We start from the raw sequence: 55,337 nt of genomic DNA, 5'->3' as shown, positions 1-55,337 counted from the left end.
GCGCGTCGGTGACCGTCCGCGTCGGGGGCGAGGAGGTCCCGGCGAGCGTCGTCGACCTCCCGTTCGTGGAGGGCGGGTCCACCTCGGCGCGTCTCCCGACGTACCCCGAGGACTGAACCCACCTGTCCCCTCACAAATCTGTCTGTCGTCGTGAGTCTCGGACAACCGCTATTATCCGGGGCGGCGACCTGTCAGCCATGAACCGGACGCTCCTCGCCGTTTCCCTCGCGGCCCTCGTCGTCCTCGCCGGGTGTAGCGCCATCCAGATAAACCGCCCACAGGCGAACGACACCGCCGAGGCCAGTCCCATCGCCACGGTCGGTGCCGCCCCGTCGGGCGGCGAGACGACGAACGGAGCTACCGAGTCGACCGACGGCGGCGACGAGACGGACGACCGTGATTCGACCGACGGCGAACCGACCGACGGGGGGGAGGGTCCCGAGACGGCGACTGCGACGCCCACGCCGACGCCCGAACCCGAACGCCCCGCGGACAGCGTCGTCTTCCGCAACGACGGGTCGGATGACGTCCTCGTGGACCTGACGCTGGCGGACGGTCCCGCAACCGCCTACAAGGTGTACCACGCGAACGGGAGCGTCGACGTGGTCGAACTGGGCGACGAACCGGTCGGGTCGCTCGTCGCCCCGACCGTGACCGACCTCGTGCCCATCGAACCCGTCCGCGGCGAGGCCACCTACGAGGTGGACGCGGGCGAGACGCCGACCGCCGACCTCCCGGGAGGCGAGTCGTGGACCACCCTCGTCGTCGAGGTGACGACGGCCGAAGACGACGAGGAAGACCGGCGCGTCGTGGCTGCGACCAGACTGGCCTGCGACGGGAACGACACGCCCGGCCGCGTCCGGGTGAACGTCACCGACGGCGGCGTCACCGCCGAGGGCGACTGTCTGGACTGATTCGAGGCCCACCTAGACAGCGTCGTCCCCGACGGCCACCGGAGCGGCCCACGCCCGCCGACGACCGAGTGCGTACCTCCCCTCTCGAAAGTGCGTTACGTCGCCGAAACGGGCGGTAGAAGGGCTATAACGCGCTGTCGTACTACCACACCCATGCGACAGCAGATACTCGTCGTCACGCTCGCGGCACTCGTCGCGCTCGCGGGGTGTGGAGCGATGGACGTGGCGCCCGTAGCGGAGGCCGACCCGGACGACCCGAGCGGCGAGAGCGTCGGGTCGGACGCAGGTACGCCGAGCGACGACCCGCCCGTCGAGGACGTGAGCGCCGGTGACGCCCCGAAGCGACCGCTCGGTCCCGAGACGATGCACCTCAGGAACGACCGGAGCGACACCTCCCACGTGACCATCTACCTCGTGGAGTCGCCCGCAGAGCGCTTCACCGTGACCCGCGCCGACGGCCGGACGGAGACCGTCGAGGTGGCGGCGGCCGGGTACCTCGACGACGTGGTGAGCGAGGAAGTGGTCGGCATCGCGCCCGCCGCGAGCGTCGCGAGCAAGCGCTACGCGGTCGGGGCCGGGGCCGCCGCCACCGTCGACCTGCCCGCCGGCCGTGGAGAGGCGACGCTCGTCTACGTCGTCACCGGAGCGGGACCGTCCAGCAGTGTCGAGGGCGCGGGCCGACTGGCCTGTGCGGACGGCACGCTCGGGACCGTGACCCTCCAGTTGACCGACGGCGGGGTCAGCGCGAGCGGGCAGTGCGCCTGAGCGCGGGCCCGGAACAGCCGAATCAGAACGTCGCGGTGTAGAGGTCGTCGCCGACGTGGTGGAGCGACTCGACGACCTTCCCCGAGTCCCCGACGAGGTCCGCGCCGTCCTCCAGCGCGCGGCCGACGGCGAGGACTTTTCCGTGTGTCTCCTCGGCGATGGCGACGAGGTCGCCCGCCGCGATGGACTCGTCGGCCTCGACGATGCCGGGACGCATCACGTCCGCGCCGTCGGAGACGAACGACACCGCGCCCGCGTCGACGGTGACGACGTTGCGCTCCGGCGGGAACTCGTTGGCCCCGCGGACCGTGAGGATGGGTTCGTCGTCGAAGTACACGACGAGTGGTTCGCCGTCGACGAGGACGAGGTCGGTGTCGTCGTCGACGAACTCCACGCGCTCGAAGGCGTCGCCGTCGAGGTCGACGCCGAGCGAGTCGGCGACGGACTCCTTGATGCGTTTGATCTCGTCGCTCCGGAGGTGGTGGCGGGACTTGACCTGCATACCCGGGGTTCCGCGTCGCGCGAAATAAAGCGTCCGGGGTCGCTCCCGGCGAGCGAAGCGAGTCTGGAGCAGGGAGCGGTAGCGACCGAGCTCCCTGCTGACCGGCGACCGGGGCGGTCCGGGAGAGACGAGCGGCGGCCGACGTGCGACCCGCGACTGCCGAGTCGAAAAAGGCTAAGTGAGCACACACGTAGGCCCGAGTAGTATGTGGGGCTCGCGGAAACGCGGGGAAGACCGGGTCGACTGCGTCGCCTGTGGCCGGTCCGTCGAGCGCTCGGCGGCCCGCGAGTACGACAAGGAGGGCGACCGCTGGTCGCGCCGCGGCAAGGAGTTCGAACACGTCTGCAAGACCTGTCACCGCGAACTCTGTCACCAGCCTCGCGACGAACTGGAGAACCTCCTCGTCGACGTGGAGGCGGACGGCCCTGCGACACAGGAGGAGTTCCTCGCGCGCTACGACGAACTCGTCCGCGAGCGCTACGGGTCGCTGCGAAGCGGGGACTGACTTCTCCCACGACTAAAGTCGTGAGGTTCCCTCACTGAGGGTTAGGCCCACGGAATCTTGGGAGTTCTCAGGTTCAACGACGACCTGAGTTTCGGGCCGAGCCAGTACGGCCCCCGTGTCGGACAGCGGTTTCGAGAACTTGCCCAACACTCGTTTGCCGATGTTCGTTGCGCCGTTTTTATCCGCGTTGTCGTCCAAGCCACAGTGCGGACACCAGAACCTGCCCTGCGTGTTCCGCACACCCCTCTCGGCGCACCGATTGCACGTCTGAGACGTGTACGCTTCGTCCACCAACACCACCACGACACCTTCGCGGTGGGCCTTGTACTCGATGTACGACAGGAGTTTGGCGAACGGCATTTTGTGGAGTTTGTCGTTGAAATGCCGTCCCTTGTCGTTGCCCTCACGGATACCGCCGAGGTCGCCCACGGCGATCTAAGCCGTGGTGGGACGGAGAGACTGTTGGTCTGTTGTCGGATTCATCCCACGACTAAAGCCGTGGGCTTTCTCCTCGAATTTTTGTAATCGGAGCCACGCCCGGCCCGATACGCCTAACTGCTCGCTTCCGTTAGCCCCCCCATGAGCGACTCCGAGCAGGAACAGGACGAGAAGCGAGCGGCGCAGGCGGCCGCCGGCACCGCCGAGGGACAGGGACCCGTCGAGATAGACGAGGAACTGGCCCGCCACCTCGAGAACAAGCGCGAACAGCTCTTCGAGAAGTTCGAGATTCGCGACCAGTTCCCCGAACCCGTCATCGAGGAGGCCCGCGAGCGGACCGAGGGCGTCCAGCAGGAGATTCAGGACGAAATCGAGGGCAGGAAGGACCTCCGAGACCTGACGACGTGGACGACCGACCCCATCGACGCACAGGACTTCGACGACGCCATCTCCATCGAGGAACACGAGGAGACGTACACGCTGTGGGTTCACATCGCCGACGTGACCCACTACGTCCACCCCGGCAGCGCGATGTGGGCCGAGGCCGTCGAACGCGGGAACACCGTCTACCTCCCCGCCTACACCATCCACATGCTCCCGCCCGTCCTCGCCGAGACGGTCTGCTCGCTGGTCCCCAACGAGGACCGACTGGCCCACACCGTCCAGATGGAGGTGGACAAGGAGACGCTCTCCTACGAGTCCATCGACATCTACAAGTCCGTCATCAACTCCGACGAGCGCCTCACCTACACGCAGGCCGAACAGCGCCTCGACGACCCCGACTCGCCCCTGCACGAGGAGTGCGCGATGGTGTTCGAACTCGCCAACGAGATGCACGAACAGCGCAAGGAGGACGGGTCGCTCGTCCTCAACCCGAGTCGGGACCGCGCGCACACCATCATCGAGGAGTGCATGCTGAAGGCGAACAAGGCCGTCACGCACGTCCTGATGTTCCAGCGCGGCGTCGAGGCGATGTACCGCGTCCACCCCCAGCCCTCCCCGCAGGAGTGGGACAAGGCGCTGAAGGAGATTCAGGAACTCGACGGCGTCTCCATCCCCGGCGACTCGTGGGACGACCCCCGGAAGGCGGTCAACGCCACGCTCGAACAGGCCCCCGGCCGACAGCTCTCGAAGATACAGCGCGCCGTGATGCGCGTCATGCCCCGCGCGAAGTACATGAACGACCCCTTCGGCGGCCACCACGCGCTCAACTTCGAGATTTACGGCCACTTCACCTCGCCCATCCGGCGGCTCTCGGACCTCATCAACCACTGGATCGTCCACGAGGAGGAGGTTCCCGAGGACCTCCTCGCCCTCTGTGACCGCGCCAGCGACAAGCAGAAGGACGCAGAACAGTGCGAACGCGAGTACAAGCAGTTCCTGCAGGAAGTCGGGCTGGACCCCTACGCGGTGAACAACCGCGGGCTGGTCGTCGTGGAGGACGAGGAGAGCGAGGCCGACCACGGGGAGGCCTCGGATGACCGAGCGGGGAGCGGAGCGACCCGCGACGAGGAATGTGACGAGAGCGAGGACGACGCGGAGACGGAGGGGGAGGACACCGCCGAGGTCGGCGCGACCGACGAGTAGTTCCCCCGTTCCGACCCTCCCGACCCGACGACACCTATTTCCGCCGTTGCCGACTATCTGTGACACTTGATGAACGACGATGCGGTCCCGGTTCTCGCGCTGGTCCTCGCCCTCCTCGTCTCGACGCTCGCCGTCCCCCTCCCGGTCGGCGGCGTCCCCGACGCCCGCCTCACCGTCTCCGGCGTGGCCGTCACCCCCGAGACGCCCGTGACCGACGCGCCCGTCACGGCCGACGTGACCGTCCAGTTGGCGGCGGGCAGTCCCTCCCCCGTCGAACTCCGGGACCTCTTTCTCGCCGACGCGGACGGCGACCGCCTCGTGAGTGCGACGAACGTCGGGGCGCTCTCTCCGGGCGGGAGCGTCACGATACCCCTCACCACCGCCTTCGAGGAACCGGGGCGGAAGGACCTGCAGGTGGTCGTCGTCGGGGAGAACGACACCGGCGGCGAGGTGCGGGTCACCCGTCCACTGACCGTCGTGGTCGAACAGGCACCGCCGCAGGTCTCTCTCAGACCCGGCCGGGGCGTCGCGGGGGTCGAACGCGGCGTCGAGGTCGAAATCGCCAACCCGACCACCTCGCCCCTGCGGAACATCGCAGTGACGGTGGCCGGCGAGGGGAGCGAGGAGCGACGGGCCATCGCGACGCTGGCGGCGGGGGCCACCGAGACGCTCAACGTCTCGCTCACGCCGGGGGAGGCGGGCGAGCGCCCCGTGACCGCCACGGTGGAGTACACCACCGCGCGGGGGACGCGCGCGACGACGAACGCGACGGGGACGCTCTCGGTCGACCCCCTCCGCGAGGACGTGGGCGTCCGTGTCGAACGAGTGGACGCCCAGCAGGCGGCGACGGGTGACCTCGGCGGCCAACTGGGCAGTCTCATCGGTGGCGGCGGCGCGGCGGCTACCCAGCAGTCGGGCGACGAGGAGTCGAGGGGAGACCGGGTGAGCGTCACGGTGACGAACTTCGGGAACGCGCCGGTCCGCGAGACGGTGCTGGCGGCGCAGGTGGACGGCGAGACGCGGGCGCGCTACGGCGTCGGGACCCTCGTGCCCGGCGCGTCGGAGTCGGTGACGGTGGACCTCTCGACGGTCGGCGGCGGCCCGGTGCGTTTCGCCGTCACCTACGCCGTCGCGGACCGGCAGGGGACGGCGGGGACGACGTACGACTACCGCGCGCCGAACGCGTCGCTGGCCGTCACCGGCGTCAACCTGACCCTGGAGGACGGCGTGTTGCGCATCACGGGCAACGCGGGCAACACCGGGCGGGCGGACGTGACGGGCGTGGTGGTGAGCGTCGGGGAGAACGAGTTCGTCTCGCCGGCCTACCCCCAGCGCGACTACTTCGTCGGCACCGTCGAGGGCAGCGAGTTCGCCCCCTTCGAGGTGACCGCGCGGGTGGACGCCGACAACGCCACCAGCGTCCCCCTGCAGGTGCGCTACACCGTCGGCGACGAGGAGCGCGTCGAGACGGTCGAACTCCCCTACGACGAGCGCCTGCGATCCGAACCCGAAGGCGAGTCGTTCCCGCTGGGACTGCTCGGCGGTGCCGTGGTCGCGCTGGGCGCGGCCGTCGCGCTCGTCGTGGCCGCGACGCGCTACCGATGACCCCTGACGCGGGGGGCTACGCGGCGAGCGACGGTGCGGACCGCACGGACGATGCACCACCCGTGGTCGAACTGCGCGGCGTCACCAAGCGCTACGAGAGCGGGAGCGAGACGGTGGTCGCTCTCGACAGCGTGGACTTCACGCTTCGGCGCGGGGAGTTCGTCGCGTGCGTCGGTCCCAGCGGGTCGGGGAAGTCCACGATGCTGAACGTCCTCGGCCTCCTCGACGTCCCCACCAGCGGCGAGCAGTACCTCAAGGGCCGGGATGTGACCGCGCTCACCGACGCCGAACAGACCGACGCCCGCAAGGACGCCATCGGGTTCGTCTTCCAGGACTTCCACCTCATCCCGACGCTGACCGCCACCGAGAACGTCGAACTCCCCACGCTGTTCGACCCCGACTACGACGCCGGCGAGTACACCCGTGACCTCCTCATCCGGGTCGGCCTCGGCGAGCGCCTCGACCACACCCCGAACCAGCTCTCGGGGGGCCAGAAACAGCGCGTGGCCATCGCCCGGTCGCTCGTCAACCGCCCGGACGTCCTGCTGGCGGACGAGCCGACGGGCAACCTCGACCGGGAGACGGGCCGGACGATTCTGGAGGAGTTCCGGCGGGTCTGCGAGACGGGCGTGAGCGTCGTCGCCGTCACGCACGACGAACTCGTCACGGAGTACGCCGACCGCACCGTCGAACTCGTCGACGGCGTCGTCGGGGGACTCGGCGGGGAGGACGGTACCCCCCGGACCGACGAGTCGAGTGAGGTCGGCGAATGACGCGCTTTCCCGCCCTCCTGCTGGCGCGTCGCAACCTCTCGCGCAACCGCCTCCGGTCGACGCTGGCGGCGCTGGGCATCGTCATCGGCGTCCTCGCCATCGCCACCCTCGGCATCCTCGGGAACGTCCTCCAATTGAGCGCCGCGAACGAACTGGGGGGCATCGGCAATCAGGTCATCGTCTCGCCGAACGCCGACGCGGGCGTGGACTCGCTCACCTCGCGGGACGTCCAGGAGATACGCCGGGCCGCGGAGGGGCGGGGGACCGTCGTCCCCCTCATCACCGACGGCGCGGTGGTGTCGAACGGGGGCCGACAGACGTTCGCGCAACTGTACGGGACGGACGACCCGCGTGCGCTGTTCGCGGCCAGCGACGGCCACCTCCCGGCGCGCCACCGGCAGGGGGCCATCGTGGGCGCGAGCGTCGCCGAGCGACTCCGCCTGCAGGTGGGGAGCGCAGTCGAGATAGAGGGCAATCGCTACCGCGTCGTCGCCGTCCTCGCCGAGAGCGAGGAGATTACACCGATTCAGCCGGACAACGCCGTCGTCCTCCCGGAGAGCGAGTTCGTCACCGACGACTACTCGCAGGTGGTCGTGCAGGCGCGCTCGGGCGAGGCGGCGAGCGCCGTCGCCCGGGAGGTCAGGGCGACCCTCAACGCCCGCACTGACCGGGTGAGCGTCTTCGAACTGGGGTCGATACTGGAGACCATCGGGGAGTTTTTCGCCCTGCTCAACGCCTTCCTCGTCGGGCTGGCGTCCATCTCGCTCGTCGTCGCGGGCGTGAGCATCTTCAACGTCATGCTGATGAGCACCGCCGAGCGACGGCAGGAGATCGGCGTCCTCCGGGCGGTGGGTGTCCAGAAGGTCGACGTGTTGCGGACGTTGCTCGTGGAGGCGGCGTTGCTCGGCGTGGCGGGCGGGTTCGTCGGGGCGCTCCTCTCCGGCCTCGCCGCCGTCGGACTGGCTCTCTTCATCGAACAGGTGGGCTTCGACGTCGTCCTCGTGGCCTCGAACGCCTACTATCTCGTGGGCGCGTTCGCCTTCGGCGTCGTCGTGAGCCTCGTCAGCGGCCTCTATCCGGCGTGGAAGGCCGCCAGCGAACGCCCCGTCGAGTCGCTCCGCGGGTGAGCGCGGGGCGGTGACGCCTCCGATGGGGCGGCGGTCGGCGAGGAGTCGGTCGGCGAGGGGCCGGGCGGCGTCCCGTCCGCGGACAGCGCCTCGACGGCCTCGTCGTGCCACAGCGGTCGAGTCGCCTGCGTCTCCCCCAGCGCTCCGAAGGCGACCTGAACCGTCACCCGGACCGTCGTCCCCTCCCGCTCGACGAGGTAGGTGAGGTCGTACGACCGGACCACCCCGTCCTCGCGCACGACGGCCTCGAACGACACCTCCCGAAGCGGCGGGAGGTCCTCGGGACCCCCCTCGACGCCGAGGTGGTAGAGGGTCGCCCCGTCGGGCGTCCGCGTCGTCCCCGTCACGTGGAGGTCGACGACGAGGAGGATGCGCGTCAGGCCGAGTCGGTTCGTCGCGCGCTCGGGGAGGACGGCGTCGGGGTTCGAGAGTCGCCGGTAGCTGACCCCGCCGCTCTCGCGTCGTTCGAACCCCCGCCCGTCGGCCATCCACCGGTCGATGCTGCGGACCCGCTCTTCGGCCCCGCGGTAGTCGGCCTGTTCGAGGGCGTAGCGAAACCGGTCGCCGCCGGCCGAGACCTGGACGGTGCTCTCGTAGCGCGAGCGGACCGTTCCGTTGCGGTAGGTCCGCATCTCCCGGCGCTGGACGGTGTAGGAGGTGGTCGCGAGGACGGCGGCGTGGGCGTCGGTCAGCCGCTCCGGGTCGAAGACACCCTCGCGCGTCATCCCGGGGGCGAGCGACCCGGCGTGTTCCTCGACGGGGTCGTCGGGCACCGCCGCGGGCGTCACCGTCCCCTCGGTACCCGCGGGCGCGTCCACGCCGCCACACCCCGCGAGCGCGAGGACGAACGCGAGTGCTACCACCGCGAGCGCGCGCATGGGTGCCGTAGGCGCGGGCGGGTCAAACCGTTTCCTCGTCGGTGCGTCAGCGGTCGAGGAACGCCCGCGCTGCGTCCCGGCAGGCCTCGCTGGTCGCCACGCGGGCGAACCCGCCGTGGACCCGGTCGCGTTCGCCGTGCTGTGAGAGGGCGAGGGTGGCGTACTCCTTCGCCAGTCGGGTCGCGGGGGCGGGCGACGCCGTGATGCTGTCGACGAGGTCCGCGACGGCCCCCGGGAGGTCCTCGTCCGGGACGACGCGGTTGACCAGCCCCCAGTCGTGGGCGGTGTCGGCGTCGATGGGGTCGCCGGTGAGGGCGAGTTCGAGCAGGCGCTTCTTCCCGCAGAGCGCGCCGATTCGGCTCACCGCGTACGGCGGGAACGCGCCGATGCGCGTCTCGGGGAGGGCGAACGTGGCGGCCTCGCTCGCGACGGCGAGGTCGGCGGCCGCGACGAGTTCGAACCCACCCCCGTAGGCGAGACCGTCGACGGCGGCGACGACTGGTACTCCACAGGTTTCCACGCCGTACAGCCCCTCTGCGAGGCAGTCGGCGAGAGCGCGCACGTCCGCCTCGGTGTCGAGGGCGGCGAGCGTCGCGATGTCGTCCCCGGCACAGAAGGCGTCGCCCGCTCCGGCGAGGACGGCGACGCACGCCTCCTCGGCCGCCCGGTCGAGGGCGGCGGCGAGGTCACGCCAGCCCTGCAGGTCGAGGGCGTTCTTCTTCTCAGGGCGGTCGAGGGTCACCCACGCCGTCCGGTCGTCGAGGTCGTAGCGAATCACACCGGCCCGTGGGGCCGCAGCGAGATAGAAGGGGTGGTCTGTTCAGTCGTCGCTCGACGACGCGCCGTCGCCGAACGCCCGCTCGCGCACCCAGTCGATGCCGCCCGCGACGCCGTTGTCGAAGAACAGCACCACGAGCAACAGGACGAACCCGAAGGCGAACTGCCAGTGGTCGGCCAGGAACGGGTACTGGTCGACCGCCCAGCGCAGGTACTCGTAGACGAACGACCCCACGATGGGACCGACGAACGAGTACGGCCCGCCGATGACGGTCATGATGACCGGTTCGGCGGAGAACGTCCAGTAGGCGAAACTCGGCCCGATGCCGGTCTGGATGGGGATGAGGAACGCCCCCGCGAGGCCGGAGAAGGCCCCCGAGATGATGAACGTCATCCACTTGTGGCGCGTGTCGTTCACGCCCAGCGCCTCGGTCCGCCCGGGGTTCTCCCGGATGGCCTTACAGACCATGCCGAACGGGGAGTTGACGATGCGCCAGAGCGCGTACGTCGCCCCGGCGAACATCACGAGGACGAGGAAGTAGTAGACAATGGGGTCGCTGAGGTTGTAGAGGAAGAACTCGAATCCGAACAGGTTCACCTCGCCGAGGATGAAGGAGATGCCGTCGCTCCCGTTGGTCAACCCGCCGATGTCCTGGTTCGCGATGGCGTAGATGGCCATGCTGAACGACAGGGTGATCATGGCGAAGTAGATCTCCTCTAGCTGGACGCTCAGGTAGCCGATGCCGACGGCGAGTATCGTCGCGGCGAGGACGCCGAGGACGACGGCGACCAGAAACGCCACCAGCACCGACGCACCGCCGAAGAGGCCCTCGAAGCCCAGCGCCGGCGCGCCGAGCGTGATGAACCGCGCGAGGGTGTAGCCGGAGACGGCGATGAACATCGCGTGTCCGAACGACAGCAGGCCGGTGTAGCCGTACAGCAGGTTGAACGCCAGCGCGAAGACGGCGAACACGAGCGACTCCATCAGGAGGCGCATCTGGAACGGCCCGACGAGGAACGGTGCCACTACCAGCAACGCCGCGAAGGCGACGATCAACACGTTCGAGCGCTCGCCGGTGAGGAGGCGCTCGCGGACTCCGTAGCTCATAACTGTGGCTCCATGTCGTCAGTTCACATTCCCGGTGGCAGATCGGTTCCCTTGAGGAGGTCGTACGCCTCCTGCTTGTCGAGCGACACCGACTGGACGGGCTTGAGGCCGACGCCCTCGTAGGGCACGTCGTCGTCCTTGCTCGTCTCGCCGATGATAGTCGGGGCGCTCGCCTGGTGGCTGTCGGCGTCGAGCGTCCACTCGCCGCGCGGCCCGGTGTGGCTCATGCCCTCCATCTCGGAGATGATGGCGTCGGGTTCCGTGCTCCCCGCCGCCTCGATGGCCTTCTTGTAGATCTGGATGGCCGAGAACGTCGTCGGTCCGGTGAACGAGGGGAGGGACCCGCCGTTGGCATCCTTGTACGCCTGCACGAAGTCCTGGTTCTCCTGGTTGTCGTAGGCGGAGTGCCAGTACCACGAGGAGTAGTGGACGCCCTCCGGCATCGTGGTCCCGAGCGCCTCGAACACCGTTGGGTCCGCCCCGAGCGTGTCGAAGACGTCGTCGACCTGGTCGAACAGGCCCTGTTCGGTCGCCTGCTGGACGAACGTGACGGCGTCACCCGCCCAGAACGAGGTGAACACGAGGTCGGGGTTCGCCGCGAGGACCTGGTTGATCTGGGGGGTCATGTCGCTGGCCCCGAGCGTGGGGAACACCGACTCGACGTACTCGAACTCGCCGCCGAGGGCGTCGGCGAACGCCTTGAAGTAGTCCCACGTCTGGGTCCCGTAGGCGTAGTCGGGGCCGATGTTGGCGACTCGCGTGACGTCGAGTTCCTCGACGGCGTACTTCGCCATCGCGTAGGTGTTGATGGTCGTGTTGGCGTTCGTCCGGAAGAGGTTCGGGATGCCGGCGGCCTTCTCGTCGCCGTACTTCTCCTCGTCGAACTCCGTGATCCACGGCGTGCCGATGTCCGTCAGCGTCATCGGCACGCCGAGTTGCTCCATCGTGGGCGCGGCCTGTAACGTCGCCCCGGAGGAGGTCAGCCCGATGAGGACGTCGACGTTCTCCTCCTGAACGAGGCTGGTAATGGGACCGGCGGCCCCGTTGCTGTCGTGGTCGCGGAAGACGATCTCCACGTCCTGCCCGTTGATGCCGCCGTTCTCGTTGACGTGCTGGACGCCCAGTTCTGCACCCGCCCGGGAGGCCTGACCGAGCGCCTCCGCCAGTCCGGACAGCAGGAACACGGCCCCGATCTTGACGGAGTCGCCGCTGCCGCCACCGCTCCCGTTGCCACCGCCACCACCGCCACCGCCACCGCCGCCGAGACAGCCCGCGAGCGATGTCGCCGTGGCACCCGCCCCGATACCGGCGAGGAAGCGTCGCCGGTTCACACCGCGCCCGTCGTTGCTACCCGACTGCCTGTCGTACTTCCGTCTGCGTGTCATAGCCTACCGGGGCGTAGTTCTTACCGGATATATACTTTGGCCCGTGGAGAGGGTAGTTCGCCGTGTGACCGACTTCCGGTGTCGGTAAATTTCACCAGACAGCGCTCGGTCGGCAACGAGGAACGTCGAAAGGTTTAATCGACCATGAGCGGACCGGCTGGTATGGTAAGTCCTGACTTGCTCGTGGCGCAGATCGACACGAGCCTGCTGGCGAATCAGATCATCGCCGGGATCAGCATCGGCAGTTGGCTGTTCCTCGTCGCGGTCGGTCTGAGTCTCATCTTCGGCGTGCTCGACGTGCTCAACTTCACGCACGGCGTGCTCTTCATGATCGGCGCGTACGTGGCCGTCCTCGCGGCCAACACCGTCGGGAACTTCTGGCTCGGCATCGTCGCCGCCGGGCTGGTCGTGGGAGTCGTCGGGGCCGCCCTCGAGATGGGGTTCATCCGGCGGGTGTACGACCGCGAACCGCTCGACCAGCTGCTGTTGACCTTCGCGTTCGTCCTGATGCTCACCGACGTGGTGCGCATCGTCTTCGGGACGGGCCAGAAGTCCATCAACCCGCCCGCAGTGTTCGACTTCAGCATCCGGTTCGCCGACCGGGTCGCCGTCGGCGGCTATCGCCTGTTCGTCATCGTGATGGCCCTCCTCATCATGGGCCTCCTGTTTCTCGTCCTCGACCGGACGAACATCGGGCGTGTCACCCGCGCCACGTCGTCGGACCGCGACATGGCCTCCCTGCTCGGCATCAACGTCCCGCGTCTCTACACGGGCGTCTTCTTCGCCGGCTGTGTCCTCGCGGGCATCGGCGGCGCCCTGGTCGCGCCGCTCCAGTCGGTCACGCCGTCGCTCGGCGACCAGGTCATCATCAACGCCTTCGTCGTGGCCGTCATCGGCGGCCTCGGGTCGTTCCTCGGCGCGTTCGTCGGCGCGATGGTCATCGGCCTGCTCATCGCGGTGGGGAGTCTCGTCGCTCCCGGTGCCGGCGAACTGTTCCCGTTCGTGGCGATGATCATCGTCCTCGTGCTCCGTCCCGAGGGCCTCTTCGGGGGTGCCGAGGCGTGACGACTGTCCTCCGGACCGACGGGCTGACCAAGGCGTTCGGTCGCCTCGTCGCCACCGACGACGTGAACGTCCGCATCGACTCGGAGGAGGTCACGAGCATTATCGGCCCCAACGGCGCCGGGAAGACGACGTTCTACAACCTGCTGTCGGGGCAGTTGAAGCCCACCGAGGGCACCGTCCGACTCCGCCCCCGACCGGGCGCGGAGGACGTGGAGACCGACGACGAGGGACTGATGGACGTCACGGGGATGGAACCCTACAAGATCAGCCGTCTCGGGCTCTCGCGGGCCTACCAGATCAACAACGTCTTCGAGGGGCTGTCGGTCATCGACAACATCCGCATCGCGCGCATCGCCCTCGAGAACCGGACGATGGACTTCACCTCGAACGCCCGCAAGGACGAGGAACTCACGGAACACGCCTGGGAGGTCATCGAACTGGCCCGACTGGAGGAGGTCGCGGAGACGGAGTGTTCGAACCTCTCGCACGGCGACACCCGGAAGGTCGAAATCGCCCTCTCGCTCGGCATCGACCCCTCCGTCGTCCTGCTGGACGAACCCACGGCGGGGATGAACGCGACGGAGACGCGCAAGATGGTCGACCTCGTCCGCCGCCTGAACGAGGAGACCGACACCACCTTCGTGCTGACCGAACACGACATGGAGGTCGTCCTCGGTATCTCGGATCGCATCCTCGTCCTCGACAACGGGTCGCTCATCGCGCAGGGCGCCCCCGAGGAGGTGATGGCCGACGAACGTGTCAAGGAGGCCTACCTCGGAGGTGACGAGTGATGGCGGAACCCGTCCTCGAACTGGTCGACGTCAACGCCTACTACGGCAACAGCCACGTCCTGTTCGACCTCTCGATGGAGGTCAACGAGAACGAGATCGTCGCCCTCCTCGGGCGCAACGGCGCAGGCAAGACCACCACCCTGCGGTCCATCACCGGCACCATCCCGCGACGCGATGGCGTCATCAACTACCGGGGGACGAACATCATCGACACCTCGGTCGACGGCATCAGCAACATGGGGCTGAAACTCGTCCCCGAGGAGCGACGCATCTTCCCGACGCTCACCGTCCACGAGAACCTGATGGTCGCCCACGACGCCTGCAAGAACCCGCGCGACGTCGAGGAGATGTACGAGATATTCGAACCGCTGGACGACCACCGACAGAACAAGGGCCGGAACCTCTCGGGCGGCGAGCAACAGATGCTCTCGGTGGCCCGCGCGCTGGTACAGGACCCGGACATCCTGATGCTCGACGAACCGACGGAGGGTCTCGCACCGGTCATCGTCCAGGACCTGAAGGAGGTGCTCGCCGACGTCGTCAAGGAGGACGTCACGGTGGTCCTCACCGAGCAGAACGTGGCGTTCTCGCTCGAACTCGCCGAGCGCGCCTACATCGTCGAGAAGGGATCGATGGTGTACGAGGGGCACATCGAGGAGCTCCGCGAGCGCGACGACTTGTTGGAGGAGTACCTCTCCGTCTCGACGGCCGACGGGGACTCGGAGTCCGAGGGCGGCACGGCCGCCGAGGAGTCCGTCTGACCCGCGCCGGCCCGGACGAGAGGAAATCCCGTTTCTCCGCGTAAGCGCCCGCGTATGCCCGCGGAGCGCGTACCGTCCGCGCTATGAGTTCGCGCGTGCGACGAGGGCGACGGCCCACCTTCTGCGTCGAGGACGACGACCGGCGACTCCTGACGTTCGGTCCCGACTCGTACCTCGACTACGTACCGTCCGCGCTAGTACTCCGCGGACGGGAACTGGCTGACGCTGACGCTCCCCGACGAGGCGAACTGCCCGCACCGACGGCGGTTCGTCATCGGGTACCCCGCCTGAACACCCGGAACGGGAACCCCACGAGTTGTTAGATATCCCACAAGACACATATCCCCCTGCACCAACCGACGCGTGGGACGCGCGACGACAGGACTCGCCGCCGTCCCACCACAGGTGACCCCGAGCGCGACGCCACAGTCGGGCACCGACGCTGGCACGCGACTCCCTCGACACCCGCGAGGTGTCGTTCGTCGGGACGCGCACCCTCACAGTCGCGTCCCACCTTCTATCGCGCCGCCCGAACCCGGAGACCGTACGGACTCTCAGTCGTCGTGGCGCGAGTCCACCAGTTCGCCCGTCTCGTCGTAGTAGTACCAGTCGGCGTCGCCGTCGTCGTCGTCACGGTGGCGGAACCGGAGGGTGCCGTTGGCGTCGTAGCGTTCGACCACCTCGTCGCCGTCGTCGTCCTCGCGGCGATAGTACCGGAGGGTACCGTTGGCGTCGTAGACGTACTCGCGTTCGTCGCCGTCCGCGTCCTCCTCCTCGTACCGCCGCAGGGTCCAGTTCTCGTCGTACCAGAAGTGCTCCTCGTCGCCGTCCGCCTCCTCGACGAAGTGGTACCCGCCCGACGTCCCGCTACAGAACGTCTCCTCGCCGTCCTCGTCCTCGATGTCGTAGTACGTCGCACAGCGCCCGGACCCGCCGGTACGGTAGTCCACGTCCACGTCGTCGCCGTCCGCGTCGATGCGCACACCGTCGCCGCGCACGTCCACATCGTCCGCACTGGCCGCCGTCGACAGCGCGAGCGGGGCGGCCAGCGCCGCCCCCGTGAGTCGCAGGTAGCACCGACGGGTCGGGGACACGGCTCTCTGGAGTCGATAGGTCTCGTGAGAGCATCATCTGGCCGTAACCGCGAGGTTACGTGGTACAGACGCGAGGGGTCCGGAGACGACGACGATCTGCGACGCTCGCGAGTTTGCGCGCGACGCAGGATCATGGACTGAAGTGAGCGCAGCGAACGAAAGGAAATGGACTTGCTGCGACGACAATCTGCGCCGCTCGCGGGATTGCTCGCGGCGCAGAATTATGGACTTGCTGGGATTTGAACCCAGGGCCTCTTCCTTGCGAAGGAAGCGATCTGCCGCTGATCTACAAGCCCGCACGCATAGGTAGCCGGCGTCGCGTACTTGTAGCTTCTGTTTCGACCGGGGCGTGTGGCGAATTCGCACTCGGCTCAGACGAATCGACGGTACCCGGCACCGAGCACCAGGAGGACGCCGACGAGTAACGACGCGAGCCGCGAGAGCAGTGCCACGTCCGGCACGTCGTACGTGTAGTGTTTCACCTGCAGGAGGTAGTACGACTCGTCGTAGCGCACGTCGCCGTACTCGATGCCGTTCGCCGGGGGCGTCAACCCCGGCGGTGCCTCCGCCAGCGTGGCGTTGTAGTAGCCCGCGCCGGTCGCGGAGGCGTTCGCCAGCGCGGCGTCGAAGGCCGAACGCTCGGCGGCGGAGAAGTTCGCGTAGTGCCACGTCTCCCAGTTAGGTTCCTCATTGTCGATGGGTTCGACGGCGAACTCGACGCGGTCGGGTGGCGCTTCGGCGGGCGAGACGAGCGGGAACGCCGCGAGCGAGAGGCCCGCGACGAGGAGGAGAACGGTCAGGACGGCGGGGCGGTCCATAGCCGTCGCTGTACGGGGGACGTGATAAACGAAACGAATGTAGCCGTTCGTTCGAGCGACAACCGCCGGTCCGGTCGACCCGGACCGGGAGCGAACGGGAAGAGTCCGCGTGCTCAGTCCTCGAGGACGATCTCGATGCTGACGTCGTTCGGCACCTGAATCCGCATCAGCTGGCGGAGCGCCCGTTCGTCAGCGTCGATGTCGATGAGGCGCTTGTGGACGCGCATCTCCCAGTGTTCCCACGTCGCCGTGCCCTCGCCGTCGGGCGACTTGCGGGTGGGAACCTCGAGGTGCTTCGTGGGCAGCGGGACGGGCCCCGAGAGCGCGACGCCGGTCTTGTCCGCGATTTCGCGGACGTCGGCGCAGATGTTGTCGAGGTCGTCGGGGCTGGTTCCCGCGAGACGGACGCGTGCCTGCTGCATCTTATCGCTCGTTGACGCTCAGGACCTTCCCGGCGGCGATGGTCTGGCCCATGTCGCGGATGGCGAAGCTCCCGAGTTCGGGGATCTCGCTCGACGGCTCGATGCTGATGGGCTTCTGCGGGCGGACCGTCACGACGGCGGCGTCGCCCGACTGGATGAAGTCCGGGTTCTCCTCTGCGACCTCGCCCGAGGCGGGGTCCAGCTTCTTGTCGATGGACTCGATGGTACACGCGACCTGCGCCGTGTGGGCGTGGAAGACCGGCGTGTAGCCAGCGGTGATGACCGAGGGGTGCTGCATGACGACGACCTGCGCCTGGAACGTCTCGGCGACGCTCGGCGGGTCGTCGGCGGGCCCACAGACGTCACCGCGGCGGATGTCGTCCTTGCCGATGCCGCGGACGTTGAACCCGACGTTGTCACCGGGTTCCGCCTTCGGGACCTCCTCGTGGTGCATCTCGACCGTCTTGACCTCGCCGCCGACGTCCGACGGCTGGAACGAGACGTTCATGCCGGTCTCGAGGGTACCGGTCTCGACACGGCCGACCGGGACCGTACCGATGCCCGAGATGGTGTAGACGTCCTGAATCGGGAGGCGCAGGGGCGCGTCCGTCGGGACCTGCGGCTCGGGGAGGTCGTTGAGGGCGTCCAGGAGCGTCGGGCCGTCGTACCACGACGTGTTCTCCGAGCGCTCGGAGACGTTGTCGCCCTCGAACGCCGAGGTGGGGACGAACGTGGCGTCCTCGGAGCGGAAGCGGACCTGCTTGAGGAGCTTCGTGACCTCCTCCTTGACGTTCTTGTACTTGTCCTCGTCGTAGTCGACGAGGTCCATCTTGTTGACCGCGATGATGAGTTCGCCGATACCGAGGGTACGGGCGAGGAAGACGTGCTCCTGGGTCTGGGGGGCGACGCCGTCGTCTGCCGCGACGACGAGGACGGCGTTGTCCGCCTGCGACGCGCCCGTGATCATGTTCTTCACGAAGTCGCGGTGCCCGGGGCAGTCCACGATGGTGAAGTAGTAGGAGTCGGTGTCGAACTCCTGGTGGGCGATGTCGATGGTTACCCCGCGCTCGCGCTCCTCTGCGAGGTTGTCCATGACGTAGGCGAACTCGAAGCCACCCTTGCCCTTCTCCTCTGCCTCCTCTCGGTACTGCTCGATGACGTGCTCGGGGACGCTGCCGGTCTCGAACAGCAGTCGCCCGACCATCGTACTCTTCCCGTGGTCGACGTGGCCGATGACGGCCAGGTTCTGGTGCGGTTTGTCGCTCATTTGTTTATCTCACGCGCAAAGGCGCTGTAGGGGAAGCTTTTGGCTGAGGCTGATAAAACGATTTCGAAAGCCTCTGGGCGCGTCTCGGCCGCGCACAGCGGTTTGGGACGACATGGCACGACCCGCCCACGAGTATTGTTTCAGGCCCCGAGAGCGCGAAACGTGACTATACCTCGTCCAGCGGCGGGAGGCGGCCCACGTCTCCGAGCACCGCGGTCGCCGTCTCCGGACCGCCCGCGCCTCGCCCGCTGATGTTGAGGCGGCCCGCGTGCTCGGTCTCCAACTGGACGATGTTTCGCGTCCCCGTCACCGCGAGGGTGCCGTGTTCGGGGACGAGTCGCGGGCCGACGCGCACCGCGCCGTCCTCGACGGACCCGATGAGGCGGATGGTCCGGCCGTCCTCGGCCGCGAGTTCGAGAGCCTCGCCCGGCACGTCACGGATGCCCTGTACGCCCGCGTCGTCCAGCGTGTAGCCCCCGTCGTAGAGGACGTTCGCGAGGATGACGCACTTCAGGGCGGCGTCGGTGCCGTCCACGTCGAAGGCGGGGTCGGCCTCCGCCACGCCGAGATCCTGTGCCTCCGCGAGGACGTGTTCGTAGTCCAGTCCCTCCGCGGCCATGCGCGTCAGGATGAAGTTCGCGGTGCCGTTGAGCACCCCCCGAACAGCCGTGACGTGGTCCGGGCCGAGGTCGTCGACCGTCGAGAGCGCGGGAATCGCGCCGGCGACGGTGGCCTCGAACAGCACCTGCCCCGCGCTCTCTCGTTCGCGCGCCCGCAGGTCGTCGTAGCGTTCCGCGACCGGTCCCTTGTTGGCGAGGACGACGTGCCGGTCGCGGTCGAGGGCGGCGACGGCGTGGCCGTAGCCCGGTTCCGCGTCGTCGAGGGTCGTCGGCGTCGCCTCTACCAGCACGTCGTACTCGGCGTCGAGGGCGGCGTCGGCGTCGAGCGTCCCGACCCGGTCCTCCTCGCTCTTCTCTCTGAGGACGGCCTCCACGTCGAGTCCGTCGGGATCGACGGCGGCCGACGAGGAGTCGGCCATCGCGGTGACGACGTGGTCGTACTCGCTCGCCAGGTCGGCGACGGCGCGTCCGACCGCGCCCGCGCCGACGACGGCGAGTCTCACGCGCTCCCCCCCGCGGTGAGCGGTTCGATGACGGTGAGGTCCTTCTCGGCCGCCACCTCGCGGACGGTCTGGAGGACGCGGTCGGCCTCGCCCGTCTCCGTGGCGAGGCGCAGGCGCGCGCTGGAGGCGTCCTCGGTGCCGTGGGCGGCGACGAGCGAGATGTCCGCCACGGAGGCGTTGGTACACGTCTGGAGGCGCGAGAGCGTATCCGAGAGGTCCGTCTCGACGAGGTGTCCCACCAGCAGGACGGTGAGTTCCTCGCCGTAGCGCTCCGCGCCCGCCTGGATGACGTTGACGCCCGCTTCACGCAGGGCCTCGACGATGCGGTCGAAGCGCTCGGGGGTCGCCTCGAGGTCGACCTCGACCGGGATGTGCCCGCGCGGGGTGATGTTCCCGCGCTCGTGGAAGATAGACAGGAGGTTCCCGCCGTTGTCGGCGATGGGGTGGAGCGCGTTCAGCAACTCGCCGGGTTCGTCCACCAGTTCGAGGCGGACGGTGTACGCCCGGACCACGTCGTCGCTCATCTCCCCCACCTCGCGGGGGCGGCGTACTGGCTCATTGGCGGGGAAAGCGGCCGACCGGTGATAAACGTGCAGGCGGCGCCACGTATTACCGGTGGTCCCCCGCGGGGCCGGCGGAATCGGGGACCCGGCACCCCGGCCGACCGGAGGGCGCACCGAGGCCGCCACTCGGGGCAGGAAGCGGACCTACAGGTCGTCGGTGCGGCCGTCGTTTCCACCCCCTGTCGCCCCCGGAGGGGTTCCGCGAGAAGCAGTACGCGCTCGCGAGCGTCATGCTCGGCGTGACGCTCACTCACCCAGCAGGGGAACGAGGACGTCCACGACTCGGTAGACGAACGACGTACCCGTCGATACGGGGTGAGACGCGAGCAGTGGTGCGGAACGGACCGGGGGAGACTCAGTCGAGGTCGATGTTCGCGGAGGCGTCGGCGCGCCCGAAGGTAATCTCGAGGATGCCGTTCTTGAACGTCGCGGAGGCGGAGTGCTCGTCCACGGGGACGGGCAGGCGGAGGCGTTCCTCGTACTCGCGGTGGTCCGTCGCGGCGCCGATGGTGAGGGTGCGGCCGTCGCACTTGATGTCGATGGCGTCCTTCTCGACGCCCGGCAGGTCGGCGACGACGTAGACGTGGTCGTCGTCCTTCTGGGTCGCGATGTGCACGTCGTCGCCGAAGCCCGCGTCGGCGGCGCTCTGGACGTTGATACCGCCCTCGACACCCATCATCTCGTCCATCATGCGGCTGAGTTCGCGGAAAATATCGTTGAACGGGTCCCGGTCGTCCCTGTCACGTGGTCCCATAGGCGTGTACACGAGCCTTCGCCGCAAAAACCTTCTGAACGGGTCGACGTTCGATTCCTCAGAACCCCATTCCCATGGCCTCGTCCGTCGTCGCCATGCTCTCCTCGGCGTCCGTCTCGCCGAGGACCGCACGGACTGCGTCGACGTTCTCGGGTACCACGTCGGACTCCTGGTGGATGGCCTGGAACAGGTAGAGGTCCGCTCCGGCGGCGTCGCCGCCTCCGCCTTGTTGCCCCTTCGGCGCAACACCGTCCTCGACGGTGATGGACTCCGCCCAGATGCAGTTCTCCCAGATGTCCCCGCGCGGGCGGCCCTGGTCCATCGCGAACTCCTTGAGTTTGCCTGCGCCGTCGATGTCGTAGCTCTCCGGGATGAGGAACAGGCGGGACTCCTCGGCGAGGAGGTCGCGGACCTCCTCGGCGGTGGGCACCTCCTCCAACTGGACGTTCACGCTGTGGGTGTGCATCAGCGTCGCGGGCACCTTCATCCCGAGCGTGTCGATGTTGAGGTCCGGGAAGATGGTGTTCACGTCGGGGCCGTGGTGCGAGGGGAGCGTCACCGGGTTCGGGAGGATGTCGTTGATGGGGCCGCGCCCGGTCTGGCCGGGGTCGCCGCCGCGCCGGACGAGGGTCACGCGGGCCTTCTCCACGCCGTACTCCTCGACGAGCGGGGCGAACAGCCGCGAGAGACCGGTCGTGTTACAGGAGACGACGCGGACGTGGTCCGCACCCTCGGCCTCCGAGAAGTTGCTCCGGGCGTTGAAGCTCACGTCCACGAGGTCGGCGTCCTCACCGCCCTGATAGAGCGCGGGAGTGTCGTACTCCTCGTACATCGACTTGTTGTCCGCACCGATGCCGGAGGGACAGGCGTCGACGACGACGTCCGACGCCTCCACGAGGTCCTCGACCGGTCCCGCGACATCGATGCCCGCCTCCTCGAAGCGCGGCATGCGCTCCTCGATGGCGGCGTAGAGCGGGTAGCCCTTTCGTACAGCGGTCTCCGCCTCGAAGTTCGGGCGGGTCTTCGCGACGCCCACGAGTTCCATATCGGGCTGGGCGGCGACGGCGTCCGCGACGCGCTTGCCGATGGTGCCGTAGCCGTTGATGCCGACTTTCATCATTACTGTTCGGACGTGCCCCGGCGACGGGGATAATTATTTCGCGCTTACTGCGTCCCGCGCACGGATTTACTCGAAAGCGAGTCCTCGGATCGTTCGGCGGGGAGCCCCCCGGTACCCGGGGACTCGACGGATGTGGCAAGGGCTAACCGGCCCGGGCGGGAACTCCCGACCATGAGCGATCACCTCGCGGCCCCCGCCCGGACGGCCATCGAACAGTGCATGGCACTCGGGAGCGACGAGTCCTGTCTCGTCGTCACCGACGACAAGCGCCGGCCAATCGGCGAGGCCCTCTACGAGGCCGCACTCGCCGTCACGGACGACGCGAGCATCCTCCGGTACCCGCCGGGCAACCAGCACGGCGAGGAACCGCCCGCCGCCGTCGCCGCCGCCATGTGCGAGGTGGACGTGTTCCTCGCGCCCACCACGAAGAGCATCAGTCACACCCGCGCACGGTCGGCCGCGATGGAGGCGGGCGCGCGCGGCGCGACCCTGCCCGGCATCACCGAGGAGGTGTTCACGACCGGGCTGGACGCCGACTACGACGCCATCGAACGTCACACGCGCGAGGTGTACGACCAGGTTGCCGGCGCGAGCGAGGTACGGGTCACGACGCCCCGCGGCACCGACATCACGTTCGAACCCGGCGACCGCGAGTGGCGACAGGACACCGGCATCGTCCACGAGGCGGGGACATTCTCGAACCTGCCGGCGGGAGAGACGTTCGTCAGCCCCGAGAACGCCAACGGCACGTACGTCGTCGACGGGACGATGATGCCCCACGGCCTCGTCGAGGGCGAACCGCTGGAGTTCGACGTGGAGGACGGCTACGTCACCCGCATCTCGGACGACGACGTGCGCGAACAGGTCGAGACGGGCGCGGAGGAAGTGGGCCGAGACGCCTACAACCTCGCGGAACTCGGCATCGGGACGAACGTCGCCGTCACCGAACTCGTGGGCAGTGTCCTGCTGGACGAGAAGGCCGCCGAGACGGTCCACATCGCCATCGGCGACGACGCGGGTATCGGCGGCGACACCGACGCGCCCCTCCATCTGGACGGCATCATCCGGGAACCGACCGTGTACGCCGACGGCGAGGTCGTCAAGCTGCCTGCGAGCGAGTGAGACGAGCGAGCAGGTGAGGCGACCTCAATGAGCCGAGTGGTGAAACCGCGAGGCGGCGAGGAAGTGGACCTCCCGTCGGTCGAGTAGCGCCGCCCGGTTCCCGCGGTTCTCGCTCCCTGCGGTCGCTTCGAACCGCGCACACAGACGCCCTTTTACGTCCGCACCAAGAACACGGGATATGAGCGAACCAGCAGAGCGGCTCGCCGTCGCCTGTCCGGCCTGTTCGCCGGACCTCGAGACGGTCCACGAGGTGCTCTCACCGGGCACGACGGCGACCGTCCGCTGTACGGAGTGCGGCCACACGCACAAGACGACCATCGAGGAGGAACGGGAGGTCGAACGCACCGTCATCGTCTCGCAGGACGGCGAGTCGTTCAAGACGCGGGTGTCCGCGCCCGCCGAGGAAGTCGTCGCCGTCGGCGAGGAGTTCATCGTCGACACCGAGGAGGCCCTCATGACCGTTCGTATCACGAGCCTCCAGATAGCGAACGAGCAGCGAGTCGAGAGCGCCCCCGCCGAGGAGGTAGAGACGTTCTGGACGCGCGCCGTCGACAACGTCAACGTCCCGGTGACGCTGAACCCGCGTGACGGCCGCCACGACGCCACGCGGAGCCTGAAACTGCTCCTGCCGGGCGACCAGGAGTTCGTCGTCGGCGAGACGGAGACGTTCGGCGAGGAAGAGTTCACCGTGAAGTCCATCCGCCTGCGCGAGGACGCCCGGGAGTACGACCACTCGCAACTCGACCACCGGGGCGACGGCGCCCTCGCCAAGGACATCAAGCGCGTCTACGGCGACGACGAGACGAGCGACGCCTGGTCGGTCTGGTGACGTGACCCCATGACACACGACGCCGAGCGGAACGCACTCGTCGACGCCCTGTCGCGGAGCGGTCGCGTCACCCGCGAGTCCGTCCTCGAAGCGATACGGACGGTCTCGCGCCACGAGTTCGTCCCCGAGGAGTACCGCGACCGGGCCTACGAGGACCGACCGCTCCCCATCGGGCACGACCAGACCGTCAGCGCGCCGCACATGGTCGCCATCATCTGCGACCACCTCGCCCTCTCGCCGGGCGACCGGGTGCTCGAAATCGGGACGGGGTGTGGCTACCACGCCGCCGTCACGGCGGAACTGGTCGGCGCGGGCAACGTCTACTCCATCGAGTTCCAGTCCGAACTGGCCGACGCGGCCCGCGAGCGACTGGCCCGCCTCGGCTACGGGGGCGTCCACGTGCGCGCTGGCGACGGCCACGAGGGGTGGCCCGAACACGCGCCCTACGACGCGGCGTACCTGACCTGTGCGGCCGCCTCGCTCCCCGATAGCGTCGTCGAACAGGTCCGGCCCGGCGGTCGCGTCGTCGCCCCGGTCGGGACGGACGTCCAGGAACTCGTCGTCGTCGAGAAGGGAGAGGACGGGTCGCTCGACCGGCGGACGGACGGGCGGGTCCGCTTCGTCCCCATGCGCGGCGAGTGAGCATCGGTCAGGTCGGCTCGAACCGAAGCGTCTCTACGTCCCCGCTCGTCCCGTATCCAACGCTGTGGTCAGACGCCGACCGGTGCGCCTCCGCCAGACGACTCGCGAGACCCTCGCGGCTCGCCATGCCCTCGAACTCACACTCCAGACACCAGACCGTCCACCCATCGATCCCCTCCATGGTCGTGCCTACGATTCGTCACGTATAGGTATTGTGCGGAGTGGTACCGCACCGTAGAGTCGGTTCGGACGAGACTGGCCCTCACGACACCCTCATCCGCTAGCCACCGGACTTACTAGTCAGATGTGAGTACCCCGGCGCATGCCGGAGGGAGAGGGACCGATGGTCGACCTGTTCGCCGAGTACACGCAGGTCTACCGAACCACTGTGGCGGGAGGTGAGAGTCTCAGGACGGCAGTGGCAGACGCACTCGTCCCCGTGTCCGGCGACGGTCGCGAGCGAGTGCTGGCGACACTCGACGGCGTCGTCGACTGGGACGACCTGCAGGCCCTCGTCGGCGAGACGACCGATACGCCCGGGAACGCGGGCTACGTCCCCTTCGAGTACGGGTACCACCTCGTCGTCGTCTCGCTCGGGGGGACACTCCGGGTGTATCGGACCTGATGGCGTGTCGTGGGGTGGAGATGGCTCGCAGGCCGGTCGCCCATCGTTTTGTCGCTCGCCGCGGTACGTGAGGCATGCCCACCCGAGACCGCACGACCGGAGACTACCGCGAACTGCTCCTCCTCGCCGCCGCCCGGCACAGCGGCGCGCTCGACGCACTGGTGACGACGACGGGGACGCCCGAGGGCGTGGCCGCCGAGACGGGCGTGAGCGAACGCGCGGCAGCCCTCGTCGTGACCGCACTCGCCGACCGGGGGTTCCTCCGGGAGGTGGGCGGGGAGTACCAGCCCACGAACCGCCTGCTCGGGTTCGTCACGAAGACGGACGTGCGCTCCATTGGCCGCCTCCCGCACGCCCTCGACGTGTTGGACGACTGGGTGGCGCTCCCCGAGACGATGCGGACCGGCCACCCGCCCGACCGGGGCGAACACTGGCTCCGCAACGAGATGGGCGCGGGCGCGGCCCGCGACGACACTGCGGTCAGGGCCGCCGTCACCGCCGCCGTCCGCGAGCGCCCGGCCGCAGCGTCCGTCCTCGTCCTCGCCGACCCGGCGGGCAGGCACGCCGTCGAGTTCGCCGAGCGCGGGTTCGACGTGACGCTCCTCGACACGCCCGAACGGACCGCGGTCAACCGGAAGAGCCTCGAACACGAGCGAGTCCGACTCGTCGCCGGGGACCCACTGGTGGACCTCCCCTCGGTTGACGCCGCTCCCGTCGACCTCGTCTTCGCGACCGGCGTGCTCCATCGCCACGACGAGGCGGCGGTCCGGCGACTGTTCGAGAACGCCCGGGCGGCGGTCGCCGGGACGGGCGAGGACGAATGTGGGACCGACCGGGCACGCGAGGGGAATGCTGACGGACGGGCGAACGGGGGAGGCGGTGTCGCCGTCGTCGTCGACGCGGTCCGCGGCGAGACGCCGGACGCGTCGCTCGTCGCCCTCGAGGCCCTCGCGTCGGGGGGGACCGGCGCGTGCCACGACGCGGCGGCGCTCACCGGGTGGCTGGCCGATGCCGGGTTCGCGGGGAGCGTCGAGGCGGTCCCGGGACTGGCCGACCGCGCGGTCGTGGGCCGCGCGATTGATTAGCGTCGAACCCCGACAGCGAGCATGGACAGCGCGGTGCTCCGGGACGACATGGTCGACAGCCTGGAGTATGAGGCGAAGGGCTGCGTCCGGAGCGACAGTGTCAGCGTCGCCATGCGGGCCGTCCCGCGCCACGAGTTCGTGGGCGACGAACGCGCCGCCTACGCCGACCGGGCCTTCGAGCGCCACGGGACCACCGTGCTCGCGCCGAGTACCGCCGCCCGCCTGCTGGAAGCGCTGGAGACGGAACCCGACGACAACGTCCTCGTCGTGGGCGCGGGCGTCGGCTACACCACCGCCGTCGTCGCCGAGATAGCCGGGGCCTCGACGGTACAGGCCGTCGACATCTCCCGCCGGATGGTCCTCGACGCGCGGGCGAATCTCGCCGCCGCCGGCTACGGCGCGGTACTCGTCGACTGCCGCAACGGCGGCGACGGCCTCCCCGAGTACGCCCCCTACGACCGGATTCTCCTCGAAGCGGCCGCGCTCGAACCGCCCCGGGCACTCGTCCGACAACTGGCCGACGAGGGCCGCCTCGTGATGCCACTCGGCGGGAACCAGCAGTCGCTCGTCGCGGTAGACGCCGCCGGGCGGGTGTCGGAGCGCTTCGGCCCCATCGCGTTCCAGCCAATGCTCGTCGACGGCGAGCAGTCGGGTACCGTCGAGCGCAACCGGACGGTCCGCGAGGACCGTGAACACGCCGAGCGCAACTCCCACGGCCGGCGCGGGTGGGAACAGGAGTGGCTCGACTGGGACGAGCGCCTCGACTCGCGGTGACCTACTTCCCCTCGACCACCAGCACGACCGTGTTCTCCCGGCGGTCGACGTACTCACTCCCGGCGGGGGGTTTGACGGTGAACTTCACCGTCCCGTCGACCTGATTCGGTCCGAGTCTCGGGGCGACGTCGAACGTCGCGAACCCGCTCGCGTTCGTCCTGTCGTCTTTCACGCCGTCGAGCCGCGCGGTCCCGCTCTTCGCGATGACGGTCGCCCCCTCGACGGGCGTTCCGTCCGGCGTCACGACCTGTACCGCGAGTTCCTCGTCTCCCTCTCCGACCACCTCGGGGACGGGTTTCGTGTCCAGTTCCACCACCGCGAGGCCCTGCACGCCCGAGAGCATGTTCATCATCACGCTGAGGCTGGCCACCCCAACCACGAGGGCGATGACGAGTCTGATGGGCAGTCCCTCGATGGCGCGGTCGTCGCGGACGAGTGCACGGAGTCGCTCGCGGAGTCGCTGTCGCATACCGCCGGTGGTCCCGTCTCGGTACTTGAACCCTCGTGCGAGCGTTGAAATCGGTTCACGGGACCACCCCGCCCCATGCACGTACTCGGCGCCCCGGCGGGCGACCTGCGCGGCCCCGTCGGGCACCTCGGCGCGTACCGCGCCCGCGACGGGAGCCTCGGCGAGGAGGTGGGACTCGACCTCGGCGGCCCCCACGCCGCCCTCGTCGTCGGCAAGCGCGGGGCGGGAAAGACCTACACGCTCGGCGTCCTCTGCGAGGAACTCGCCCGCGTGGACGCCATCGCGCCGGTCGTCGTGGACCCGATGGGTGCGTTCCGGACGCTCGCTGACGCCCCCGGCGACGTTCCCGCGTCGGTCGTCGACCCCTCGGTCCGCGCGGACGCCCTCGACCCGCGCTCGTGGTGTGATCTCCTTGGCCTCGACCCGACGGGCGCGACGGGGGCGCTGGTCTGGCGGGCCGCGACGGAGTGCGACACGTTCGCCGGGATGCACGAGTTCGTCGCGAACGCGCGGGCCGACGGGGACACGCGCCGCGCGGCCGCGAACCACCTCGCGCTCGCCGCCTCGTGGGGCGTCTTCGACGCCGATGCGCCGGACCTCTTCGGTCCCGAGGTGACCGTCCTCGACTGCTCGGGCCTCGACCGCGCCCCGATGAACGCCGTCTGTCGGGCCGTCGCGGACGACTGCTACCGGGCGCGCGTCGAGGGGAGCACGGACCGGCACCCGTGGCTCGTCGTCGACGAGGCCCACGCCTTCTTCGACGGCCTCGCGGCCCCCGCGCTCCGGCGACTCCTCACGCGGGGGCGCGGGCCGGGCGTGAGCCTCGCGGCGGCCACCCAGCGCCCGAGCGCACTCCCCGCGGTGGCCGTCTCGCAGGCCGACCTGCTCGTGAGCCACCGACTCACCGGCCGGGCGGACCTCGCCGCCCTGCGCGATGCGCGGCCCACCTACGTCGACGAGTCGCTGGCCTCTCGGATGCCGGAGCGACCGGGCGACGCCCTCGTCGTCGACGACGCGACGGAGGGCCTCCACGCGATTCGCGTCCGCGAGCGCGTGACGGGCCACGGCGGCGCGAGTCCTCGTATCAGCGGGGAGTGACGAGCGCCCGTCGCCCCTCGCCCGTCACCCGCCGAACCCGAACACGACGCGGACGAGGACCCACGCGAGGCCGATGGCGAGGCCCGCTCCGAGGAGGTTCCCGAGGGCGTTGGCGGCCGCTCGCCGGCGGGCACCCGTCTCCCAGAGGCGGACCGTCTCGAAGGAGAACGACGAGAACGTCGTGAACGACCCGCACGCGCCGGTGCCGAGCAACAGGAGCAGGTCCCCGCCCACCCCCGCGAAGACGAACGCCGCGAGCGCGAAACTCCCGAGGACGTTCACCGCGAGCGTTGCCACTGGGAACCGCTCGCCGTCGAGTCGCTGGGCGACGGCGTGGCGCAAGAGCGCACCGACGGCCCCGCCCGTCCCGACGACGTGCGCCGGGTCGAACTCGACCACTACGGCTCACCCCATTCGGCGATGACCCCGGACGCGTCGCTCCCGTCGAGACGGAGCGCCAGCCACCGGCCCATCAGCACGCCGCCGAACCCGAGCGCGTAGCTCGCGACGACGTTGCCGAGCATCCACAGCGGCTCCAGTTGGACCGTCTGGAGTGCGAACGTGCTGTAGGTGGTAAAGGAGGAGAGAAAACCCGTTCCCACGACGGCCCGCGTCTCGTCCGCGAGGGCCCCGGTGTGGATGGCCTCGTAGAGGACGAATCCGAGGGCGAAGCTCCCGAGGACGTTCACGAGGAGCGTCCCGGCCACGTCGGGCGTGACCAGTCCCACGAAGTAGCGCAGGTTCGCCCCGGCGAACCCGCCGATTGCGACCAGCGCGAGGACTTCGAGTCGCCGGAGCGTCGTCGTCTTCACCAGTCTGGGCACCCGTTCGTCCGAGGGTCGGAGCGAGGGGGTTTAGCGGTTGTGCGTTCGAGACGGGACGAGAGCGCGACTCGAACCCCGTCAGTCGAACCGTTCACCGAGTTCGAAGTCTGCGGCCCAGTTGATGGACGACTTCGGGCCTTGGGATGTGGTTCTTCGACCCTGAGTCGCATCTCGCCACGCTCGCTCTCGGCGATGTCGACCCAGTAGACGGTGTCGTCGGGGGCGGCCACCGCGTACGCGTCTACTTCGTCGGTCGAGTACCCGGTATCCACACGGTCGCCGCCGTTCACCGTCGAACTGTAGAGCTTGAACCGGACCGTCCCGTTCACTCGACTTCCGGTCTTGCACTGGACGCGGTAGAGTTCGTCACCGTCGTCAGCGACGAGGTCGTACCGGTCGCTGTCGCCGAACGGAACCGACACTGACGGACCACGGTCCATCAGTGCCGGCAGCACTCTGGCCTCTGCCTCGTCGCCTCGCCGTGGCGTGTTCATATCCGAGACCTCACCCCCCTCGGTATCTATTATCTCGGTACGAGCGAGGCTGGACGCCTCGCTGGGTGCGTTGGTTCCTGAAAAGCGCCCGAGGCGGGATTCGAACCCTGGTCGCTCCTTCCAGTCGCTCTCTGGTTCAAATCATCTGTCGTCGTTTCGTTGCTCACGTGAGCCGAGCACACGCTCCGCGGTGCTCGGCGAGTTGTTCGCAACAGAAAGCGCCCGAGGCGGGATTTGAACCCGCGTCACGACCGTGACAGGGTCGTATGATGGGCCACTACACCACCCGGGCTGAACGCATTCAATCGTAGCGCGGTTCCACATTTAACCCTTTCCAAACGGGAGCGGTAGCAGTCGTGGTACCGCCGCTCACGGAGGAGGCAGATTGACGGTGGTGGGTCACGAATCGCACAGCAACCGCCGGGGAAACCCGGGTTCAGCAGCGCCGCTGCCCGTCGTTAGTAAGCGTTATGTGTACAGGACAAGTAGCGCGCTGTAGTATCTCGTGATAGCCTTCTCCACCGTCAGGAACCCATGGTAGACGCAACAGAACACGACCTCGTTCCGGAGCACACCCTCGTCGACGAGGAGGACCTCGAGGCTGTGCTGGACGAGTACGACATCGACCGTACAGACCTGCCGAAGATCAAGCGCCGTGACCCGGCCATCCGCGACCTCGACGCGGAACCGGGCGACGTCGTCCGCATCGAACGCGACTCGCGAACCACCGACCGTGCCATCGTTTACCGACTCGTAATCGAATGAATAGACAAGACCGACGCGCCATCTCGAGAGAGTACTTCTCGCGCGACCGCCTGGCGGAACACCACTTCCGCTCGTTCAACGCGTTCCTCGAACGGGGGATGCAGGAGGTCGTCGACGAGAAAGAGACCATCGACACCGACATCGGCGACAAGGAGGGGCAGGAGCCGGTGTACGTCGAACTGGGCGACGTCCGCATCACCACGCCGCGAGTGCGCGAGGCGGACGGCTCCGAGGAGCTACAGTACCCGCAGGAGGCCCGCCTGCGAAACATCACCTACGCCGCGCCGGTGTTCATGGAGATGACTATCATCCGCGGCGGGAAAGAGGAGGAAGAACACGTCGTGGACACCGCCGAGACGAAGGTGGGTCGGATGCCCATCATGGTCGGGTCCTCGAAGTGCAACATCGCCGGCTTCTCCGAGGACGAACTCATCGAGATCGGGGAGGACCCCGCCGACCCCGGCGGCTACTTCATCGTCAACGGCTCCGAGCGCGTGTTGATGACGAGCGAGGACCTCGCGCCCAACAAGATCCTCGCCGAACACGACACCAAGTACGGCGACGACATCCAGGTCGCCAAGACGTTCAGCCAGCGTCGCGGGTACCGCGCGCTGGTGCTCTGTGAGCGCAACCGCGAGGGCCTGCTCGAAGTCTCCTTCCCCTCGGTCTCGGGAAGCATCAACTTCGTCACCCTCGTTCGCGCACTCGGTCTCGAATCGGACGAGGAGATCGTCCACCGGGTCAGCGACGACCCCGAGATCGTGAAGTTCATGCTGGAGAACCTGGAGGCCGCCGAGGTGCAGTCCACGGCGGAGGCCATCGAGACGCTGGGCAAGCGCGTCGCCTCGGGTCAGGGCAAGAACTACCAGCTGAAGCGGGCGAACTACGTCATCGACCGCTACCTGCTCCCGCACCTCCACGAGGACGGTGTCGACGAGGAGGAAGTGCGGATGAACAAGGCGTACTACCTCTGCCGGATGGCCGAGGCGTGTTTCGAACTCGCGCTCGACCGGCGGGAGGCCGACGACAAGGACCACTACGCCAACAAGCGCCTGAAGGTCTCGGGCGACCTGATGCGCGACCTGTTCCGCACCGCGCTGAACAAGCTGGCACGCGACGTGAAGTACCAGCTCGAACGCGCGAACATGCGCAACCGGAAGCTCTCGGTGAGCACGGTGGTTCGTTCGGACGTGCTGACCGAGCGCCTCGAACATCCCATCGCCACCGGGAACTGGGTGGGCGGGCGCTCCGGCGTGAGCCAGCTCGTCGACCGGACGGACTTCATGGGCGTGCTCTCGCACCTCCGGCGGCTCCGCTCGCCGCTGTCGCGCAGTCAGCCCCACTTCGAGGCGCGTGACCTGCACGCGACCCAGTGGGGTCGCATCTGTCCCTCGGAGACCCCCGAGGGGCCGAACTGTGGGCTGGTGAAGAACTTCGCGCAGGCGATGGAGCTGAGCCAGAACGTGGAGGACGAACGCGGTCTGAAACGGGAGCTCTCGGCGATGGGCGTCGAGGGCATCCCGGGCATCGAGACGTTCGAACAGCAGCCAGCGGACGACTAACATGAGTCAGGGACGAGAAGCCAAAGTCTACGTCAACGGGAGTCTGGTCGGGACGCACCCCGACCCGAACAAGCTCGCGAGCGACATCCGGCAGGCCCGCCGCCGTGGCGACGTCAGCCAGATGGTCAACGTGAGCGTGAAAGAACGCACCGGCGAGGTCATCGTCAACGCCGACGCGGGGCGGGCGCGCCGCCCCCTCATCGTCATCGAGGACGGCGAACCCCGCGTCAGCGACGAGGACATCGAGGCCGTCCGGAACGGCCAGCTGGAGTTCGAGGACCTCGTCGAGACGGGGGCCATCGAGTTCATCGACGCCGAGGAGGAGGAGGACATCTACGTCGCGGTCGACGAGGAGGAACTCACGACGGAACACACCCACCTCGAGATCGACCCACAGCTCATCTTCGGTATCGGTGCCGGGATGATTCCGTACCCCGAGCACAACGCGTCACCCCGTATCACGATGGGGTCGGGGATGATCAAGCAGTCGCTCGGCCTGCCGAGCGCGAACTACCGCATCCGCCCCGACACCCGCCAGCACCTGCTGCACTACCCGCAGCTCTCGATGGTCAAGACCCAGACCACCGAGCAGATCGGGTTCGACGATCGCCCCGCCGCCCAGAACTTCGTCGTCGCGGTGATGAGCTACGAGGGGTTCAACATCGAGGACGCACTCGTCCTCAACGGCGGCTCAGTCGACCGCGCGCTCGGCCGCTCGCACTTCTTCCGGACGTACGAGGGCGAGGAGCGCCGCTATCCCGGCGGGCAGGAGGACCGCTTCGAGGTGCCCGACGACGAGGTCCGCGGCGCTCGCGGCGAGGAAGCCTACACCCACCTCGACGAGGACGGTCTGGTCAACCCCGAGACGATCGTCGGCGAGAACGACGTGCTTCTCGGGAAGACGTCGCCGCCGCGCTTCCTCGAAGAGCCAGACGACATGGGCGGCCTGTCGCCCCAGAAGCGCCGGGAGACGAGCGTGACGATGCGCTCGGGCGAGAACGGCGTCGTCGACACGGTCACGCTGATGGAGGGCGAGGACGGCTCGAAGCTCTCGAAGGTGAGCGTGCGCGACGAGCGCATCCCCGAACTCGGGGACAAGTTCGCGTCGCGACACGGCCAGAAGGGCGTCGTCGGCCACATCGCCCCGCAGGAGGACATGCCGTTCACGCAGGAGGGCGTCGTGCCCGACCTCATCCTCAACCCGCACGCCCTGCCGTCGCGGATGACGGTGGGTCACGTTCTGGAGATGCTCGGCGGGAAGGTCGGCGCGTTCGAGGGCCGGCGTGTCGACGGGACGGCCTTCCAGGGCGAGGACGAGGACGAACTGCGCTCGGCGCTGGAAGAACACGGGTACAACTCCGCGGGCAAGGAGGTCATGTACTCGGGCGTCACCGGCGAGAAGGTCGAGGCCGAGATCTTCGTCGGGGTCATCTTCTACCAGAAGCTCTACCACATGGTCTCGAACAAGATTCACGCGCGCTCGCGCGGGCCCGTACAGGTGCTCACGCGCCAGCCCACGGAGGGGCGCGCGCGTGAAGGTGGGCTGCGCGTCGGGGAGATGGAGCGCGACGTGCTCATCGGACACGGCGCGGCGATGGCGCTCAAAGAGCGCCTCCTCGACGAGTCCGACCGCGAGTTCATCGACATCTGCGGGAACTGCGGGATGACCGCCGTCGAGAACGTCGAACAGCGCCGCATCTACTGTCCGAACTGCGAGGAGGAGACCGACATCCACGAGGTGGAGATGAGCTACGCGTTCAAGCTGCTGCTCGACGAGATGAAGGCGCTCGGCATCGCCCCGCGAATCGAACTGGAGGACGCAGTCTAACCCATGAGTGTCAACCAATCCCCCAAGACCATCGGGAAGCTCAGCTTCGGGCTGATGAACCCCGAGGAGTACCGCGAGATGTCGGCCACGAAGGTCATCACGGCCGACACCTACGACGACGACGGCTTCCCCATCGACATGGGGCTGATGGACCCGCGTCTGGGCGTCATCGACCCCGGGCTGGAGTGCAAGACCTGCGGGAAGCACTCGGGGTCGTGCAACGGGCACTTCGGCCACATCGAACTGGCCGCGCCCGTCATCCACGTCGGGTTCTCGAAGCTCATCCGCCGGCTCCTGCGCGGCACCTGTCGCGAGTGCTCGCGGCTCTGTCTCACCGAGGACGAGAAGGCGGAGTTCCGCGACCGACTCACGCGCACCCGCCAGCTGGGCGACGACCTGAACGACGTGACGAAGGCCGCCATCCGGCAGGCCAGAAAGAAGAACCGCTGTCCGTACTGCGGCGAGAAGCAGTACGACATCAACCACGAGAAGCCCACGACGTACTACGAGGTACAGGACGTGCTCTCCTCGGACTACGCCGAGCGCATCGCGGCGGCCATGGAGGGCCGGCCGGTCGGTGACGAGGAGGAGGGCGACGTGGACCGGGCCCCGAAGTCGCCGACGGACCTCGCCGACGAGACGGGCATCGACTCGGGGCGCATCAGCGACATCCTCTCGGGCGAGTTCCGTCCGCGGCCCGACGACCGGAAGGCCCTGGAGAAGGCGCTGGACGTCGACCTGACCGAGGAGGACATGAACAAGCTGATGCCCTCGGACATCCGCGACTGGTTCGAGGACATCCCCGACGAGGACATCGCGGCCATCGGCATCGACGCCGAGAAGTCCCGACCGGAGTGGATGATTCTGACCGTCCTGCCGGTGCCGCCGGTCACCGCCCGTCCCTCCATCACGCTGGACAACGGCCAGCGTTCGGAGGACGACCTGACCCACAAGCTGGTGGACATCATCCGCATCAACCAGCGGTTCATGGAGAACCGCGAGGCGGGGGCCCCGCAGTTGATCATCGAGGACCTCTGGGAACTGCTGCAGTACCACGTCACGACGTTCATGGACAACGAGATCTCGGGCACGCCGCCCGCCCGTCACCGCTCCGGGCGTCCGCTGAAGACGCTCAGCCAGCGGCTGAAGGGCAAGGAGGGGCGCTTCCGTGGCTCGCTGTCCGGCAAGCGTGTGAACTTCTCCGCGCGGACCGTCATCTCCCCGGACCCCACCCTCTCGCTGAACGAGGTGGGCGTCCCGGACCGCGTCGCGACGGAGATGACCCAGACGATGAACGTCACCGAGCGCAACGTCGAGGAGGCTCGCCGCTACGTCGCGAACGGCCCGGAGAAGCACCCCGGCGCGAACTACGTCAAGCGGCCCGACGGCCGCCGACTGAAGGTGACCGAGAAGAACTGCAAGGCGCTGGCGGGGATGGACGAGGACAACGAAATCGAGCAGTTCGTCAAACCCGGTTGGGAGGTCAACCGACACCTCATCGACGGGGACATCGTCATCTTCAACCGACAGCCCTCGCTCCACCGGATGTCCATCATGGCCCACGAAGTGGTCGTGATGCCGTACAAGACGTTCCGGCTGAACACCGTCGTCTGTCCCCCGTACAACGCCGACTTCGACGGGGACGAGATGAACATGCACGCCCTCCAGAACGAGGAGGCCCGCGCGGAGGCGCGCGTCCTCATGCGCGTACAGGAGCAGATTCTCTCCCCGCGCTTCGGCGAGAACATCATCGGGGCGATTCAGGACCACATCAGCGGGACGTACCTGCTGACCAACGAGAACCCCCAGTTCAACGAGACGCAGGCGCTCGACCTCCTGCGTGCGACGCGGGTGGACGAACTGCCCGAACCCGACGGCGAGGACGAGGAGGGCAAGGCCTACTGGACGGGCCGGACCATCTTCTCGGAACTCCTGCCGGACGGTCTGGACCTGGAGTTCACCTCATCGACGGGCGACACCGTCCTCATCGAGGACGGCCAACACGTCGAGGGCACGGTGGACGAGGACGCCGTCGGGGCGTTCGGCGGGGAAGTGGTTGATACCATCTGCAAGCAGTACTCGACGACGCGCGCCCGGATGTTCATCAACGAGGTGGCGACGCTCGCGATGCGCTCCATCATGCACTTCGGGTTCTCCATCGGTATCGACGACGAGTCGGTCCCGCGGGAGGCGGAAGAACAGATCACCGAGGCCATCGACAACGCGTACGAACGGGTGCAGGAACTCATCGAGACCTACGAGAACGGCGACTTGGAGAGCCTGCCCGGTCGGACCGTCGACGAGACCCTCGAGATGAAGATCATGCAGACGCTCGGCAAGGCCCGCGACAGCGCGGGTGACATCGCCGACGAGTACCTCGAGGACGACAACCCGGCAGTGGTCATGGCCCGGTCGGGGGCGCGTGGGTCGATGCTGAACCTCACGCAGATGGCCGGCTGTGTCGGCCAGCAGGCGGTGCGCGGCGAGCGCATCAACCGCGGCTACGAGGACCGCACGCTGAGCCACTACCAGCCCGACGACCTGAGCGCGGACGCCCACGGCTTCGTGGAGTCGTCCTACCGGTCGGGGCTGACCCCGCGGGAGTTCTTCTTCCACGCGATGGGTGGCCGCGAGGGGCTGGTGGACACGGCGGTCCGGACCTCGAAGTCCGGCTACCTCCAGCGTCGCCTCATCAACGCGCTCTCCGAACTGGAGACGCAGTACGACGGCACCGTCCGGGACACCTCGGACACCATCGTGCAGTTCGAGTTCGGCGAGGACGGCACCTCGCCCGTGACCGTCTCCTCGGACGAGGAGAACGACATCGACGTCGAGGCCATCGCCGAGGGCGTCCTCGAGGCGGAGTTCGACGACGACGGTGACGAGTTCCTCGACGCACAGGACAAGCAGACCAACCTCTCCGAACACATGGACCACTTCGCGACGGGTGACGACTGATGGTGAGCGACGACATCGAGACGGCCGTCGAGGGGAGCGAACTCCCGAAGCGGCTGAAAGACGAGGTGTACCGGGTCATCGACGAGAAGGACATCGCGGACACCGAGACGGCGGTTCGCGTCCTCGACCGGGTCGAGCGACGCTACCTCGACACGCGGGTCGACCCGCTCGACCCCGTCGGAACCGTCTCCGCGCAGTCCATCGGGGAACCGGGGACGCAGATGACGATGAACACGTTCCACTACGCGGGCGTCGCCGAGATCGACGTGACGCAGGGGCTGCCGCGCCTCATCGAACTCGTGGACGCCCGGAAGACCCCGGACACCCCGATGATGACGGTCCACCTCGAAGACGAGTACGCCGAGGACCGCGAGAAGGCCCACGAGGTCGTCTGGAAGATCGAGGCGACGCGCATCCTCGCGCTGGGTGACGTCTCGACGAACGTCGCGGACATGCTCGTCCGCATCGACCTCAACGAGGAGACCCTGGAGGAGCGCTGGCCGACCGTCTCGCACACCGAGGAGGTCACGCAGGAGATCGCCGAGACTATCGAGTCGAAACTCGGCGTCGACACCGTCACCCCCGAGGGGACGGTCATCGAGTTCGGCCCCGAGGAACCCTCGTATCGCGGCCTGCTCCAGCTGGTCGAGGAGCTGCGCGACGTCGTCTTCAAGGGCATCGACGACGTCTCCCGCGTCGTCATCCGCAAGGAGAAACTGGAGGACGACCGCGAGGAGTTCGTCCTCTACACCGAGGGGTCGGCCTTCGGCAAGGTGCTCGACATCGAGGGCGTCGACGCCTCCCGGACGACGTGTAACAACATCCACGAGATCTACCGACAGCTCGGCGTGGAGGCCGCCCGCGAGGCCATCATCGAGGAGACGATGAACACGCTCGAAGAGCAGGGGCTGGGCGACGTGAACATCCGCCACCTCATGCTCGTGGCGGACATCATGACCAACCCCGGGACCATCGAGTCCATCGGTCGCCACGGCATCTCCGGCGACAAGGACAGCGTCCTCGCGCGTGCGGCGTTCGAGGTCACCGTCAACCACCTGCTGGACGCCGCCATCCACGGCGAGGTGGACGACCTGAACGGCGTCACGGAGAACGTCATCGTCGGCAAGCCCATCAAGCTGGGCACGGGTGACGTGACCCTTCGGATGGGGTCGCGTCGCGAAGAGAGCGCCGACTGATGCGCGTCACCCTCACGGACGAGGCACGGCAGTTCATCGCCCTGTTCGAAGACGAGACGGACGTGGCGGCACGCGACTGCGTCGTCGAGAACGACCGCATCGTCTTCCTCGTCCCGCCGGGGGAGATGGGCAAGGCCATCGGGTCGGCCGGCGAGCGCGTCAAGCGCGTCGAATCCCGCGTGGGACGGTCGGTCGAACTCGTCGAGGACGCGGACACGCCGGAGGCGTTCGTCGCGAACGCGCTGGCGCCGGCGGCGGTGTACAACGTGACCATCAGCGAGAACGAGGACACCGTCGCGTACGTCGAGGTGGCGAGCGAGGACCGCGGCGTCGCCATCGGCAAGGAGGGACGGACCATCGACCGCGCCCGGACGCTCGCGGCCCGGCACTTCGACATCGACGACGTCGAACTGACGTGAACTGAGCGGGCGACGCCGTCCCCGCTGGACCGCGGAACCCGATTCCCGTTGCGATGTATCGCACGAGGAGCGACCACTTTGCGGGGGACGGCTCCGGGGACGTGACTGCTACGAGGAGCGGCGGGGTTGGTTCGGGAGTCGGCGCGTCAGCCGCGACGGTAGCTCCGGACCGCCGCGAGGACGGCGGCGACGACCGTTCCGACGAACGCGAGTCCCGAGAGGCTGAGGAGGATACCGACGAGGACGCCGGACATCCCGTCGTCGCCCATGGTGACGGTCACGAGGAACGCGAGGGCGAACGTCCCGAGGATGAACACGCCGGCCCGGATGAGCATCGCGGTCCCGAGCGAGGAACTGGCGTCGGCGGGGCGGGAGTCGACGGCCCCGTCGGAGGATGCGTTTGCCATGTCCGCCCGGTACAGGGTGGAGATACAAGAGCGTTCGGAGACGGAACGGGTGTCGACGCCTCGCACGGGCGAGTCGCGTCGAAAAGGGAGCCTTAAGTAGCTCGGTCCGGTAGCTCGCGCTACTATGGCGAACGGCAAGTACGCCGCGCGGAAGCTTCAGAAGGACCGCCAGAAACACCGGTGGTCCGACTCGAAGTACGCGCGTCGCGCTCGCGGGCTCGGCAAGAAGTCGGACCCGCTCGAAGGGGCCCCGCAGGGCCGCGGTATCGTACTGGAGAAGGTGGGCATCGAGGCCAAACAGCCCAACTCGGCCATCCGGAAGTGCGTCCGAGTCCAGCTCATCAAGAACGGCAAGCAGGTCACCGCGTTCTGTCCCGGTGACGGTGCCATCTCGTTCATCGACGAGCACGACGAGGTCACCATCGCCGGTATCGGTGGGGCGAAGGGTCGCGCGATGGGCGACCTCTCCGGTGTCAACTACAAGGTCGAGAAGGTCAACGGCGTCTCCATGATCGAACTCGTCCGCGGGAACGCGGAGAAACCCGTCCGATAATGTCCGAGTCCGAAGCACCCGAGCCGGAGCCGCCCGCCGGCACCGACGACGAGGAGGAGACGGTCGACGCCCTGCTGTTCGGTAAGTGGGACGTCTCCGACATCGCGTACTCCGACCCCTCGACGCAGCGCTACATCACGGTCTCGCCGGTCGCCCACACGATGGGCCGCCACGCGAACAAGCAGTTCAAGAAGAGCGAGATCAGCATCGTCGAGCGGCTCATCAACCGCCTCATGCAGACCGAGGAGAACACGGGCCAGAAACAGCGCACCACGCGCATCGTCCGCGAGGCGTTCGACATCGTCCACGAGCGCACCGACGAGAGCCCCGTGCAGGTGCTCGTCCAGGCCGTCGAACACAGCGGCCCCCGCGAGGAGACCGTCCGCCTGAAGTACGGTGGCATCTCCGTCCCGAAGGCCGTCGACGTCGCCCCCCAGCGCCGGGTCGACCAGGCGCTGAAGTTCATCGCCGAGGGCACCCACAGCGCGTCGTACAAGACGAAGACGAGCGCCCCCGAGGCGCTCGCCCGCCAGCTCATCGGCGCCGCGGACTACGACGTGCAGACGTACGCCATCAACCAGAAAGAGGAGAAAGAGCGCGTCGCCGCCGCCGCCCGGTAACCTCGCGAGACCGCTCGCGACTCTCTGTCTACTCCCGCGGCCACCGGGATCCCCCGTCGCCGCGGCCTCTCGTCGTGCCACGTGAGCCGACGCGCCGCCGTGTGGGAAATCGACACACGCGGCGGGCTTATGACTCCGGCACCCCAAGTCGAAGCCGATGACAGAACTCCGTGACGACGTACTCGACGAGGCCGGCCAGCGGAGCAAGTACCTGACCGCGAGGGAACTGCTCTCGCTGGTCGAACGCCACCACCCACACGAGGGGGCGGGCGTGGACCGTGAGACGTTCGAGGCGTACGCCGAGGGCGTCGCCGACCGCACCGCGCGGTCGACCGACGAGTTCACTGGTCCCCTCTCGGACGGCCTCACCACGTCCGACCGATGGGGCGGCGGGGAGGCCGTCTACGACCTCGGCGACGACCGAATCAGCGTCTACCCGCGCCACTGGCACGAGACGCTCGGCGGCGTCACCGACCCCCGCGAACACCTCCAGTTCCTCCTCGGCGAGGTGGACGACTACGGCAAGAGCGTCCCCGAGTCCACCCTCCTGCACCTCGTCACCGTCGTCGGGGGCGTGGGGTACGACGAGGCGAAGGCGACCCTCGAGACCCTCCGCGAGGAGGGCGCGGTCGTCGAGGACGCCGACCAGCACCCCGACGCGAACGTCTACCTCTCGGAGGAGGACGCGGGGCTGGCGGACGACAAGGACGTCCAGTAGTCGACCGGTCGCTCGGTTCTTCCCCCGTCCCGGTCGCAGAGGCCGGTGATGACGAGCGGGTCGGGTGAGGACGAGGGGAGCGGTCAGTCCGCGGCCTGTCCGGTGTTGACAGCGTACGCACGGGTCACGTCGACCAGCGCCTTGCGGTACTCGCTCGTGTCGGGATCGTCGACGAGCGACTTGAAGCGGTGTTTGAACCCCGCGAGCGAGACGCCGGGGGCGTCGTCGGCGGCCGCGTGCGCGAGGTCGTAGAGGCGGTGGTCGGGGCCGACGAGGTCGTGTCGCTCGACGAGTGCCAGCGCGAAGGCGGCGTTGACGGCGGTTATCTCGGGGTCGGCGGCGGCGGTGCGGCGCTGCCAGCCCTGGGGGGCCTGCGCCGGTCTGTCCGCGAGGGCGGCTGCGAGGCTGGCTTCGAGGAACGCGACGAGTTTGTCGGCGGGGGCCACGTCGAGGGTGATGTCGTCCGCGTAGATGTCCTTCATGTGGTTGGCGATCTGATAGCAGTGCGAGAGCTTCCGTCGCTCCACGCGCTGACCGGCGAGCGCGAGGTAGAGGGCCTCCTCGGTGGACTGCACGTGCGAGGGGTGGTCCTCCTCGTTGCGGCGCATGTGGGCGTACTCGTGGAGGGCGAGTTCGCGGGCCATCGCACTGGAGGCGGCCTGCGCGGAGATGTTCAACACGTGGTGGTCCGGGTAGTGCGCGGTGTAGGTCCGCTCGTCGGGGTCGGCTCTGACGCGGACGCGGACGGGCATCGAGAGGTCGTGTTCGGTCTCGAACAGGTCACGGGCGCTCAGAAACGGCTCCGCGGGCGCACCACCCAGCACTCGAACGTCCATGCTGTAGTGTACCACGGTTGCGGGGCGTATGACTCTTGTGTCGGTGAGCGCCGAGAAGCTTAGGTGACGAGGGCCGTGATAGACGGCTGTGAAGGGTGCGTGGTTCCTCGTCGTGCTCTCGGCGGTCCTGGCGGGCCTAGCGGTGGTGCTGGGCGCGGCGGGCCTCGGGGGACACGGTCCGGCACTCCCCGTCGCGTTCGCGTGCGCGCTCGCGAGCTACGCGCTCTGGCGGGTCGGCCGGGACCGCATGATAGCCCACATCTACGCGGACGTCGGCGAGGCGACGTTCGAGGACGACGGCGAGGCCGCCGACCCCGAGGACTGGCACCGCGAGGGTTTTCGCTACGCCGACGTGGACCCGGGCGGGTGGGACGACTGGTGGGAACCGAGCGACGTCGACCCCGAGGCGTCGTTCTTCGACGACGAGTTCTGGCGCGAGTGGGAGCGCTCGCGCGAGGAGCGAGCCCGGAGCGACGACCGGAGAGGTGACGGGACCCGGCGGGGTGGCGACCGAGCGACCGGCACGCGGACCGACGGGAGCGGGAGTGCCGAGACGGTCGACCGGGCGACTGCGGCGGCCTGCGAGGTCCTCGGCGTGGACCCGGACGCCGGCGAGGGGGAACTGCGACGCGCCTACCGACGCCGGGTCAAGGAGACCCACCCCGACCGTGGGGGGAGCGAGGCGGCGTTCCGGCGCGTCAAGGAGGCCTACGACCACCTCCGGGAGTGAGTCGGGCCGTCGAGCGTCCCCCGGGACGGGACCGCACGGTAAGCGGGTCGGGACCGACCGAAATCGTGCCGCTCAGCGCCGGTGACGACCAGGTCCGCGTGACCGCTCCGGTTCCGGGCGTGTGCGCGCTCACTCGGCGGAAACACTACCCTTTTCACTACGCTGTCGGTAGAACACGGTAATGGGCCGACGTAAGAAAATCGTACAGGAATGTGAGAAGCTGATGGACAAGCCGGAGCAGATCCGGAACATCGCCATCGCGGCTCACGTCGACCACGGAAAGACGACACTTTCGGACAACCTCCTGGCCGGTGCCGGGATGATTTCGGACGAAACCGCGGGCCAGCAGCTCGCGATGGACACCGAGGAGGACGAACAGGAACGCGGCATCACCATCGACGCGGCGAACGTCTCGATGACCCACGAGTACGAGGGGAAGAACCACCTCATCAACCTCATCGACACGCCGGGCCACGTCGACTTCGGTGGCGACGTGACCCGCGCGATGCGCGCCGTCGACGGTGCGCTCGTCGTCGTGGACGCCGTCGAGGGCGCGATGCCCCAGACGGAGACGGTGCTCCGGCAGGCGCTCCGCGAGGGCGTCAAGCCCGCGCTGTTCATCAACAAGGTCGACCGCCTCATCTCCGAGCTCCAGGAGGGGCCCCAGGAGATGCAACAGCGCCTCCTCAAGGTCATCCGCGACGTCAACGACCTCATTCGCGGCATGACCGAGGACATGGACGACGTCGGCGACTGGACCGTCAGCGTCGAGGAGGGCACCGTCGGCTTCGGATCCGCCCTCTACAAGTGGGGCGTCTCCATGCCGTCGATGCAGCGCACCGGGCTCGACTTCGGCGACATCATCGACATGGAGCGCAACGACCAGCGCCAGGAGCTCCACGAGCAGACGCCGCTGTCGAACGTCGTCCTCGACATGGTCTGTGAGCACTTCCCGGACCCGCTCGACGCCCAGCCCCGTCGTATCCCGCGCATCTGGCGCGGTGACGACACCTCGGACGTCGCAGAGCAGATGCGCCTGGTCGACGACGACGGCGAAGTCGTCCTGATGGTCACCGACATCGGCATCGACCCCCACGCCGGCGAGATCGCCGCCGGTCGTGTCTTCTCGGGCACCATCGAGAAGGGCCAGGAGCTGTACGTCTCCGGCACCGCGGGCAAGAACCGCGTCCAGTCCGTCGGCATCTACATGGGTGGCGAGCGCGAGGAGGTCGACCGCGTTCCCGCGGGGAACATCGCGGCCGTCACCGGCCTGCGCGACGCCATCGCCGGCTCGACCGTCTCCTCCATCGAGATGACCCCCTTCGAGTCCATCGAGCACATCTCGGAACCGGTCATCACGAAGAGCGTGGAGGCGAAGAGCATGGACGACCTCCCGAAGCTCATCGAGACGCTCCGTCAGGTCTCGAAGGAGGACCCGACCATCCAGATCACCATCAACGAGGACACCGGGGAGCACCTCATCTCCGGGCAGGGTGAACTCCACCTGGAGGTCATCACCCAGCGTATCGAGCGCAACCAGGGCATCCCGGTCGTGACCGGCGAACCCATCGTCGTGTTCCGCGAGCAGGTCACCGGGGCCTGCGACACCGTCGAGGGCATCTCGCCGAACCGTCACAACCGGTTCTACCTGACCGTCGAGCCGCTCTCGGAGGACATCGTCGAGAAGCTCCGCCTCGGTGAGGCGTCGATGGACATGCCCGAACTGGAGCGCCGCGAGGCGCTGCAGGAGGCCGGCATGGACAAGGACACGTCCCAGAACGTCGAGCACATCCACGGGACGAACATCCTCATCGACGACACGAAGGGGATTCAGCACCTCAACGAGACGATGGAACTCGTCATCGAGGGCCTCGAGGAGGCCCTCGACGACGGGCCGCTGGCCGCCGAACCGGTCCAGGGGACGCTCATCCGTCTGAACGACGCTCGCCTCCACGAGGACGCCATCCACCGCGGTCCGGCGCAGGTCATCCCCGCCGTCCGCGAGGCCGTCCACCGTGGTCTCATCGCCGCGCGCGTCAAGCTCCTCGAACCCATCCAGAACGTCCGCATCGACGTGCCCAACGAGCACATGGGCGCCGCCTCCGGCGAGATTCAGGGTCGCCGTGGCCGCGTCGACGACATGTATCAGGAGGGTGACCTCATGGTCGTCGAGGGTATCGCGCCCGTCGACGAGATGATCGGGTTCTCCTCCGACATCCGCTCGGCCACCGAGGGTCGCGCGTCGTGGAACACGGAGAACGCCGGGTTCCAGGTCATGGCCGACAACCTCCAGCCGGAGACCATCATGGCCATCCGCGAGCGCAAGGGCATGAAGACGGAACTGCCCGAGGGCGTCGACTACTTCTAGAACGTCCGCAACAGCGCTTCTCTCGTTCTTTCATCCCACCCGGAGCGACGGCTCCATCGCTCCGAGCCCTCAAGTAGCGTGACGGGACCACACACCCCGTGGTCTGAGAGCCGCCACGGGGAACGGAGCGGGTGTGCGACGCCACTCCCCGTGGAGAGCGGTGGCGTCGCCTGTTCGCTTTCGCCCTAGTTCGGCGGCGAGGAGAGCGTGGAGATTCGCGCGTTCTCCTTCAACTGGAGGGCACCGTCGTGCTTCGAGTGTCGGAGCGAAAAGCGCTAAGCCCCGTCGTGGTGCTCTGGCGGTCGAGAGCGACCGCGTCGGCCGGGGTTCGGAGGCACTCCCTGCTCGCGGGCCGCTCCGTTCCAACCCAGTCGGACCGCGATGCTCGCTCAGCTCTCGCTCTCGGAGAACCCCACCTCCCACCGGAACCGACCGTTCCGCTGGACGACCTCACCGTCTACCTCCATGCGCGAGTCCCCGCTCACATCCGTGATGAGGTCGACGTGAACCGCCGAGTCGTTGCCCGTCTCGCCCTCGGGGACGTTCGAGTCGTACGACCGACCGAGCGCGAGGTGGACGGTGTCGCCCATCTTCTCGTCGAAGAGGATGTTGTCCGTGAACCGGTCGATGCCGCGGTTCATCCCGACGCCGAGTTCGCCGAGCCGCCGGGCCCCCTCGTCGGTGTCGAGGACCTCCGCGAGTGCGGCCTCGCCGGCCTCCGCCGCGTAGTCGACCACCTCGCCGTCCTCGAAGGTGAGGCGTGCGTTCCGGACGTGCCTGCCGTTGAGCGTCATCGGCACGTCGAACAGCACCGTCCCCTCGGTGTCGTAGGGGGCCGTGAACACCTCCCCGGAGGGGAGGTTGTGGCTGTCGTAGGCGACGCTCGCGGCGCTGTTGACCGCGATGCGGTCCTCGATGGACATCGTGATATCCGTACTCTCCTTGACGAGTCGGACTTCGCTGCCCGCGTCGAGGATCTCCTTCATCCGCTGCATCTCCTCGGCCAGGGACTCCCAGTCACGGAGGATGGCCGCGTACGCGAACTCCTGGTACTCCTCGAAAGCCATGCCGGCCTGCTGGGCCAGCGAGCGGTTGGGGTGGACCGTCGCCACCCAGTCGGTGTCGAGGCGGGCCTCGTGGACGCCCATGCGGGCCTTCGAGTACGCCTGCCGGATGTCACCGTCCACGTCGGCCATGGCGCTCGTGTTGCGCCCCCCACGAAGCGAGAGGACGCTGTCGGCGTTCTCGTACAGCGAGAGCGCGTGGTCGGGGTCCTGGTCGAACTCGCCGTCGTGGGAGGAGAGGTACGACCGCTCCATCTCGCCGGAGCGATAGACGGTGACGGGGTTCGCGCCCTTCTCGCCGAGTTGGGCGGCGACCGCGACGCCCAGTTCGTGTGCGTCCTCGTCGACCTGTACGACCACGTCGTCGCCCGCCTCGATGCGGGCGCTCCACTCGACGAGGATGCGTGCGTGTTCGTGGATGCGCTCGTCCATACCCGGAGGCGGACGGGGAGCCACAAAGAGGGGTCGGTGTCGCGTGGAGTACCGACAGTGCCGGTCAGCCCTCGTAGATGAGGACCGTCGCGTCGTCCAGTTCGAGGACGACGACCTCCTCGCCGCTGGCCGCACGCTGTTCTTCGAGGACGTCGAAAGCGTCCGTGTCGAGCGAGACCGTCTCGCCGTCGACGTCCAGTTCGAGTTCGTCGGCCATGTCCTTCTGGGCCTTCAGTTCGCCCGGGTCCGTCGATTCGAGCGCCGCGATGACCGCCCCCGCCCGGTCGCGGAACTCGGGGCCGATGGTCGCGTGGTCGGGGTCGACGCCGACCGGGACCATCTCGACGTTCGGACGGCCCGTCTCGACGTACACCGGGGCGTTGACGGCCCCGGAGAGGTCGTACGTGTCGAGTGCGCGGTCGGCCTCGTCGGGGAACACCTCGACGCGTTCGAGTTCGGCGTTGAGCGCCATCCCCTGCTCGGACTTCCACCCGCGGATGCGACTGGCGACGTCGGCGACGAGTTGGCCGCGGACGTCCGCCCCGTCCGCGTCGAACTCGGTCGCCGGCCACCCGGCGACGTGGACGCTCCCCTCGGTGCCGGGGAGCGCCGAGTAGGCCTCCTCGGTGAGGAAGGGCGCGAACGGCGAGAGCATGCGGAGCGACGCCGTCAGGACGGTGAACAGCGCGTGTCGCGCCGCGTTGCGCTCGCCCGGGCGACCTTCGTAGAGGCGCCCCTTGATGAGTTCGAGGTAGTCGTCGGCGAGGTCGTGCCAGACGAACTCCCGAATCTCGCGGAGGGCGGCGTCGAAGCGGTACTCGTCCATGTGGCTCTGCACGTCGTTCGCGACCTGTGCCGACCGTGCGAGAATCCACGCGTCGGCGTCGCGGTACGCCGGGTCCTCGACCTCGGGAGTCCGCTCGTCGACGTGGCCGGCGGCGAACTTCGTGATGTTCCAGAGCTTCGTCAGCAGGCGGGAGGCCGACTTGACCTCCTTCCACTGGAACTGGATGTCGGCACCGGGCTGGCCGCCGAGGGCCATCGCCTGCCGGAAGGCGTCGGCGGAGTACTCGGAGACGGCCTCCTCGGGCGCGACGGAGTTGTCCCGCGACTTCGACATCTTGTAGCCGTCGTCGCCGAAGACCATCCCGTTGACCAACGCCTCCTCCCACGGAATCTCCTCTTCGAGCGCCGCGGTCCGGAGGATGGTGTAGAACGCCCACGTCCGGATGATGTCGTGGCCCTGTTCGCGCAACTGGACGGGCGAGAACGCCTCGTCGGGCCAGCCGTTGACGTACATCGCGCTGATGGAGGAATCCATCCACGTGTCCATGACGTCCGTCTCGCCGTGCCAGCGGTCGCCACCGCACTCGGGACACTCGCCGACTTCGGGGTCCTCCTCGGTGGGTTCGACGGGCAGGTCGTCCTCGCGTGCGATGTACGGTTCGCCGCAGTCACCACAGAACCACGCCGGGATGGGGGTGGCGAACACGCGCTGGCGGGAGATGACCCAGTCCCAGTCCATCCCCTCGGTCCACTCCTCCAGTCGGGTGTACATGTGCTCGGGGATCCACTCGACCTCCCGGGCGTAGCTGAGGATCTCGTCCTGGTCGACCCGGACGAACCACTGTTCCTTCGAGAGAATCTCGATGGGGGTGTCACACCGCCAGCAGGCGCCGACGGACTGTTCGAGTGGTTCGGTGTCGTTGAGGTAGCCCTCCGATTCGAGGTCGGCGGCGATTTGCTTCTTGGCCTCGTCGACGGTGAGACCGGCGTACTCGTCGGCGAGGTCGTTGAGGCGGCCGTCCTCGGTGAACACCGCGCGCAGGTCGAGGTCGTACTCGGCCCACCACGTCACGTCCTGTTTGTCGCCGAACGTACAGATCATCACCGCGCCCGTCCCGAAGTCGCCGTCGACGTCGTCGTCGGCGAGCAGTTCGACCTCCTGGCCGAACAGGGGCACCTCGAAGGTGTCGCCGATTCGGTCCGCGTAGCGTTCGTCGTCGGGGTCGACGGCCATCCCGACGCAGGCCGCGAGCAGTTCGGGGCGGGTCGTCGCGATCTCGATGTCGTCGTTCCCGACGCCCTCGAAGGTGACGTAGTGGAGGGTGCCCTCGCGGTCGATGTTCTCGACTTCGGCGTCCGCGATGGCCGTCTCACAGCGCGGACACCAGTTGACGGGGTGTTCGTCGCGATAGACGTAGTCGGAGTCGGCCATCCGGACGAACGAGCGCTGGGTCTCCCCCCAGTACTCGGGGTCCATCGTGCGGAACTCGTGGTTCCAGTCCTGCGAGAAGCCGAGGACGTCCATCGTCTCGCGCATGGAGTCGATCTGGTCTTCGGTGTGCTCGATGCACAGGTCCCGGAACTCCTCGCGGGAGACGTCGTGGCGGTTGATGCCGTGGTTCTCCTCGACCTTGACCTCGGTCGGGAGGCCGTGGCAGTCCCACCCCTGCGGGAAGAGGACGTCGTCGCCCTTGAGTCGGTGGTAGCGGGCGGCGAAGTCCATGTAACACCACCCCAGCGCGCTCCCGATGTGGAAGTCGCCGGTGGGGTACGGCGGCGGCGTGTCGATGACGTAGTCGGGGCGGTCCTCGTCGTCGGTGTAGGCGTAGAGGTCGCTGTCGCGCCACTCGTCTCGCCACTTGCGCTCGATACGGTCCGGGTCGTACTCGTCCGGTAGGTCGGTCATGGTCTACTGAATCTGCTGGATGCGGTCGGTCGCCTGCGGTGCTCTGAGAGAAGGAGCTTACACACGTACTACTGGCGACCGGTACATAGGAGAGCGTAATCGAGTGGATAGGATAAATCTTCGTGTCCTCGGTCGCCGTCAGAGGCTCAGTTCGGTGAACTCGATGTCGTTCGCCAGCATGTACTCGCGGAACTCCGTGACGATGCCGGAAAGTACGCCGAAGATGCCCCGGTCGAACGCGGCGACGACCACCTCCTCCTCGATGAACCCGGTGAACAGCACCTTGGTGTCGGCGACCTTGATTATCTGGGTGACGTTCGTTGCGTCCATCTTCGACTCGTAGGCCTCCTTGGCGACCAGTTCGAGGAGTTCGGAGTCGACCTCCGCCCGGCGGTGGTCGGTCCACCTCAGGTCTGCCCTGAGGTGGAGCAGGTCCTGTTCCCGAGTGTCGGGGTCCACCCGGACGAAGTAGCGAACCAGGTCCCCGGCGTGATCCGTGACGATGGCGCACATGTTGTCCGCGTAGTCCATGCTTCCGAGAGTAAATCTCCTCAAATCAACCTTCCGGAACGTGGTATCCCGGCCCTCACAGGCGGGCGGAACCACAACCACTACCTCCCCGCACCCGGACTCGCGGGTATGCAACTGGGAGTCGTCGGTCTCGGACGGATGGGGCGTATCGTCGCCGACCGCGCCATGGACGCCGGCCACGACGTGGTGGCCTTCGACGTGGACGAGTCGGCCGTCGACTCGGCCGCGGAGGCGGGTGCGACGCCTGCGCTCTCGCTTCCCGAACTGGCCGACGAACTGGGCGAGGAGAAGCGCGTCTGGCTCATGGTCCCGGCTGGCGACGCCGTGGACGCCGCCCTCGACGAACTCGCACCCCACCTCGACGCGGACGACGTGGTCGTCGACGGCGGCAACTCCCACTTCGAGGACTCGACGCGCCGCGCCGAGTCCTGCGAGGTGGCCTACCTCGACTGCGGCACCTCGGGCGGTCCCGCCAGCGCTGAGGAGGGCTTCTCGCTGATGGTCGGCGGTCCCGAGTGGGCCTACGACGAACTCGTGCCCGTGTTCGACGCCGTTGCCACCGGTCCCGACGGCCACGACCGGATGGGTCCCGCCGGGTCGGGCCACTACGTGAAGATGGTCCACAACGGCGTCGAGTACGCCCTCATGCAGGCCTACGGCGAGGGCTTCGAACTGCTCCACGAGGGCCGCTACGACCTCGACCTCGAAGCGGTCGCCCGGACGTGGAACAACGGCGCGGTCATCCGGTCGTGGCTCCTCGAACTCTGTGAGGAGGCGTTCCGCGAGGAGGGGTCCTCGCTGGGCACCGTCGCCGACCGAATCGAGGGTGGCTCGACGGGCACGTGGACGGTCCAAGAGGCCCTCGAACAGGAGGTGCCCCTCCCACTCATCTACGCCGCCCTCGCCGAACGGTTCGGCTCTCGCTCGCCCGACGAGGGGCGCTTCTCGCGCCGCCTCGCAAACCGACTCCGGTACGGGTTCGGTCGCCACGAAGTGCCACGGATGGAGGAGTAGACGAAGACAGTTCGGCGCGGTGCGGAGGCGGTCGGTCGCGGTCGGCGGGGCGGTTCTTCACCTACGACCCGCCGCGAGCGAGTGAAGCGAGCGAGCGGGCCGAGGAGTGACCGAAGGGAACGACGAGGTTTTTCGTCCTCTCAGAACCGCTCCGCGGTTCTGGGTGCCTGCGAGACGCGGAGCGTCTCGCAATGCAGGTTTTGCCAGCGAGCCGGCGGGCGACCGCTGAGCGAACGCGAAGCGTGCCGCCCGCCCGCGAGTGCAGCAAAACGTGGGGCGGGGTAATCACAACGCTGTTATGCCACCCTTCCCAACCGCTCAGCATGGTAGACGTACTGGGAATCAGCGTCGGGGCCACGCTCGTTCTCATCGTGGTCGCGCTGCACTTCTCCCGGGGGACCGAGTGGCAGCCGGCCGAGGACATCTCCGAGAAACTCCTCGAACGGCGTGCCGCGACGGTCCCCGAGACGGACTTCCCCGAGCCGATGAACCGCTCCATCGGCGGCGGCGCTGCCGCCGCGGGTGCGGTCGCCGCCGGGGGCGAAGCGGGTGGCGAACTGGAAGAGGGCGAGGCCGAGGCGGCGGACGACGACGACCCGTCGGCTATCCCGGACGACGAGGCCGAGACCTTCGAGATAGAGTTCGTGAAGGAGGGCCAAACCATCGAAATCAAGGAGAACGAGACGGTGCTCGACGCCGGTGAGGACGAGGGCTGGGACCTGCCCTACGCCTGCCGGCAGGGCCAGTGTATCTCCTGTGCCGGCCACATCACGGACGGCGGCCACTCCGAGGACTACATCAAACACCACACGAACGAGATGCTCGGCGACGAGGAGATGTCGGAGGGCTACACGCTCACCTGCGTCGCCTACCCCATCTCCGACTTCTCCATCGAGACGGGCGAGAGCCCGTAACCGGTCACCTCCGCTCTTTCGTTCTTCGGGGGTTCCGACCGTCCCCGACGCTCGCGTCCGGCACGCCCACGCGACACACACTCACAGTAGGCCTATAGTACCCCAGTCGCCTTCTCAGAGACGGTGAGTCCCCGCAGTGAGCAGTTCCGGTCCCACAGAGAGTAGTATCACGGAGGGCGGGCTAGCGAGGCCGCTGTTCGCCCTCGCCTGGCCCATCGTCGTCACCGAACTCCTTCAGGTGGCGTACAACCTCGCCGACACCCTCTGGCTCGGCCGCTACTCGGCGGCCGCCGTCGGCGCGATGAGCCTCGCCTTCCCGCTCATCTTCCTCCTGCTGTCGGTCGGCGGCGGCTTCACCGTGGCGGGGAGCACGCTGGTCGCGCAGTACACCGGCGCGGGCGGCGGCGAGTCGGCCGGCAAGGTGGCCGGACAGACGCTCTCGTTCGTCACGCTCTTGGCGATAGTGCTGGGCGCGCTGGGGTACGTGGCGACGGGGCCGATGCTCGGCGTGTTGCCGACCGACCCCGAGACCGCGAGGGAGGTCGTGCCGCTGGCGGCCGACTACATGGAGGTGTTCTTCCTCGGGACGCCGTTCCTGTTCGGCTTCTTCGTCTTCTCCGCGCTGATGCGCGGCTACGGCGACACCCGCACGCCGATGCTCGTGATGGTGCTGTCGGTGACGCTCAACGTCCTGCTCGACCCCGTCCTCATCTTCGGGTTCGACGGGAACCCGCTGTTCGCCATGCTCGGCCTCGGCGGTCTGCAGGCGTCGCTGTTCGCCGCGACGGGGTACGTCGGGTCGGGCGTCGAAGGTGCGGCGCTCGCGACGCTCCTCTCGCGGGTCGTCGCCACTGCCGTCGGCCTCTATCTCATCTTCTGGACGGACCTCGGCCCGGACGTCGAACTGGCCCACCTGTGGCCCGACGGCGAGACGATTCGCAAGATCGTCTCCATCGGCACGCCGAGCGCCCTCGAACAGTCGACGAGTGCGCTGGCGATGATCACCCTCACCGCGATGGTCGTCACGTTCACCACGCCGGTGGTGGCGGCGTACGGCCTCGGCAACCGCCTCATCTCGCTCGTGTTCCTCCCCGCGATGGGACTCGGCCGGGCGACCAACACCATGGTCGGTCAGAACCTCGGGGCGCGCAAGCCCGACCGCGCGGAGCGCGCGGTGGGCCTCGCGGCGGGCGTCGGCGCGAGCGTGATGCTCGTCGTCGCCGTCGTCGCCTACCTGTTCGCCGAACCCATCGTCTCGGTGTTCATGACCACCGGGACGCAGGACGCCGTCGAGACCATCCGCCACGGGACGGAGTACCTCCGCATCCGGACCGTCGAGTTCGCCTTCATCGGCGTCCTGCAGGTCCTCCTCGGGGCGTACCGCGGCGCGGGCAACACGAAGACCGCCCTCGCGTTCTCGCTGGTCGCCCTCTGGGTCGGCCGCGTCCCGACCGTCGCCTACCTCGCGTTCGTCGCCGAGTGGGGTCCGACGGGCCTCTGGACCGGGATGGCCCTCGGCAACGTCGTCGGGGCCATCGCCGCCGGCGCGTGGTTCCTCCGCGGGACGTGGAAGGAGACGGTCGTCGAGGAGTCGCCCGCCGGCGGGACCGTTGCGGCCGAGGACTGAACCGAACGACAACCGTTATACCGCTCGCTCGGATACCTGTGGGCAAGGGCTCGTAGCTCAGTGGACAGAGTGCTTGGTTCCGGACCAAGATGTCGCGGGTTCAAATCCCGTCGAGCTCGTGATTCTGTCTCGAACGAAGTGAGAGACGAATCACTGACCCGGGCGGGATTTGAAGCAGGGAGCGAACGGAGTTCCCGCGAGTGAAGCGAGCGGAAGCCAGTGAGACGTGGGGCGTCTCGCGCGGTGAGCGACCGTGGTTCCACCCCCTTCCTGCCCGTTTCGTTCCGCTAGATCCTCGTTCCGAGACAGGAGCCGGCACACTCCTCCGAGAGTTCGGTATCCCACGCGGCGCTCACGACTCGGTTCCCCCCACGATTGGCGATTCCCCGTAGGGAGACACGGCCCTAGCGGTGACCTCCGGAGTCGAGGGAGCCACCGGCGAGTGACCCGGCGTCCCTCAGAACCGGACGGTCCACGCCTCGCCGAACGGAACGAGTCGGAAGCTCTGCGTCGACCCGAACCCGCCCGCACTCGTCGTCGCTCCCAGCGTCTTCGTCTCGCCCGCGTCGAACGCGGCTTCGAACGTGGCGTCCGCGAGCCAGTAGGCCCCTTCCTCGGACTGGAGTACCCCCCGGAAGGTGCCCGGTGCGCCGGTGTTCGTCACCTCGAAGCGCACCTCGAACTCCTCGTTTTCGGACACCTCCTCGGGGACGTCCGCCGACTGCAGTTCGAAGGCGGGTACCTCGACGGGGGCGACGTCCCCGAACGCCCACTCGAACTCGGGCGGCGTGTTCGAGGAGTCACGCTGAACGGTCAGCGAGAACCCCTCGGGGACTCGTTCGACGGGGATCTGCGCCACGAGGAGGGTGGAGGCCGTCTCGCTCGGGCCGAGCCGCCGCCAGTCGTCGATGAGCGACCCGTCGAACTCCGAGAGATCACGCGCGTCCCCCGGCGGTTCGTGGTACAGGTCGCCGCCGGCGACGGCCACGGACTCGCTCCGGAAGGTCACCCGCTCGGTTCCGACGTTCTCTATCCCCAGTTCGAAGACCGCCAGCACCTCGCCCGACGGGGCGGAGTGGACGTCCGTCGTCCGGTCGTCGCCGGCGTACGTGACCGTGGTGAACACCGAGTCCCGGAGCGTCACGCCCGCTACGGTCACGTCGAGTCCCTCCTCGACCCGGAGCGACTCGCCGGGCGACGCGGTGAGGGGGGTAACCGAGACGGTGGTCTCGGCGTCGGTCCCGTCGACCGCGAAGGTGTAGTCGTCGGCGTACTCGACGGTCAGGTCGTCGAGGGCAACCGTCGCGGACGACCCGGCGGCGACCGTCGCCTCGAACTCCTCCTCGTACTGCAGGTTGCCCTCGGTGACGGCGACGGCCCCCTCGTAGGTCCCCTTGGTCCCGCCGGTGTTCTCGACGGTGACCGACAGCGCGAACGTCTCGTCGATGGCGACGGCGTCCGGCCCCTCGACGACCGGCGTGGCGAACGCGGCGGGTTCGGGGGTGCCGGTCGACGTCCGCGTCTCACTCGAGTCGGTGCTCCGCTCCGGGGTCGACTCTCGCCCACCGGAGGGGTCGGTACCGCCACACCCCGCGAGGGCGGATGCGAGGGCCGCCCCCGACGCCGCGAGGTACCGCCGGCGGGTCGGGGCTGGACGGGTCGGTCGGCGAGTCCGCCGCGAGGGGGCCGACTCGGACGTGTCGTCTTCGGACATGGTCTGCGGGTTTCGGCATCGTCCCCTTAACACATTTGGTTCTGAGAATGTGAGTGTTTTCGACACGCCGCGTCGGAAGGGGCAGCCTTCGACTTGCCACTGCCACACCGATGGTAATACCACCGGCGCGAGTGACCCCTACCAGTGGCCGTCCCGAACGCTTCCACGACAACCGCTCCACTCCCGACGAACGCACAGACGGACCCCGCAAACGGCACGGGTAACGACTCGGGCAACGACTCCGGGTCCGGCATCGACCTGAACCCCGAGGAGGTCGGCCCCGTC

The 55,337-nt window shown here is 68.2% G+C and carries 57 protein-coding genes, 3 tRNA genes and 1 pseudogene (2 of these 61 cut by a window edge); 34 read left to right on the top strand and 27 right to left on the bottom strand.

Translation table 11 applies throughout. The features are described 5' to 3' along the window. From ygfZ to NKG96_RS03895, 3 genes are all read left to right on the top strand, one after another. Window positions 1–116, top strand: partial view of a CAF17-like 4Fe-4S cluster assembly/insertion protein YgfZ gene (gene ygfZ / locus NKG96_RS03905; protein WP_254537149.1) — the 3' end only. The gene continues 976 nt to the left of window position 1, outside the view; the window shows 116 of its 1,092 coding nt (coding positions 977–1,092); its start codon lies off the left edge, out of view; its stop codon occupies window positions 114–116. Window positions 117–197: 81 nt separating this feature from the next. Continuing rightward, entirely contained in the window at window positions 198–914 is a 717-nt protein-coding gene (locus tag NKG96_RS03900; RefSeq protein ID WP_254537148.1) for a hypothetical protein, read from the top strand. A gap of 153 nt (window positions 915–1,067) precedes the next feature. Then, a complete protein-coding gene (locus NKG96_RS03895) occupies window positions 1,068–1,679 on the top strand; it encodes a hypothetical protein (RefSeq protein WP_254537147.1) in 612 nt (203 codons plus the stop codon). Between the two features lie 22 nt (window positions 1,680–1,701). Here NKG96_RS03895 and NKG96_RS03890 read toward each other — a convergent pair whose 3' ends face one another. Next, window positions 1,702–2,181 (bottom strand): RNA-binding protein, encoded by a 480-nt coding sequence (locus tag NKG96_RS03890; RefSeq protein ID WP_254537146.1) that lies wholly within the window; start codon window positions 2,179–2,181, stop codon window positions 1,702–1,704. Between the two features lie 205 nt (window positions 2,182–2,386). Here NKG96_RS03890 and NKG96_RS03885 point away from each other — a divergent pair, with 205 nt between their 5' ends. Then, window positions 2,387–2,686 carry a DUF7562 family protein gene (locus NKG96_RS03885; protein WP_254537145.1) on the top strand — a complete coding sequence of 100 codons (300 nt, stop codon included), beginning with the start codon at window positions 2,387–2,389 and terminating at the stop codon, window positions 2,684–2,686. A 12-nt stretch (window positions 2,687–2,698) separates the two neighbouring features. Here the strand turns inward: NKG96_RS03885 and NKG96_RS03880 are convergent, their stop codons facing one another. Beyond that, a complete protein-coding gene (locus NKG96_RS03880; protein ID WP_254537144.1) occupies window positions 2,699–3,115 on the bottom strand; it encodes a zinc ribbon domain-containing protein in 417 nt (138 codons plus the stop codon). A gap of 150 nt (window positions 3,116–3,265) precedes the next feature. Here NKG96_RS03880 and NKG96_RS03875 point away from each other — a divergent pair. The 4 genes and pseudogenes from NKG96_RS03875 to NKG96_RS03860 form a co-directional block, all read left to right on the top strand. Beyond that, window positions 3,266–4,579, top strand: a pseudogene (locus NKG96_RS03875) (RNB domain-containing ribonuclease); the annotation flags it as partial. A 201-nt stretch (window positions 4,580–4,780) separates the two neighbouring features. Continuing rightward, a complete protein-coding gene (locus NKG96_RS03870; RefSeq protein WP_254537142.1) occupies window positions 4,781–6,316 on the top strand; it encodes a COG1361 family protein in 1,536 nt (511 codons plus the stop codon). Beyond that, window positions 6,313–7,089, top strand: coding sequence for an ABC transporter ATP-binding protein (locus NKG96_RS03865; RefSeq protein ID WP_254537141.1), 777 nt, complete (start codon window positions 6,313–6,315; stop codon window positions 7,087–7,089). Before NKG96_RS03870 ends, NKG96_RS03865 begins: the two co-directional genes overlap by 4 nt. Then, complete coding sequence (locus NKG96_RS03860; protein ID WP_254537140.1) at window positions 7,086–8,216, top strand: ABC transporter permease; 1,131 nt, start codon at window positions 7,086–7,088, stop codon at window positions 8,214–8,216. The genes NKG96_RS03865 and NKG96_RS03860 overlap by 4 nt, the downstream gene beginning before the upstream one ends. Here NKG96_RS03860 and NKG96_RS03855 read toward each other — a convergent pair. Genes NKG96_RS03855 through NKG96_RS03840 form a run of 4 tightly spaced genes read right to left on the bottom strand, consistent with a single transcriptional unit; the run spans window position 8,162 to window position 12,364 of the window. After that, on the bottom strand, window positions 8,162–9,094 hold the full coding sequence (locus NKG96_RS03855; protein ID WP_254537139.1) for a DUF7537 family lipoprotein: 933 nt from the start codon (window positions 9,092–9,094) through the stop codon (window positions 8,162–8,164). The two genes, NKG96_RS03860 and NKG96_RS03855, sit on opposite strands and share 55 nt — an antisense overlap. Window positions 9,095–9,140: 46 nt before the next feature. Continuing rightward, the gene (locus NKG96_RS03850) at window positions 9,141–9,872 is read right to left on the bottom strand and encodes an enoyl-CoA hydratase/isomerase family protein (protein WP_254537138.1); all 732 of its coding nucleotides are present in this window, start codon (window positions 9,870–9,872) and stop codon (window positions 9,141–9,143) included. Between the two features lie 42 nt (window positions 9,873–9,914). After that, window positions 9,915–10,979 carry a branched-chain amino acid ABC transporter permease gene (locus tag NKG96_RS03845; protein WP_254537137.1) on the bottom strand — a complete coding sequence of 355 codons (1,065 nt, stop codon included), beginning with the start codon at window positions 10,977–10,979 and terminating at the stop codon, window positions 9,915–9,917. 23 nt (window positions 10,980–11,002) lie between these two features. After that, window positions 11,003–12,364 (bottom strand): ABC transporter substrate-binding protein, encoded by a 1,362-nt coding sequence (locus tag NKG96_RS03840; protein WP_254537136.1) that lies wholly within the window; start codon window positions 12,362–12,364, stop codon window positions 11,003–11,005. Window positions 12,365–12,526: 162 nt separating this feature from the next. Here NKG96_RS03840 and NKG96_RS03835 point away from each other — a divergent pair, with 162 nt between their 5' ends. From NKG96_RS03835 to NKG96_RS03825, 3 genes are read left to right on the top strand one after another with little or no spacing between them, the layout of a single operon-like run. After that, complete coding sequence (locus NKG96_RS03835; RefSeq protein WP_254537135.1) at window positions 12,527–13,429, top strand: branched-chain amino acid ABC transporter permease; 903 nt, start codon at window positions 12,527–12,529, stop codon at window positions 13,427–13,429. After that, a complete protein-coding gene (locus NKG96_RS03830; RefSeq protein WP_254537134.1) occupies window positions 13,426–14,220 on the top strand; it encodes an ABC transporter ATP-binding protein in 795 nt (264 codons plus the stop codon). The genes NKG96_RS03835 and NKG96_RS03830 overlap by 4 nt, the downstream gene beginning before the upstream one ends. Beyond that, window positions 14,220–14,981: an ABC transporter ATP-binding protein gene (locus NKG96_RS03825; RefSeq protein WP_254537133.1), complete on the top strand. Its 762-nt coding sequence runs from the start codon at window positions 14,220–14,222 to the stop codon at window positions 14,979–14,981. Before NKG96_RS03830 ends, NKG96_RS03825 begins: the two co-directional genes overlap by 1 nt. A gap of 554 nt (window positions 14,982–15,535) precedes the next feature. Here the strand turns inward: NKG96_RS03825 and NKG96_RS03820 are convergent. From NKG96_RS03820 to NKG96_RS03780, 9 genes are all read right to left on the bottom strand, one after another. Beyond that, window positions 15,536–16,075 carry a hypothetical protein gene (locus NKG96_RS03820; RefSeq protein WP_254537132.1) on the bottom strand — a complete coding sequence of 180 codons (540 nt, stop codon included), beginning with the start codon at window positions 16,073–16,075 and terminating at the stop codon, window positions 15,536–15,538. 224 nt (window positions 16,076–16,299) lie between these two features. Next, window positions 16,300–16,371 (bottom strand) — tRNA-Ala (locus NKG96_RS03815). A gap of 75 nt (window positions 16,372–16,446) precedes the next feature. Continuing rightward, window positions 16,447–16,893, bottom strand: coding sequence for a DUF7979 domain-containing protein (locus NKG96_RS03810; protein ID WP_254537131.1), 447 nt, complete (start codon window positions 16,891–16,893; stop codon window positions 16,447–16,449). Window positions 16,894–17,006: 113 nt separating this feature from the next. Further along, the gene (rpsJ, locus tag NKG96_RS03805) at window positions 17,007–17,315 is read right to left on the bottom strand and encodes a 30S ribosomal protein S10 (protein WP_254537130.1); all 309 of its coding nucleotides are present in this window, start codon (window positions 17,313–17,315) and stop codon (window positions 17,007–17,009) included. A gap of 1 nt (window position 17,316) precedes the next feature. After that, on the bottom strand, window positions 17,317–18,582 hold the full coding sequence (tuf, locus tag NKG96_RS03800; protein ID WP_254537129.1) for a translation elongation factor EF-1 subunit alpha: 1,266 nt from the start codon (window positions 18,580–18,582) through the stop codon (window positions 17,317–17,319). A gap of 166 nt (window positions 18,583–18,748) precedes the next feature. Continuing rightward, window positions 18,749–19,705, bottom strand: a complete 957-nt coding sequence (locus NKG96_RS03795) for a homoserine dehydrogenase (protein ID WP_254537128.1) — start codon at window positions 19,703–19,705, stop codon at window positions 18,749–18,751. Further along, complete coding sequence (locus tag NKG96_RS03790; RefSeq protein ID WP_254537127.1) at window positions 19,702–20,229, bottom strand: amino acid-binding protein; 528 nt, start codon at window positions 20,227–20,229, stop codon at window positions 19,702–19,704. The genes NKG96_RS03795 and NKG96_RS03790 overlap by 4 nt, the downstream gene beginning before the upstream one ends. Before the next feature lie 394 nt (window positions 20,230–20,623). Further along, window positions 20,624–21,022: an Hsp20/alpha crystallin family protein gene (locus NKG96_RS03785; protein ID WP_254537126.1), complete on the bottom strand. Its 399-nt coding sequence runs from the start codon at window positions 21,020–21,022 to the stop codon at window positions 20,624–20,626. A 58-nt stretch (window positions 21,023–21,080) separates the two neighbouring features. Then, the gene (locus tag NKG96_RS03780; protein ID WP_254537125.1) at window positions 21,081–22,142 is read right to left on the bottom strand and encodes a type II glyceraldehyde-3-phosphate dehydrogenase; all 1,062 of its coding nucleotides are present in this window, start codon (window positions 22,140–22,142) and stop codon (window positions 21,081–21,083) included. A gap of 171 nt (window positions 22,143–22,313) precedes the next feature. On the opposite strand from NKG96_RS03780, the gene NKG96_RS03775 reads away from it, so the two are divergent. From NKG96_RS03775 to NKG96_RS03765, 3 genes are all read left to right on the top strand, one after another. Next, complete coding sequence (locus NKG96_RS03775; RefSeq protein WP_254537124.1) at window positions 22,314–23,264, top strand: aminopeptidase; 951 nt, start codon at window positions 22,314–22,316, stop codon at window positions 23,262–23,264. A 178-nt stretch (window positions 23,265–23,442) separates the two neighbouring features. Then, window positions 23,443–24,093 (top strand): HVO_0476 family zinc finger protein, encoded by a 651-nt coding sequence (locus NKG96_RS03770; RefSeq protein WP_254537123.1) that lies wholly within the window; start codon window positions 23,443–23,445, stop codon window positions 24,091–24,093. 9 nt (window positions 24,094–24,102) lie between these two features. Beyond that, window positions 24,103–24,735 carry a protein-L-isoaspartate(D-aspartate) O-methyltransferase gene (locus tag NKG96_RS03765; RefSeq protein WP_254537122.1) on the top strand — a complete coding sequence of 211 codons (633 nt, stop codon included), beginning with the start codon at window positions 24,103–24,105 and terminating at the stop codon, window positions 24,733–24,735. A 7-nt stretch (window positions 24,736–24,742) separates the two neighbouring features. Here NKG96_RS03765 and NKG96_RS03760 read toward each other — a convergent pair whose 3' ends face one another. Next, entirely contained in the window at window positions 24,743–24,916 is a 174-nt protein-coding gene (locus tag NKG96_RS03760; RefSeq protein ID WP_254537121.1) for a hypothetical protein, read from the bottom strand. 141 nt (window positions 24,917–25,057) lie between these two features. On the opposite strand from NKG96_RS03760, the gene NKG96_RS03755 reads away from it, so the two are divergent. The 3 genes from NKG96_RS03755 (at window position 25,058) to NKG96_RS03745 (ending at window position 27,219) form a co-directional block, all read left to right on the top strand. Then, complete coding sequence (locus tag NKG96_RS03755) at window positions 25,058–25,360, top strand: HalOD1 output domain-containing protein (protein ID WP_254537120.1); 303 nt, start codon at window positions 25,058–25,060, stop codon at window positions 25,358–25,360. A gap of 74 nt (window positions 25,361–25,434) precedes the next feature. Continuing rightward, on the top strand, window positions 25,435–26,445 hold the full coding sequence (locus NKG96_RS03750; protein ID WP_254537119.1) for a class I SAM-dependent methyltransferase: 1,011 nt from the start codon (window positions 25,435–25,437) through the stop codon (window positions 26,443–26,445). 21 nt (window positions 26,446–26,466) lie between these two features. After that, window positions 26,467–27,219 (top strand): protein-L-isoaspartate O-methyltransferase family protein, encoded by a 753-nt coding sequence (locus NKG96_RS03745; RefSeq protein ID WP_254537118.1) that lies wholly within the window; start codon window positions 26,467–26,469, stop codon window positions 27,217–27,219. A 1-nt stretch (window position 27,220) separates the two neighbouring features. Here the strand turns inward: NKG96_RS03745 and NKG96_RS03740 are convergent, their stop codons facing one another. Then, window positions 27,221–27,688 (bottom strand): DUF7382 domain-containing protein, encoded by a 468-nt coding sequence (locus NKG96_RS03740; protein WP_254537117.1) that lies wholly within the window; start codon window positions 27,686–27,688, stop codon window positions 27,221–27,223. A gap of 75 nt (window positions 27,689–27,763) precedes the next feature. Between NKG96_RS03740 and NKG96_RS03735 the strand changes: the two genes are divergently transcribed. Then, window positions 27,764–28,786, top strand: coding sequence for an ATP-binding protein (locus NKG96_RS03735; RefSeq protein WP_254537116.1), 1,023 nt, complete (start codon window positions 27,764–27,766; stop codon window positions 28,784–28,786). Between the two features lie 24 nt (window positions 28,787–28,810). Here the strand turns inward: NKG96_RS03735 and NKG96_RS03730 are convergent, their stop codons facing one another. The 4 genes from NKG96_RS03730 to NKG96_RS03715 form a co-directional block, all read right to left on the bottom strand. Then, window positions 28,811–29,185: a CrcB family protein gene (locus NKG96_RS03730; RefSeq protein WP_254537115.1), complete on the bottom strand. Its 375-nt coding sequence runs from the start codon at window positions 29,183–29,185 to the stop codon at window positions 28,811–28,813. Then, window positions 29,185–29,601, bottom strand: coding sequence for a fluoride efflux transporter FluC (locus NKG96_RS03725; RefSeq protein ID WP_254538110.1), 417 nt, complete (start codon window positions 29,599–29,601; stop codon window positions 29,185–29,187). The genes NKG96_RS03730 and NKG96_RS03725 overlap by 1 nt, the downstream gene beginning before the upstream one ends. Next, entirely contained in the window at window positions 29,595–30,104 is a 510-nt protein-coding gene (locus tag NKG96_RS03720) for a group I intron-associated PD-(D/E)XK endonuclease (protein ID WP_254537114.1), read from the bottom strand. The genes NKG96_RS03725 and NKG96_RS03720 overlap by 7 nt, the downstream gene beginning before the upstream one ends. Window positions 30,105–30,323: 219 nt before the next feature. Further along, window positions 30,324–30,396 (bottom strand) — tRNA-Asp (locus NKG96_RS03715). Window positions 30,397–30,638: 242 nt separating this feature from the next. Between NKG96_RS03715 and NKG96_RS03710 the strand changes: the two genes are divergently transcribed. The 6 genes from NKG96_RS03710 to NKG96_RS03685 are packed head-to-tail and all read left to right on the top strand — an operon-like array spanning window position 30,639 to window position 38,832. Continuing rightward, window positions 30,639–30,869 carry a DNA-directed RNA polymerase subunit H gene (locus NKG96_RS03710; RefSeq protein WP_254537113.1) on the top strand — a complete coding sequence of 77 codons (231 nt, stop codon included), beginning with the start codon at window positions 30,639–30,641 and terminating at the stop codon, window positions 30,867–30,869. Then, a complete protein-coding gene (locus NKG96_RS03705; RefSeq protein WP_254537112.1) occupies window positions 30,866–32,431 on the top strand; it encodes a DNA-directed RNA polymerase subunit B'' in 1,566 nt (521 codons plus the stop codon). The genes NKG96_RS03710 and NKG96_RS03705 overlap by 4 nt, the downstream gene beginning before the upstream one ends. Before the next feature lies 1 nt (window position 32,432). Then, a complete protein-coding gene (gene rpoB, locus NKG96_RS03700) occupies window positions 32,433–34,259 on the top strand; it encodes a DNA-directed RNA polymerase subunit B (protein ID WP_254537111.1) in 1,827 nt (608 codons plus the stop codon). A gap of 3 nt (window positions 34,260–34,262) precedes the next feature. Continuing rightward, entirely contained in the window at window positions 34,263–37,217 is a 2,955-nt protein-coding gene (locus tag NKG96_RS03695; RefSeq protein WP_254537110.1) for a DNA-directed RNA polymerase subunit A', read from the top strand. Next, window positions 37,217–38,413, top strand: a complete 1,197-nt coding sequence (gene rpoA2, locus NKG96_RS03690; protein WP_254537109.1) for a DNA-directed RNA polymerase subunit A'' — start codon at window positions 37,217–37,219, stop codon at window positions 38,411–38,413. Before NKG96_RS03695 ends, rpoA2 begins: the two co-directional genes overlap by 1 nt. Further along, window positions 38,413–38,832 carry a NusA-like transcription termination signal-binding factor gene (locus NKG96_RS03685; protein WP_254537108.1) on the top strand — a complete coding sequence of 140 codons (420 nt, stop codon included), beginning with the start codon at window positions 38,413–38,415 and terminating at the stop codon, window positions 38,830–38,832. The genes rpoA2 and NKG96_RS03685 overlap by 1 nt, the downstream gene beginning before the upstream one ends. A 146-nt stretch (window positions 38,833–38,978) precedes the next feature. On the opposite strand, the gene NKG96_RS03680 is transcribed toward NKG96_RS03685, so the two are convergent. Then, on the bottom strand, window positions 38,979–39,239 hold the full coding sequence (locus tag NKG96_RS03680) for a hypothetical protein (RefSeq protein ID WP_254537107.1): 261 nt from the start codon (window positions 39,237–39,239) through the stop codon (window positions 38,979–38,981). Between the two features lie 124 nt (window positions 39,240–39,363). On the opposite strand from NKG96_RS03680, the gene NKG96_RS03675 reads away from it, so the two are divergent. From NKG96_RS03675 to NKG96_RS03665, 3 genes are all read left to right on the top strand, one after another. Beyond that, window positions 39,364–39,792, top strand: coding sequence for a 30S ribosomal protein S12 (locus tag NKG96_RS03675; protein ID WP_254537106.1), 429 nt, complete (start codon window positions 39,364–39,366; stop codon window positions 39,790–39,792). Further along, the gene (locus NKG96_RS03670; protein ID WP_254537105.1) at window positions 39,792–40,412 is read left to right on the top strand and encodes a 30S ribosomal protein S7; all 621 of its coding nucleotides are present in this window, start codon (window positions 39,792–39,794) and stop codon (window positions 40,410–40,412) included. The genes NKG96_RS03675 and NKG96_RS03670 overlap by 1 nt, the downstream gene beginning before the upstream one ends. 157 nt (window positions 40,413–40,569) lie before the next feature. Then, on the top strand, window positions 40,570–41,130 hold the full coding sequence (locus NKG96_RS03665; RefSeq protein WP_254537104.1) for a hypothetical protein: 561 nt from the start codon (window positions 40,570–40,572) through the stop codon (window positions 41,128–41,130). A gap of 83 nt (window positions 41,131–41,213) precedes the next feature. Here the strand turns inward: NKG96_RS03665 and NKG96_RS03660 are convergent, their stop codons facing one another. Further along, the gene (locus tag NKG96_RS03660) at window positions 41,214–41,966 is read right to left on the bottom strand and encodes a DUF5781 family protein (RefSeq protein WP_254537103.1); all 753 of its coding nucleotides are present in this window, start codon (window positions 41,964–41,966) and stop codon (window positions 41,214–41,216) included. An 88-nt stretch (window positions 41,967–42,054) separates the two neighbouring features. On the opposite strand from NKG96_RS03660, the gene NKG96_RS03655 reads away from it, so the two are divergent. Both NKG96_RS03655 and NKG96_RS03650 read left to right on the top strand, forming a co-directional pair. Further along, a complete protein-coding gene (locus NKG96_RS03655) occupies window positions 42,055–42,696 on the top strand; it encodes a J domain-containing protein (RefSeq protein ID WP_254537102.1) in 642 nt (213 codons plus the stop codon). A 181-nt stretch (window positions 42,697–42,877) separates the two neighbouring features. Beyond that, on the top strand, window positions 42,878–45,064 hold the full coding sequence (locus NKG96_RS03650) for an elongation factor EF-2 (RefSeq protein ID WP_254537101.1): 2,187 nt from the start codon (window positions 42,878–42,880) through the stop codon (window positions 45,062–45,064). A gap of 389 nt (window positions 45,065–45,453) precedes the next feature. On the opposite strand, the gene NKG96_RS03645 is transcribed toward NKG96_RS03650, so the two are convergent. The 3 genes from NKG96_RS03645 to NKG96_RS03635 form a co-directional block, all read right to left on the bottom strand. Further along, window positions 45,454–46,560 (bottom strand): aminopeptidase, encoded by a 1,107-nt coding sequence (locus NKG96_RS03645; RefSeq protein WP_254537100.1) that lies wholly within the window; start codon window positions 46,558–46,560, stop codon window positions 45,454–45,456. A gap of 64 nt (window positions 46,561–46,624) precedes the next feature. Continuing rightward, entirely contained in the window at window positions 46,625–49,252 is a 2,628-nt protein-coding gene (locus NKG96_RS03640; RefSeq protein ID WP_254537099.1) for a valine--tRNA ligase, read from the bottom strand. A 138-nt stretch (window positions 49,253–49,390) separates the two neighbouring features. After that, entirely contained in the window at window positions 49,391–49,783 is a 393-nt protein-coding gene (locus NKG96_RS03635; RefSeq protein WP_254537098.1) for a hypothetical protein, read from the bottom strand. Here NKG96_RS03635 and gnd point away from each other — a divergent pair. The 4 genes from gnd to NKG96_RS03615 all read left to right on the top strand — a co-directional run bounded on the left by gnd (window position 49,676) and on the right by NKG96_RS03615 (window position 53,457). Next, window positions 49,676–50,797, top strand: a complete 1,122-nt coding sequence (gene gnd, locus NKG96_RS03630; protein ID WP_368409274.1) for a phosphogluconate dehydrogenase (NAD(+)-dependent, decarboxylating) — start codon at window positions 49,676–49,678, stop codon at window positions 50,795–50,797. The genes NKG96_RS03635 and gnd overlap by 108 nt on opposite strands. Window positions 50,798–51,120: 323 nt before the next feature. Continuing rightward, window positions 51,121–51,711 (top strand): 2Fe-2S iron-sulfur cluster-binding protein, encoded by a 591-nt coding sequence (locus NKG96_RS03625; protein WP_254537096.1) that lies wholly within the window; start codon window positions 51,121–51,123, stop codon window positions 51,709–51,711. A gap of 136 nt (window positions 51,712–51,847) precedes the next feature. After that, window positions 51,848–53,338, top strand: a complete 1,491-nt coding sequence (locus NKG96_RS03620) for an MATE family efflux transporter (RefSeq protein ID WP_254537095.1) — start codon at window positions 51,848–51,850, stop codon at window positions 53,336–53,338. Between the two features lie 46 nt (window positions 53,339–53,384). Next, window positions 53,385–53,457 (top strand) — tRNA-Arg (locus NKG96_RS03615). Between the two features lie 338 nt (window positions 53,458–53,795). On the opposite strand, the gene NKG96_RS03610 is transcribed toward NKG96_RS03615, so the two are convergent. Further along, window positions 53,796–55,052, bottom strand: coding sequence for a hypothetical protein (locus NKG96_RS03610; RefSeq protein ID WP_254537094.1), 1,257 nt, complete (start codon window positions 55,050–55,052; stop codon window positions 53,796–53,798). 144 nt (window positions 55,053–55,196) lie between these two features. Here NKG96_RS03610 and NKG96_RS03605 point away from each other — a divergent pair, with 144 nt between their 5' ends. Next, window positions 55,197–55,337 carry the beginning of a mechanosensitive ion channel family protein gene (locus NKG96_RS03605; RefSeq protein WP_254537093.1) on the top strand. It continues 870 nt past the right edge of the window, so only the first 141 of its 1,011 coding nucleotides appear in the window; the start codon lies at window positions 55,197–55,199; its stop codon lies off the right edge, out of view.

This window comes from Halomarina litorea, from assembly GCF_024227715.1.
Classification (GTDB): domain Archaea; phylum Halobacteriota; class Halobacteria; order Halobacteriales; family Haloarculaceae; genus Halomarina; species Halomarina litorea.
This window is presented reverse-complemented; position numbering and strand designations above follow the sequence as displayed.

Coding starts and splice junctions, on each gene's coding strand:
- NKG96_RS03900 (WP_254537148.1), top strand. CDS start 198: ATGAACCGGACGCTCCTCGCCGTTTCCCTCGCGGCCCTCGTCGTCCTC.
- NKG96_RS03895 (WP_254537147.1), top strand. CDS start 1,068: ATGCGACAGCAGATACTCGTCGTCACGCTCGCGGCACTCGTCGCGCTC.
- NKG96_RS03890 (WP_254537146.1), bottom strand. CDS start 2,181: ATGCAGGTCAAGTCCCGCCACCACCTCCGGAGCGACGAGATCAAACGC.
- NKG96_RS03885 (WP_254537145.1), top strand. CDS start 2,387: ATGTGGGGCTCGCGGAAACGCGGGGAAGACCGGGTCGACTGCGTCGCC.
- NKG96_RS03870 (WP_254537142.1), top strand. CDS start 4,781: ATGAACGACGATGCGGTCCCGGTTCTCGCGCTGGTCCTCGCCCTCCTC.
- NKG96_RS03865 (WP_254537141.1), top strand. CDS start 6,313: ATGACCCCTGACGCGGGGGGCTACGCGGCGAGCGACGGTGCGGACCGC.
- NKG96_RS03860 (WP_254537140.1), top strand. CDS start 7,086: ATGACGCGCTTTCCCGCCCTCCTGCTGGCGCGTCGCAACCTCTCGCGC.
- NKG96_RS03855 (WP_254537139.1), bottom strand. CDS start 9,094: ATGCGCGCGCTCGCGGTGGTAGCACTCGCGTTCGTCCTCGCGCTCGCG.
- NKG96_RS03845 (WP_254537137.1), bottom strand. CDS start 10,979: ATGAGCTACGGAGTCCGCGAGCGCCTCCTCACCGGCGAGCGCTCGAAC.
- NKG96_RS03840 (WP_254537136.1), bottom strand. CDS start 12,364: ATGACACGCAGACGGAAGTACGACAGGCAGTCGGGTAGCAACGACGGG.
- NKG96_RS03835 (WP_254537135.1), top strand. CDS start 12,527: ATGGTAAGTCCTGACTTGCTCGTGGCGCAGATCGACACGAGCCTGCTG.
- NKG96_RS03825 (WP_254537133.1), top strand. CDS start 14,220: ATGGCGGAACCCGTCCTCGAACTGGTCGACGTCAACGCCTACTACGGC.
- NKG96_RS03810 (WP_254537131.1), bottom strand. CDS start 16,893: ATGGACCGCCCCGCCGTCCTGACCGTTCTCCTCCTCGTCGCGGGCCTC.
- rpsJ (WP_254537130.1), bottom strand. CDS start 17,315: ATGCAGCAGGCACGCGTCCGTCTCGCGGGAACCAGCCCCGACGACCTC.
- tuf (WP_254537129.1), bottom strand. CDS start 18,582: ATGAGCGACAAACCGCACCAGAACCTGGCCGTCATCGGCCACGTCGAC.
- NKG96_RS03790 (WP_254537127.1), bottom strand. CDS start 20,229: ATGAGCGACGACGTGGTCCGGGCGTACACCGTCCGCCTCGAACTGGTG.
- NKG96_RS03785 (WP_254537126.1), bottom strand. CDS start 21,022: ATGGGACCACGTGACAGGGACGACCGGGACCCGTTCAACGATATTTTC.
- NKG96_RS03780 (WP_254537125.1), bottom strand. CDS start 22,142: ATGATGAAAGTCGGCATCAACGGCTACGGCACCATCGGCAAGCGCGTC.
- NKG96_RS03775 (WP_254537124.1), top strand. CDS start 22,314: ATGAGCGATCACCTCGCGGCCCCCGCCCGGACGGCCATCGAACAGTGC.
- NKG96_RS03770 (WP_254537123.1), top strand. CDS start 23,443: ATGAGCGAACCAGCAGAGCGGCTCGCCGTCGCCTGTCCGGCCTGTTCG.
- NKG96_RS03765 (WP_254537122.1), top strand. CDS start 24,103: ATGACACACGACGCCGAGCGGAACGCACTCGTCGACGCCCTGTCGCGG.
- NKG96_RS03760 (WP_254537121.1), bottom strand. CDS start 24,916: ATGGAGGGGATCGATGGGTGGACGGTCTGGTGTCTGGAGTGTGAGTTC.
- NKG96_RS03755 (WP_254537120.1), top strand. CDS start 25,058: ATGCCGGAGGGAGAGGGACCGATGGTCGACCTGTTCGCCGAGTACACG.
- NKG96_RS03750 (WP_254537119.1), top strand. CDS start 25,435: ATGCCCACCCGAGACCGCACGACCGGAGACTACCGCGAACTGCTCCTC.
- NKG96_RS03745 (WP_254537118.1), top strand. CDS start 26,467: ATGGACAGCGCGGTGCTCCGGGACGACATGGTCGACAGCCTGGAGTAT.
- NKG96_RS03740 (WP_254537117.1), bottom strand. CDS start 27,688: ATGCGACAGCGACTCCGCGAGCGACTCCGTGCACTCGTCCGCGACGAC.
- NKG96_RS03735 (WP_254537116.1), top strand. CDS start 27,764: ATGCACGTACTCGGCGCCCCGGCGGGCGACCTGCGCGGCCCCGTCGGG.
- NKG96_RS03720 (WP_254537114.1), bottom strand. CDS start 30,104: ATGAACACGCCACGGCGAGGCGACGAGGCAGAGGCCAGAGTGCTGCCG.
- NKG96_RS03710 (WP_254537113.1), top strand. CDS start 30,639: ATGGTAGACGCAACAGAACACGACCTCGTTCCGGAGCACACCCTCGTC.
- NKG96_RS03705 (WP_254537112.1), top strand. CDS start 30,866: ATGAATAGACAAGACCGACGCGCCATCTCGAGAGAGTACTTCTCGCGC.
- rpoB (WP_254537111.1), top strand. CDS start 32,433: ATGAGTCAGGGACGAGAAGCCAAAGTCTACGTCAACGGGAGTCTGGTC.
- NKG96_RS03695 (WP_254537110.1), top strand. CDS start 34,263: ATGAGTGTCAACCAATCCCCCAAGACCATCGGGAAGCTCAGCTTCGGG.
- rpoA2 (WP_254537109.1), top strand. CDS start 37,217: ATGGTGAGCGACGACATCGAGACGGCCGTCGAGGGGAGCGAACTCCCG.
- NKG96_RS03685 (WP_254537108.1), top strand. CDS start 38,413: ATGCGCGTCACCCTCACGGACGAGGCACGGCAGTTCATCGCCCTGTTC.
- NKG96_RS03680 (WP_254537107.1), bottom strand. CDS start 39,239: ATGGCAAACGCATCCTCCGACGGGGCCGTCGACTCCCGCCCCGCCGAC.
- NKG96_RS03675 (WP_254537106.1), top strand. CDS start 39,364: ATGGCGAACGGCAAGTACGCCGCGCGGAAGCTTCAGAAGGACCGCCAG.
- NKG96_RS03670 (WP_254537105.1), top strand. CDS start 39,792: ATGTCCGAGTCCGAAGCACCCGAGCCGGAGCCGCCCGCCGGCACCGAC.
- NKG96_RS03665 (WP_254537104.1), top strand. CDS start 40,570: ATGACAGAACTCCGTGACGACGTACTCGACGAGGCCGGCCAGCGGAGC.
- NKG96_RS03660 (WP_254537103.1), bottom strand. CDS start 41,966: ATGGACGTTCGAGTGCTGGGTGGTGCGCCCGCGGAGCCGTTTCTGAGC.
- NKG96_RS03650 (WP_254537101.1), top strand. CDS start 42,878: ATGGGCCGACGTAAGAAAATCGTACAGGAATGTGAGAAGCTGATGGAC.
- NKG96_RS03645 (WP_254537100.1), bottom strand. CDS start 46,560: ATGGACGAGCGCATCCACGAACACGCACGCATCCTCGTCGAGTGGAGC.
- NKG96_RS03640 (WP_254537099.1), bottom strand. CDS start 49,252: ATGACCGACCTACCGGACGAGTACGACCCGGACCGTATCGAGCGCAAG.
- NKG96_RS03635 (WP_254537098.1), bottom strand. CDS start 49,783: ATGGACTACGCGGACAACATGTGCGCCATCGTCACGGATCACGCCGGG.
- NKG96_RS03625 (WP_254537096.1), top strand. CDS start 51,121: ATGGTAGACGTACTGGGAATCAGCGTCGGGGCCACGCTCGTTCTCATC.
- NKG96_RS03610 (WP_254537094.1), bottom strand. CDS start 55,052: ATGTCCGAAGACGACACGTCCGAGTCGGCCCCCTCGCGGCGGACTCGC.